Genomic DNA, 56,872 nt, shown 5'->3' with positions numbered 1-56,872 from the left:
CGGCGTGCTGCATGTGTTTCGCCAGCCGCGCGAGCTCGAGGATGCGCAACCGGCCATCGATCTGCTCAAACGTTTCGGCGTGCCGCACCGCGTGCTGACGCCCGAGGAATGCGTCGCCGTGGAGCCCTCGGTGCCGGATGATCCCGAATTCGCGGGCGGCGTGCTGCTGCCCGACGAGCGCACCGCGAACTGCCCGCTCTTCACCAAACAGCTCAAGCAGGTTCTGGAGGACGGCGGCGTGCAGTTCCGCATGCATCGCGAGGCGGTGGGCGTGCGTCTCGAAGGCGCGCGCGCGGCCGTCGAACTCGCCGAGCCGGGCGAAGGCAAAAAGCGCAGCTCCGACATCGAAGTAATCACCGCCGATGCGATCGTCGTCACGGCGGGCACCGGCACGCCCGCGCTCGCCGGCGGCGGCAAGCAGCCGAATGCGCTGTACGCGCTGCGCGTGCATACGCTCACCGCGCCCGTGGCCTACGAGGAGCGCGCGCCGCATCTGACGGTCGTCGATTCGACCAAACGCATCACGATGACGCGCGTGAACCAGCGCTTGCGCGTCGCTGGCGCGGGCGTGTTCCAGAGCGCATCGAAAGCCGACAAACCGCTCGACGCCGGATTGTCGCGCCGTGCGCTCGACCTGCTCGGCCAGGGCACGCACGACTGGGTTCCGGGCGCGGCGCGCGTATCCGCCGCGCGGGCTTGGGAAGGACTCCGGCTCATCTCGGTGGACGGGCTGCCGGTCGTCGGCGCGACCCGGCATCCGCGGCTCTTCGTCAACGCGGCGCACGGCCCGGCGGGCTGGGGACTCGCGTGTGGGTCTGCTAAAGTGATCGCGGATCTCGTCTCCGGCATCACGCCCGACGTTCCGGCCGACACCATCGCCGCGTTGAGCATCGAACGCTTCTAGCGGCAACGGCGCGCACGATTGCTGCGGGCGGTGCCGGGTTTTCTGCAAGACCCGAACCTCGAAGCACGCCTTCACTCGCCGCCATGACCGCTGCCCGCTCTCCCTACTTCACCCCGAAAGACGACCCGCTCGCACTGCTGACACTGGCCGAGCTGCGTACGCTCGAAGCGCGCGCGGCTGCCGCATTGCCGCCGCATACGCTGATGGCGCGCGCCGGCGCGGCAGCCGCCCAATGTCTCATCGACGCCTGCGAGCACGATCCCGAAACGCGCGCGCAGCCGGTGTGGCTCGCGGCGGGCCCCGGCAACAACGGTGGCGACGCACTCGTGATGGCGGAGCGTCTGCATCGCGCGGGGTTCGCCGTGCGAGTGTGCATGCCCGTCGAGGTCAAGCCCGACGACGCGCGCTGGGCGCTGGACACGGCGCGCGCGGCGGGCGTGCCGATCGAGAGCGCGCCGCCCGCCTCGTTCGATGACTTCGGCTGGCTCGTCGACGGCATGTTCGGCATTGGCCTCACGCGGCCGCTGGAAGGCGTGTTCGCGGACATCGCCGCGCGCCTGACGCGCCGGTCGCGCAGCTTCGGCCGAGTGCTCGCGCTCGACGTGCCGAGCGGCCTGAACAGCGACACCGGCGCGCCCGTGAACGGCGGCGAAGCCGTGCGCGCGACCGACACCATCACGTTCATCGGCGCGAAGCCGGGGCATTTCACGTCGCAAGGCCGGGATCTGAGCGGCCGGCTGTTCGTCTCGACGCTTGAGATCGAAGCAGGCGCGGCGCCCTCGATCGTGCTCGACGCACCCGCGCTGTTCGCCGCGTGCATGCCGCCGCGCGACAACGCGACCAACAAGGGCACGTTCGGCTCGCTCGCGGTGATCGGCGGCGACACGGGCATGTGCGGCGCGCCGATCCTCGCCGCGCGCATGGCCCTCTACGGTGGCGCGGGCAAGGTGCATGTCGCGTTTCTGGGCGAAGGCTTTCCGCCTTACGATCCGCCGCATCCGGAGCTGATGCTGCATCACGCCGACGACCTGAAGCTCGACAGGATGGATGCGCTGTCGGTCGGTTGCGGCATGGGCACGAGCGAACACGCGAAACAGATCCTCGGCGATGTTCTGAAGCTCGACGTCCCCAAGCTGCTCGATGCCGACGCGCTCAATCTGATCGCGCAGGACGAGGCGCTCGCGTCCGCGGTCGCCGCGCGTGGTTCGCAAGGCGATCCGTGCATTCTGACTCCGCATCCGCTCGAAGCCGCGCGTCTGCTCAATACCGATGCAAAAGCCGTGCAGGCCGATCGCATCGCGGCGGCGCGGCAACTCGCGGCGCGCTACGGGGCGATCGTGGTGCTGAAAGGCTCGGGCACGGTGATCGCATCGCCCGATGGCCGCGTCGCGGTGAATCCGACCGGCAACGCGGGCCTCGCGACAGGCGGCACCGGCGACGTGCTCGGCGGATTGATCGGAGCATTGCTCGCGCAAAAGCTGCCGGCCTACGAAGCGGCGCTCGCAGGCGTCTGGCTGCATGGCCTCGCCGCGCAGACGCTCACCGACGACGGCGTCGGCCCGGCAGGCCTCACCGCGGGCGAACTCGCGCCTGCCGTGCGTACGCTCATCAACCGGCGCTTTTACGCGGAGCATGCGCGAAACTGACAGCGCCGCAAGCCCACTGCATGATCCGACCCGCGTGACGCGTTGCAAGCATCCGTTCACGCATCGTCGCTATACTCTTTTTGATTCGGGCAACCGCGGCCGCTCAGTGTTTAGTCGCGTTCACCAAACATACGCATTAGGCAAGCACAGGCAAGCCGGGCCGCAATCGCACGAACGTATTCCTCTGTCACCCTCAGACTAACGGACCGCTCATGACCCAAACCTCGATGCTCAATTCGCTTCCTGCCTGGTCGGCGCTCCAGTCGCACTACGATGCCATCTCCGGCGAGCGCCTGCGCGACTGGTTCGCGCCGCAGAACGACACGCAGCCGACGCGCGCCGAGCGCCTGACCTTCGAAGGCGGCGGCCTCTCGATCGACTTCTCCAAGAACCGCGTCAAGGACGAAACCCTCAAGCTGCTCGTCGAGGTCGCGCAGCAGGCGGGCGTCACCGAACGCCGCGACGCGATGTTCCGCGGCGATATCGTCAATATCACCGAGCATCGCGCCGTGCTGCATACCGCCCTGCGCTCGCAGTCGCCCGATGCGCCCTTTCACGAACAAGTGCAGAAGGAAAAGGCCAAGATGGCCGCCTTCTCGGACAAGGTCCGCGACGGCTCGTGGACCGGCTATACGGGCAAGCGCATCCGTCACGTGGTGAATATCGGCATCGGCGGTTCGGATCTCGGGCCGAAGATGGTCGTGCACGCACTGCATCATCTCGCATCGAAGGAACTGGACACGCATTTCGTCTCCAACGTCGATGGCGCGGATCTCTGGAACGTGCTGCAACAGATCGATGCCGAAGAGACGCTCGCGATCGTCGTCTCGAAGACCTTCACCACGCTGGAGACGATGACCAACGCGCACTCCATGCGCGACTGGTTTCTCAAGTCCGGCTGCCCGGAAGATCAGTTGTCGAAGCACTTCGTCGGCGTGTCTGCGAATCCGGCGGAAGTGACGAAGTTCGGTATCGCGAAGGAAAACATCTTCGAGATGTGGGACTGGGTCGGCGGGCGCTATTCGCTGTGGTCGGCGGTGGGTCTGTCGATCATGTTGTCGGTCGGTCCGAAGAACTTCGACGCGCTTTTGCAAGGCGCCGACGCGATGGATCAGCACTTCCGCACCGCGCCGCTCGACAAGAACCTGCCCGTGCTGATGGGCATGATCGGCATCTGGTATCGCAACTTCTTCGGCTCGCAAAGCGATCTGATCGCGCCGTATTCGCAGGCGCTTCATTATCTGCCGTCGTATCTCCAGCAACTGGAAATGGAGAGCAACGGCAAGTCCGCGCGTCTCGACGGCAAGATGGTCGACTATCCGACCGCCGCCGTCATCTGGGGCGAGCCGGGCACGAACGGCCAGCACGCGTTCTTTCAGATGCTGCATCAGGGTCCGACGATCATCCCGATCGACTTCATCGCCTTGCTGACGCCGGAGCATCCGCTCGTCGACCATCACGCGAAGCTGCTGGCGAACTGCTTCGCGCAGAGCGAGGCGCTGATGCTCGGACGCACACTCGAAGAAGCGAAGAAGGTCGCCGGTCCCGGCAAGGAAGAGCTCGCGACGCATCTGAGCTTCCCTGGCAACCGCCCGACCACGACCATCATGCTCGATGCGCTCACGCCGCAGTCGCTCGGCGCGCTGATCGCGCTGTACGAGCACAAGGTGCTCGTGCAAGGCACCGTGTGGGACGTCAACTCGTTCGATCAGTGGGGCGTGGAACTCGGCAAGATTCTCGGCAAGGTCGTCGAGGCCGATATCACGGCTGCATCGGCTGATCCGAAGAAGCACGATTCGTCGACGTCCGCGTTGATCGAACGCGCGCGCAAGGCCTTGAAACGCTGATCCGCGTCGATGTTCTGGCCGGCCCGCATCGTTGCACGATGCGGGCTTTTTGTTTATACGCTCAGACCGTTGACGAGCCGCCCTGCTTCGATCGTCACGGTCGCGTCGCAGCGTTCGGCGAGTTCGGCGTCGTGCGTGACGAGCACGAGCGTGGCTCCATTGCGCCGGTTCATCTCGAACATCAGGTCGATGATCGCGTAGCCCGTCGCGGCGTCGAGGCTGCCGGTGGGTTCGTCGGCGAACAGCACGGCGGGATGCGTGACGAAGGCGCGCGCGAGCGCGACGCGCTGCTGCTCGCCGCCTGACAACAGCTTCGGATAATGTCCGGTGCGCTCGCCGAGCCCGACCTGATCGAGCAGCGAGCGCGCGCGCTTGACGATCTCGCCGTGCGGCAGCTCCGCGCGCAATTCGAGCGGCAGCATGACGTTTTCGAGCGCGGTGAGATGCGGCATCAACTGAAACGACTGGAAGACGAAGCCGACCGCGCCGCTGCGCAAGGCGGCGCGCTCGTCCTCGTTCAGCGCGGAAAGCTCGCGGCCGAGCAGGCGAACCGAGCCCTCGCTCGCGCTGTCCAATCCGGCAAGCAGGCCGAGCAAGGTCGACTTGCCCGAGCCCGATGCCCCGACGATCGCCACGCTGCTGCCCTTCGCGATGGAAAGGTCGATATGGTTGAGAATCGTGAGCTCGCCCGTTGCGTCCTTCACCCGCTTGCTTAATCCCCGAACTTCGATGACCGGCTCGATATTGTTTTGCATGGACACTTTGAAAAAAAACTGGCGCGGCGTCGTTCCCGCGATCGTATTGATGGCCGCATGTTCGACGACCGCGTGCGCCGCCGATGCACAAGCGGCGATTCAGCCGGCAGCCCCGGCGAAGCGCGCGATCGTCGTGCTGGGCGATAGCCTTTCCGCGGAATACGGTCTGCCGCGCGATACCGGCTGGGTGAACCTCCTGCGCGAGCGGCTGGCGAAGGAGCGTTTCGATTATAGCGTCGCCAATTCGAGCATCAGCGGCGACACCACGAGCGGCGGCCGCGCCCGCCTCACCGCGGTCCTTGCGCGCATCAAGCCCGCGATCGTGATCGTCGAGCTCGGCGCGAACGACGCGCTGCGCGGCGTGCCGCTCGCGACCACGGAATCGAATTTGCGCGGCATCGTCGATGCATCGCAGGCCGCGCATGCGAAGGTTTTACTCATCGGCATGTACGTTCCGCCCAATTACGGCCCCGACTACACGCAAAAGTTCCATGCTGTCTACGAGCGCATCGCGAAGGACAAGAACGTGCCGCTCGTGCCCTTCCTGCTTGCCGGCATGGCTGACAAGCCCGCCATGTTCCAGTCGGACCAGATTCACCCGACGGTGCAGGCCCAGCCTTTGCTATTGGATAACGTCTGGCCAACCTTGAAACCCTTGCTGGGCGCAGGCGCCGCGCACTGAAGACGGCGGCCGCGACAGCTTTCCTGAACGCGGAGCACGGCCACGATTCAGTTATCTGAGACTTTCGCGTAGCGCTTTTAACCACGCTCGTTCGATGAGCGACTCTACAAGGAGGTCACGTGAAATACTTCCCTCTTCTCGCCCTGACCGTTGCGATCTCGGCCTGCGCCGCTCAGCCGCCTGCCGGCGTTCAACAAGTCGGCTCGAGCCAGAAGGCGCCCAAGGTCGTTGCACAATGCGTCGCCCAGAAGTGGGCCGACAAGTCGCAACAGCAAGTCGTGTCGCAGGACACGCTCGCGAATGACGGGGCCGTCGATGTCTACGTCCCTGGCCAGCAGCCGCCGACCGGCGCGGCGGCTATCGTCCGCCCGGCGACGTCGGGTCCGGGCACGTGGGTCGGCTTCCGCGCATCGGGCGCGGCCGGCAGCCAGGCGACCGGCGACATTCAGGCTTGCCTGTAAGCGTATTTCACGCGCTTGCACGCGGCCGCCCGCTGCAGATTGCAGGGCGGCTTCGTCAAACAAAAGCCCCGCTTCCTTTCGGTTGCGGGGCTTTTTTCTGACGTGCGGCTCGATCAGTTCGACGATGACGGCGCCGGCGCCTGACTCAGCTTGACCTTCGAGCGCGCCTTCAGCGCGTCGATGTACGCCTCCATGTCGGCTTGCGCATACACCTGCGCGACCTGTTGCTGCGCGCCCGTGAGTCGATCCGCCGCCACGGGCGCGGCCTTCTCGATGCCGTTCACGCGATAGATCGCATAACCCGCGTCGCCGAGGTCCACGCCGACATACGCGGGCAACTTCGAGGCATCCGCCTTGAAGATCGCGCTCAGCGCGGCGGGCGGGAGACCTTGGGCGTCATTGCGCGAAACCGTGACCGGCGACGTGAAGCCATCAGTCGATTTCGACTGCTGCAATTGCGAGAGCTTCGCTTCGCCTTCCTTCTTCGCCATCGCGGCGGCCATGTCCGCGATCACCTTGGTGCGCACCGCATCCTTCACGGCGTCGAACGGCGGGACCGATGAGGCCTTGTAATCGGTGACGCGCGCGGCGATCAGCGTGTTGTTGCCGACATCGATGGCCTGCGTGTTGTTGCGGTCCTTCACCGAATCCGGCGCGAACACGGCCGCGAGGAACTTCGGATTGTTGAGCGGGTTGTCCTGCGGCAATTGCGGATTCGGCTTCCGGCCGATTGTCGCGGTCTGGATCGCGAGCTTGTACTTGTCCGCGGCCGGCTGCAAGGACTTGGCCTTCTCGTAGACGAGATCGGTGAAGCCTTGGGCGTCGTCGGCAAAGCCCTTCGTGCCTTGCTGAGCCGCGTAGTCCTTCGCGATCGCGTCCTTCACTTCGTCGAAGGGCTTGGTGACGGAGGGCTTCACATCGGTTGCCTGGATGATGTGGTAGCCGAAGTCCGACTCGACGATGTTGCTCACCTCGCCCTTCTTCAGGCTGAACGCGGCGTCGTCGAAGGCCTTGCCGCCCGCGATCTGGCCGCGCGCGAAATAACCGAGATCGCCGCCCTTGCTCGCCGAGCCCGGGTCTTCCGAGTTCTTCTGCGCGATCTGCGCGAACTGATCCGGATGCGCCTTGACCTGCGCGAGCAGCTCTTCTGCTTTCTGCTTCGCTTTGGCCTTGTCGGCGGCGCTCGCGTCCTTCGGCGCGTTCACGAGAATATGGCTCGCGCGCACCTCGCCTTCCGTGCGATAGCGCTGGACGTTGTCGTCGTAGTACTTCTTGAGATCGGCGTCGCTCGGCTTCGATGAGGCCGCAAGCGTCGTCGGCGACAGCGTCAGGTACTGGATCGTCGCGGTCTCGGGCGTCGCGAAATCGTTGCGATGCGCGTCGTAGTACGCAGTGAGCTGGGCGTCGGTCGGCTGAATCTTCGCGGTGTAGTCGGCCGTGCGCAAGGACAGGCCTTGCACCGAACGCTTTTGCTCGGCGAGCTCGGTCAGGCTCTGCGCCAGCGACTTCGACGTGAACGAGGTGGACTGAATGCTCGACGGAATCTGCTCCGTGGCGATCGTGTAGCGCATGTGCTCGTCGTATTGCGCGGGCGTCATGCCCTGCATGGCGAGCAGTTGCTTGTAGCGATCGACGTCGATGGTGCCGTCGGGTTTGCGCAGCGACGAGATCACCGGATCGGACAGCAGCGCGCGGCGCACGGCGTCGTCGGACGCGGTCAGATGCAGGCGCTGCGTTTCATCGGCCATCACGCGCTGTTGCACGAGACTGTCGACCATCGCGGCGCGGGCTTCCGGCGTGTCGAACATCTTGGCGTCGAACTGCGCGCCGAGCATGGAGCGGGCGCGGTCCACCTGCTGCCTGAAGGCGCTGTCGAATTCGGCGCGCGTGATCTTGTGACCGTTCACGCTGGCGACATAAGCGCTCTCGTCGAAGTAATTGCTGAAACCCTGAATGCCGACCATGCCCAGACCGGGCACGATGATCAGGATCAGCAGGGCCATCATCAGGCGCTGGTGATTTCGGAAGAAGTCGAGCATGCGTAGCGCTGCGTTGTCAGAACAAAACGCTCGATATTACAACAGTGGGAGGGGAAAAGGCGAAAGGCGATGTGAGAACGGCTTTTTGGCGTCGCTGCAGGCCCGCCATACGCGCTGCCCTAGCAAGGGAATTGGTCTATTTATCAGGGGCTTAACGCGGATTTGAGTCAATTCGCGCAATGGTCGAGCGGCCGGTGCGCGACGCGCGAGCGTGAATGATTAGGAATCTTGATTGAGCCGAAAAGCGCGACGCAAAACAAAAAGTCCCGCAAGCGACGTGGCTGACGGGACTTTTCTGTTCGATTCTGGCGGAGCGGACGGGACTCGAACCCGCGACCCCCGGCGTGACAGGCCGGTATTCTAACCAACTGAACTACCGCTCCTGGGTAGCACGCAATGAAATGTGGACTGGTGGGTGCTGAGAGGCTCGAACTCCCGACCTACGCCTTGTAAGGGCGCCGCTCTACCAACTGAGCTAAGCACCCAATCCGCAAATTCATCTGGTTTGCGCTGCGCCGAATTCAGTGCTTTCGATAAAGCGCCGTATCCAGCGAGTCCGCTAGTTTAGCGCATCCTTCAGAGCTTTGCCAGGGCGAAATTTCGGGACCTTCGCGGCCTTGATTTTGATCGCGTCCCCGGTGCGCGGATTGCGGCCCGTGCGCGCCGTGCGTTTGCCCACGGCGAACGTGCCGAAGCCAACGAGTGTCACCGTGCCGCCCTTTTTCAGCGTCGCGCGCACGCCGCCGATCACCGCTTCCAGCGCGCGGCCGGCGGCGGCCTTGGAGATATCGGCTTGCTGCGCGATATGGTCGATCAGTTCCGTCTTGTTCATTGTGATCCCCGAATCGTTAATGGCACGTTGTAGTCGATTTGTTTCTGCATCGATGCGAATGGCATCTCGATATTGTTGATGCGGCGCTCATTTAACGTAGCCGAAAGCGACGTGTCAACGAGGGTTGAGCCTTATTCGATGCGCCTTGCGGGGCATTTAGAGGAGGTATTCGAAACCATGGCGAGCATAAAAAAACCCGCGGGGATGAACCCGCGGGTTTTTAGCTTCGATCGGACAACGCGGCGATGAACCGCGCGCGCTTCCGATGCGCTTAATGCTTCACGAACTCGCCCGAAGCAGGTGCGTCCTTTTGCTGTTCGGCCGTGACGGGCGTTGCCTTCGCTTCGTCTTCCGGCAGCGCTTCCGGCGTGCGTTCGAGCGCCAGTTCCAGCACGCGATCGATCCAGCGAACCGGCACGATCTCGATGGCGTTCTTCACGTTGTCGGGGATGTCGGCCAGATCCTTGGTGTTTTCTTCCGGGATCAGCACGAGCTTGATGCCGCCGCGATGCGCCGCCAGCAGCTTCTCCTTCAACCCGCCGATCGGCAGCACTTCGCCGCGCAGCGTGATTTCGCCCGTCATCGCGACATCCGCGCGAACCGGAATGCCGGTCAGCACCGACACCAGCGCCGTGGTCATCGCGATACCGGCGGACGGACCGTCCTTCGGTGTCGCGCCTTCCGGCACGTGGATGTGGATGTCCTTCTTCTCGAACGACTCATCCGTGATGCCAAGTCGACGCGAACGCGAACGCACCACCGAGCGTGCCGCTTCGACCGACTCCTTCATCACGTCGCCGAGCGAACCCGTGCGGATCACACCGCCCTTGCCGGGCATCACCGCCGCTTCGATCGTCAGCAGATCGCCGCCGACTTCCGTCCACGCGAGACCCGTGACCTGACCGATCTGGTTCTCCTTCGCGGCCAGACCGAAGTCGTACTTGCGCACGCCGAGGAAGGTGTCGAGGTTGGAGCCGTCGACCTTCACGGCGCCTTCGGCCTTCTTCAGCAAGAGCATCTTCACGACCTTGCGGCAGATCTTCGAGATCTCACGCTCGAGCGAACGCACGCCCGCTTCACGCGTGTAGTAGCGAATGATGTCGCGGATGGCTTGTTCCGTGACGTCGATCTCGCCGTCCTTCAGGCCGTTGTTGCGCTTCTGCTTCGGCAGCAGGTAACGCTGCGCGATGCTGACCTTCTCGTCTTCCGTGTAACCCGACAGGCGGATGACTTCCATCCGGTCGAGCAGCGGCGGCGGAATGTTCAGCGAGTTCGACGTCGCGACGAACATCACGTCCGACAGGTCGAAGTCCACTTCGATGTAGTGGTCCGCAAACGTGTGGTTCTGTTCCGGATCGAGCACTTCGAGCAGCGCCGACGCCGGATCGCCGCGGAAATCCATACCCATCTTGTCGACTTCGTCGAGCAGGAAGAGCGGATTGCGCACGCCGACTTTCGCGAGGCTTTGCAGGATCTTGCCCGGCATCGAACCGATATACGTGCGACGGTGACCGCGAATCTCGGACTCGTCGTGCACGCCGCCCAATGCCATGCGCACGAACTTGCGGTTCGTCGCACGCGCGATCGACTGACCGAGCGAGGTCTTGCCGACACCCGGAGGCCCGACGAGACACAGGATCGGCGCCTTCACCTTCTCGACGCGTTGCTGAACCGCGAGATATTCGAGAATGCGTTCCTTGACCTTTTCGAGCCCGAAGTGGTCTTCATCCAGCACGCGCTCTGCGTTCGAGAGGTCGTTGTTGACCTTGCTCTTCTTGCGCCACGGCAAGCCGATCAGCGTGTCGATGTAGTTGCGCACGACGGTCGCTTCAGCCGACATCGGCGACATCAGCTTGAGCTTCTTGAGTTCGGCGTCGGCCTTCTTCTTGGCTTCCTTCGGCATGCGCGCAGCGGTGATGCGCTTCTCGAGTTCTTCGAGATCCGCACCCTCTTCGCCTTCGCCCAGTTCCTTCTGGATCGCCTTGACCTGTTCGTTCAGGTAGTACTCGCGCTGGCTCTTCTCCATCTGGCGCTTCACGCGGCCACGAATGCGCTTCTCGACCTGAAGAATGTCGATTTCCGCTTCGAGCTGCGCGAGCAGATGCTCAAGACGCTCGATCACAGGGAACATCTCGAGGATGTGCTGCTTCTGGTCGAGCTTGAGCGGCAGGTGCGCGGCGATGGTATCCGCCAGACGACCCGCTTCATCGATACCCGACAGCGACGTCAGGATCTCCGGCGGAATCTTCTTGTTGAGCTTCACGTACTGATCGAACTGCGAGACGATCGCGCGGCGCAGCGCTTCGGTTTCGGCGCTGTCGGCGTGATCGGGTTCGAGCGGCATCACATCGCAGGAAAATTGCGTTTCCTGCTCTTCGATCGAGAGCGTTTTCGCGCGCTGCAAGCCTTCGACGAGCACTTTCACCGTGCCGTCAGGCAGCTTCAGCATTTGCAGGATGTTGGCGACACATCCTACTTCGTACATGTCCTTTTCGGTCGGCTCGTCCTTCGCCGCCGTTTTCTGGGCGACGAGCATGATGTGCTTGCCGCCTTCCATCGCGGCTTCGAGGGCCTTGATCGACTTGGGCCGCCCGACGAAGAGCGGAATCACCATATGCGGGAAAACAACTACGTCGCGCAGCGGGAGCAGCGGCAGCGTAATACGTTCCTGCGGGAGGAGTTGGGTTCCTGACATTTCATTTCCCCAGTAGTGGAATCAGTTCAGTCGTAAGTAAGGCCGTTATGAGCTATTGCAAGCCTTTATCGGAAGGGAAAAGTCGTTAGTCGAAGATCGCGTCAGTCACGTCCACAAGATAAACCGAAAAAAATAAACAAAAGGCCGTTCACGTCGCCATGAACGGCCTTTCGCCGACACACAGCCTGCTTCAGTTGGAACCCGCTACCTTCGGCGCATCTTCGTAGATGAGCAGAGGCTTGCCGTCGCCGTCGATGGTGTTGTCGTCGACGATCACCTTCGAGACGCCCTTCATGGTCGGCAGTTCGTACATCACGTCGAGCAACGCCTGTTCCAGAATCGAACGCAACCCGCGCGCGCCCGTCTTGCGGCGAATCGCCTTCTGCGCGATGGCCTGCAGCGCCGCCGGACGGATTTCCAGCTCCACGCGTTCCATCGCGAAGAGCTTGTGATACTGCTTCACGAGCGCGTTCTTCGGTTCGATCAGGATCTTCACGAGCGCGGCTTCGTCGAGCTTGCCGAGCGTCGCGACGACCGGCAGACGGCCGATCAGCTCGGGAATCAGACCGAACTTGATCAGATCTTCCGGCTCCACTTCGCGCAGTACCTCGCCCGCGTCGCGGTCCTGCTTGCTCTTCACGCTCGCAGCGAAACCGATACCGGTTTTCTCCGTGCGATCGGTGATGACTTTTTCCAGCCCGTCGAACGCGCCGCCGCAAACGAACAGGATGTTGGTCGTGTCGACCTGGATGAAATCCTGATTCGGGTGCTTGCGTCCGCCTTGCGGCGGCACCGACGCCATCGTGCCTTCAATCAGCTTGAGCAACGCTTGCTGAACGCCTTCGCCCGACACGTCGCGCGTGATGGACGGGTTGTCCGACTTGCGGCTGATCTTGTCGATTTCATCGATATAGACGATGCCGCGCTGCGCCTTGTCGACTTCGTAGTTGCAGTTCTGCAGCAGCTTCTGAATGATGTTCTCGACGTCCTCGCCGACGTAACCGGCTTCGGTCAGCGTCGTCGCGTCCGCGATCACGAACGGCACATTCAGCATGCGGGCGAGCGTCTGCGCGAGCAGCGTCTTGCCCGAGCCGGTCGGACCGATCAGGAGAATGTTGCTCTTCGACAGCTCGATCTCGTCCTTCTTGTCGAGATGCTTGAGCCGCTTGTAGTGGTTGTACACGGCCACCGCGAGAATCTTTTTCGCGCGTTCCTGGCCGATCACGTACTGATTGAGGATGTCGCTGATTTCCTGCGGGCTCGGCAGGTCGGACTTGGACAGTCCGGCCTCCTCTGCTGCGCCGGCCGCTTCGTCGCGAATGATCTCGTTGCACAAGTCGATACATTCATCACAGATGAACACCGACGGGCCCGCAATGAGCTTCTTCACCTCATGCTGGCTCTTGCCGCAAAACGAGCAATACAGCAGCTTTTCGCTACTGGAACCTTTCTTGTCCGCCATAAATGTGTAAGCCTCCGGACACTCTTGTTACATGATACGCCCTTCGATTCGCCGACGCAGATTCGCACCTGCAAGGACGAACGAAGCGCTTTTTGGCGTAGCGCCGCACGTGCGACTTCGCTACTTGCCGGCCCTGCCTCCGCGGACCGGCGCGGCGCCGCTCCGGACGCCGTTAAGGACGCTTGTGAAGCACCTGGTCGACGAGGCCGTAAGCCTGCGCGTCGTCGCCCGACATGAAGTTGTCGCGGTCGGTGTCGCGCGCGATACGCTCGACCGGTTGACCCGTGTGATGCGACAGCAACTGATTCAGACGTTCCTTCAGGTACAGGATTTCCCGCGCCTGAATTTCGATGTCCGACGCCTGTCCGCGCGCGCCGCCGAGCGGCTGGTGAATCATCACGCGCGCGTTGGGCAGTGCGACGCGCTTGCCCTTCGCGCCCGCCGCCAGCAGGAACGCGCCCATGCTCGCCGCGAGACCCATGCACAGCGTCGAAACGTCAGGCTTCACGAACTGCATGGTGTCGTAAATGGCCATGCCCGCCGACACCGAGCCGCCCGGGCTGTTGATGTACAGGCTGATGTCCTTGTCCGGGTTCTCGCTTTCGAGGAACAGCAACTGCGCAACGACGAGATTCGCCGACTGGTCGTTCACTTCACCAACGAGAAACACCACGCGCTCCTTGAGGAGACGCGAGTAAATGTCATAGGCACGCTCGCCGCGGCCGCTCGTTTCCACGACCATCGGAACGAGGCCGAGCGCCTGGGCTTCGAAATCCCGCGGTGCGTGGGACGCCAACGTGTCGAGCAATTCAGCGCGAAAGGTCATGCAATTTCCTTGTTCGGAATAAGGGTACTGAACGACAAAGGAACATCCACTAGAACGGCATGCAAACGCCCAAACTTTAATGCAAAAAAGGCGTGCGAGCCGTCAGTCCGACGACTCCGCACGCCCCTTGCCATTCGCGTCAGGCTTGCGCCGTTGCGCTGGCCAGTTCCTCGAAGCTGACTTCCTTGTCGGTCACCTTGGCCTTGCCCAGGACGAAATCGACGACGTTGCTTTCCACGACGTACGCTTCCATCTCGGCGAGGCGCTGCTGGTTCGAATAATACCAGCGGACGACTTCCTTCGGGTCTTCGTAGCTCTTGGCGAATTCGTCCACTTCAGCGCGGATCTGCTCGGGCTTCGCTTGCAGTTCGTTGGCCTTCACCAGTTCGGCGAGCACGAGGCCCAGCTTCACGCGGCGCTCAGCTTGTTCCGCGAACATTTCAGCAGGAATCGGCGCGTCGGCGGCGTTCGGTACACCACGTTGCTGAAGATCCTGACGCGCCATTTCGACCAGACGCTGCTGATCCTGCTCGATCAGCGCCTTCGGCACGTCGAGTTCGGAGATCTTGAGCAGCGCGTCCATGACCTGGTTCTTCACGATCTGCTGCGTGCGGCGCTTGGCTTCACGCTCCAGGTTGTCCTTGATCTCGGTGCGCATCTTGGTCAGATCGCCGTCTTCGATGCCGAGCGACTTCGCGAATTCCGCGTCGATTTCCGGCAGATGCGGCCACTCGATCTTCTTCATCGTGATGGTGAATTGCGCCGTCTTGCCCGCCACGTCCTTGCCGTGGTAGTCGTCCGGGAACTTGAGGTCGAACGTGCGTTCTTCGCCGACCTTCAGGCCCGTTGCGGCCTGCTCGAACTCGGGCAGCATGCGGCCTTCGCCCAGCACGAAAGCGAAATCCTGCGCGCTGCCGCCTTCGAACGCGACGTCGTCGATCTTGCCGACGAAGTCCAGCGTCACGCGGTCGCCTTCCTTGGCTGCGGTGTCCGCGCCGCCGTCACCGTGCTCGCCGGCTTCGCCGCGCGCGTGGAAGTGCACGCGCTGCTTGCGCAGGATGTCCAGCGTGCGGTCGACTTCCGCTTCCGAAATGGTCGTGACCGTGCGTTCGATTTCAGCGTTGGCGACGTCGCCCAGTTGCACTTCCGGATAGACCTCGAAGGTCGCGTCGAATGCGTACTGGTCTTCCGTGCCTTCCGCCTTCGGTGCGAAGCTCGGCTGGCCGGCAACGCGCAGGTTCTCGGCGCGCGTGACGTCGAAGAATTCCTTGCCGACCTTGTCGCTCAGCACTTCGGCTTCGACCTGGCCAGCGTACTGCTGCGTCACCATCTTGAGCGGCACCTTGCCCGGGCGGAAACCCGGCATGCGCACGTTCTTGGCCAACTGGCGGATGCGCGAATCGACTTCCTTCTGCACGGTATCTTTCGGCAGGGAAATGGTCACGCGGCGTTCGAGCTTGCCGAGGTTCTCAACTACGTTAGCCATGGCTGAAATCGTCCTAGAGTAAATCGTGAATTCGGTGTTCGGTTCTTCCGCGGTTCTAAAGGCGCGGGTCCGGGTTCGGGCTCTGCCGGAGCCAATGATGCGGGCTCCGCTTCAGCCGGCCGAAATCGACGCCTGGCGCCCGAAAACGCGCGAAGTACGCGTCTGCCGGAGGTGCCGGAACGTCGCCCGACACGGTGTCAGTCAACAGAACCGACTATTTTAGCAAACAAATCCGCGCGCCCCCGATGACGAAAACGTCCACACGCCATTTCAACGAAATTTGCCCGGAAAAGCGCCCGTTTCCCGGGCAAATTTCGGCGTAAGTCCGCGTTTTCCAGATGCGGGGGCGCGCGCACAATTCCCGCTATCGGCGCGCCGCTATTTTGCGCCGCGCGTCACGCTGATAAGCTTGCCGGCGCATGATTCGCGCAGCGAGGTCGCCCGACGCGCAACGCATTGCCGCAAGGCATGAAGCGCATGCAACAAGTGCATAGATGGAGCGGCCTTGCAGCTTTTCAATCGTTGCCTTCACACAGAACATTCGAGACACCATGCCTAACGCCACGTCCGCCGCTCCCGTAGTTGTCATCGCTCCCGATTCTTTCAAGGGGTCGCTTTCGGCCGAAGGCGTCGCGAACGCCATCGCGGAGGGCATCAGGCGCGCTCGGCCGGACGCCGACATCCGCATCCGCCCGATGGCGGACGGCGGCGAAGGCACGCTCGACGCGATGCTCTCCGCGGGCGGCGAGCGCCGCATGCTCAACGTGCGCGGCGCCGCAGCCGCGCGCCGCGACGCCGCCACGGGCCTGCTCGCCGACGGCAGCGCGATCCTCGAGACGGCGGAAGTGGTCGGCATCACGGACCCGGACGGCATGGCCGTGCCCGTCACCGAGCGGAGCACGCTCGGCATGGGCGAGGCGATCCGCGCGCTGCTCGACTCCGGCGCACGCCGCTTCTTCGTCGCGCTCGGCGGCAGCAGCACGAACGACGGCGGCGCGGGCCTGCTCGTCGGGCTCGGGCTCAAGCTCTTCGACGCGGACGGCAAGGAGCTCGACCCGGCGCCCTCGGCGCTTGCGCGGATCGCGCGCATCGATGCGTCGGGGCTCGATCCGCGTGTGAAGGACGCGGAGTTCGTCGGCATGTCCGACGTGGACAATCCCCTCACCGGCGATCACGGCGCGACCGCGATCTTCGGTCCGCAAAAAGGCGTGATGCCGGAGCAAGTGGAGCCGATCGACGCCGCCCTCGCCCATTTCGCCGATCTGCTCGAACCCGCGATGGGCGTCGCCAAGCGCAACGAACCGGGTGCGGGCGCGGCCGGCGGACTAGGCTTCGCGCTGCACATGCTCGGCGCGCGCTTCGAGACCGGCGCGGAAGTCGTCGCGCGCGAGATCAGGCTCGACGAAGCGCTCGAAGGCGCGACCTGGCTCATCACGGGCGAAGGCCGCTCGGACGTGCAGACGCTGCACGGCAAGGCGCCGTTCATCGCCTGCAAGCACGCGCGCGATCTGGGTGTGCCGGCGTCGCTGTTGTCGGGCGCGGTGGATTCGGCCGCGCTGCCGCGACTGTCCGAGTTTTTCAGCGGCTGTTTCTCGCCGGCGCCGGGCCCGATCACGCTCGACGTGGCGATCCGCGACGCCGCGCGCCTGCTCGCGAACGAAGCCGAGCAGCTCACGCGACTCAAGTTCGGCTCCGTCTGAGTCCGGCCGCGCGCGGATGCCTCACGCAGCCGCGCGCCTCGTTCCGAACGCCAGGCGATCGAGGCACCAGACCGCCAGCATCGTCGCGCCCATCAGCGGGAAAATCATGCCGAGCAGCGTCAATGCGCTGCGCCATGCGCGCATCGGAGGACGTTTGACGGGCCGCGCCGGCGCGCCGAGCGTGCGCGCGGGCCGGCGCTTCATCCACATGACGAAGCCGGTGATCGCCAGCGTCGTGAGCCCGAGCGAGATCGCCGCGCACACGATCTGATTCGCGAGCCCGAAATAACGTCCCATGTGCAGCGAGGTGCCGTACGAAATCCATTGCGCGACGCGTCCGTAGCTCGCGTAACCGATGTCGGACAGCACGCGACCGCTGTACTGATCGATATGCAGCGTGCGTTCGGCACGCGGATCGGCGGGAAAGTACGAGACCGTGTAGACACCCGTCGGCGTGGCTGGCAGCGCGATGCCGTAGTCATCGGGGACGCCGTTTTTCGCCGCGATCGCGATCACGTCGTCTATCGGGATACGCGGATTCGAGGCCGATGCGCCCGCGCTGTCCGGCACGGTCGTCGCGCCGACGGCCCACGGCGTCTGATGCAGCGGCAGGTCGTCCATCTTCATCTGCATGCCGTGCATCGCGTGTTCATCGCCTGCCTTCGCCGATGCGCCGGGCGCGGTCGAATGCACATGCGCCTCGCCCCACGCACCCTTCGGATAGCCGAGCGACGCCGATGTTGCGAGCGCCTTGAACTCCTTGCCCCACGAACCCGACCATGGCAGTCCGGAGAGCACGAAAAACAGCGCGCCGATGGCGAGCCAGATACCGCCGACGGCGTGCAGGTCGCGCCACCACGCGCGCCCTTTGAGCGCCAGGCGCGGCAGCCACACGCCACCGTTTCGCCTGATTGTGCGATCCGGCCACCACAGCGCGATGCCCGTGCCGATCATGACGAGCGTCCAGCAGCCCGCCAGTTCCATGACGAGTGCGCCGGTCTTGTCCAGCAGCAACGCGCGATGCAACTCGCGCACCTGCTTCATCAGCCGATGCTCGACCGAGAGCGTGCCGAGCACCGCGCCGTCATACGGATTCACATATACGCTTTCGCTCTCGCCCGAAGGCAGGCGAAACACGAATTCGGCGCTGCGCGTGCGGTCCGTTTCGATTTGCGCAAGCGTCGGCACGGCGCCGCGCGGTTCGCTGGCGGCGGCCTTCGCGAGCAGGACATCGGTTGAAAGGCGCTCGCCGTGGGTATCGGCGACGACCATCCGGTCGCGATACAAGAGCGGCTCGATCTGCGGCTGAAAACAATAGATCGTGCCCGTGACCGCGAGCACGATGAGCAGCGGCATGACGAACAGCCCGGCATAGAAATGCCAGCGCCAGAGCGTGCGCCGATGAGCGATGACATCGTCTTCCGACGTCGCGGCGGCCGCGTTGATATTGGGTGCAAGCATGGCGAATCTCGTTGGGTGTATGCGGAACGACAGCGACGTATCGAATGCCGGCGCGCGCTTCCACGCGATGATCAAACCACGCGCGTGATGGCGATATTCCCGACCGCGCCCGAATCGGGCGTTCTTTTTCTTTACGTCGTCCTGATGGAGCGTGCAACGGACGGCCGCGAGCGACGCGCGTGGAGACACGCTCGGACGCGCGGCGATCGGCCGAAGGACGGTGTCAGGAAAGAACCGGAGGCGCGCGCTGAGACGCGGCGTTGAATGATTTCGACGAGGCGACGCCGATGCGCGCGAGCGTCGGCATGCGCGTGACGTGGTCGGTGCGCGCGACCTGATGCGCGATGCCCGCCGCGATGAGCGGACTATGCGCGAGCAGTCCGCAATACGAGCACGCGTCGAGATGGCCGGCGACGTCGTGATGACTGGCCGGCGCGGCGTCATGCTGATCGTGCTCGTTGTGGGATGCATCGACCGCGCACAAGACGGCTTGCGGATCATCCGCGACACGCGCCGCGAGCGTCTGGCTGATGACCGGCGCGACAATGGCGAGCCACATGGCGGCGATGCCGAGCCATGCGACGAAGCGATTGCGCGCGTTGCGAGTCATGAGGGAAATCTGCGGGCCGAAACGGAGGGATTGACCGGAATTGTAGGCAGGCGCCATCGATGCTGCAATCTCGCGGTGCGTATGACCGGGATGCAGCGACATGCGCGCGTTCATTGGCTGATTCGCGTCGCGCCGAGGCGTGACGCAAATTCTCAGACATCGCCAAACGAATCGGTTAGAATCTCGGGCTTGGCACAGTGGGCCGGTGCCGGACACGGCGGCATCGCCGGGTTTCGAGAAAGAGCCGTACAGGTGGCGTCACGAGGCCCGAAGCGCGCGTCGTGCTGCGAGGATGGCGAAATTGGTAGACGCACCAGGTTTAGGTCCTGACGCCCGCAAGGGTGTGGGGGTTCGAGTCCCCCTCCTCGCACCACATAAAACCCCTTTCACCGGCAAAGGGGTTTTTGTTTTTCTGGCCGCGTTTTTTCGTCGCGGGCCGATATCGCCGGGTTCGGACACCGTCGCCTCGTCGCGCGTCCCGGGCGGGTGGCAGCGAAGCCGTGCGGCGACGGATAAAATGAGCGCCCGAGTGACATTGCGCGCTCGTCCGGCGTCAGCCGAAGCTACAAGACAAGAACGTCCCATCCTTCGAACTTCCCACCCGCACCGTTCGTGAATTTCGACGACTATTGCCAGCAAAAGGCCGCGCCCGAAGGCTCCAGCACGTATTACGCGCTGCGCCGCGCGCCGGCGGCGAGCCAGCCGCTCCTCACCGCGCTTTATGCACTCCATCGCGAGCTCGAGGAGACGGTGAAGGAAACCAGCGATCCGACCATCGGCCGCACGAAGCATGCGTGGTGGCAAGGCGAGCTTGCGCGGCTCGATGGCGGCGAACCGACGCATCCGGTGACCAAGGCGCTGAAAGCCCACGCCGGCGACGCCGCGCATCCCGTGCTCGACGATGCGGGCCGCGCGTCGCTTGCCACGCTGGTCGATGGCTTCGGCATGGATCTGGATCAGGCGCGCTATCTCGACTGGCCGGGACTCGATCGCTATCTGCAGCAGACCGGTGGCGCGTTCGCGACGGCGCTCGCACGCGCCAGCGCGCGCGATCCGCAACGCGCCGCGGCGTGGGCCGCTCCGCTCGGCTCGGCTCTGTTGCTCGCGCAGCGGGTGCAGGAAATCGGCGAGGATGCGCGCCATGGCCGCATCTACATTCCGATCGACGAGTTGCAGCGCTTCAGCGTGACGGCCGCGGACATCATCAATCGCCGCTACGGCGATGCCTTTACCGCGCTCATGCGCTTTCAGACCGAACGCGCGCGCCGTGCCCTGACCGATGCGCTCGCGGCGATTCCGTCGTCGGAACGCGCGACGCAGCGCGTGCTGCGCGCGCAGGCCGCGCTGGCGCTCGCGCTGTTCGACGAAATCGAACGGGAAGGCTTTCAGGTGCTGCATCAACGCATTTCGCTCACGCCGATCCGCAAGCTGTGGATCACGTGGCGCACGCGCTAGACCAGCGCGCGCAGAATCGGTAGCGGCTCCAAGCGTTCCCCGCGAATCGATATCGCATCGCGTTGCGAGCATGCATCCAGTACGGTCGCGTAGAGCCGCCTGAAATCGACCTCGACCGGCAAGCCGCCTTGCGCATCCATCTGATCGAGCCGTGGCGGCGCGCCGAACAATCCGCCGCGCACATTCCCACCCATGACGAAGTGCGCCGCGGCCGCGCCGTGCTCCGTGCCGCCCGCGTCGTTTTCACGCGCCGAGCGCCCGAACTCCGAACGCGTCATGACGAGCGTGCGCCCCCACGCGCCGGACGCGATCGACCTCGCGCGCAGCGACGCCAGTCCTTGCGCGAGTTGCGCGAGCAGCGCGGCATGCCGCGCCGCCTGATACTCGTGCGTATCGAAGCCATGCAGCGTGAGACGGATCACGTCCATGCGCTGCGCCAGGTCACGCGCTGCGATGAAACGCGCAGCGGCATCGCACGATGCGACGAAGCTTCCCGCATTCACGTCGCGCACGTGGGCGAGCCAGTCATCGACGCGATATTCGTCTGCATGCGACGCCGTGTCCCAGATCTGCCGCGACCGGTAATGCGAGCGGTTCGGTGCTTCATACCCGACGCCCTGCACGATCGCCAGTTCTCCCGCGCGCCACGTGCTCATCAACGGCGATAAGGAAGGATGCAGCGCCGTGCGCGCATCGAGCGGCAACACGCGATCGCGCGACAGCGCCAGACGCGGCCGCAACGTGCGATAACGCGCATCGGCGATAGGAACGACGGTGTTGAGCGCGTCGTTGCCGCCGTCGAGATCGACGAGCACGAGCGTGTACATCGAAGGAAGGCTGGGAGGAACCGAGGCGAAAGCCTCGCCGATGTCGCTCGTGCATCCCGCGAACGCCCCGGCGATGGAAAGAAACTCGCGGCGGTTCATCGCGGCTCGCAGCGCTCAGCGCTCAGCGCTTGTAGAGATCGCGCACCGCTTCTTCGATGTGCTGTCGCAGAAGGCGACGTTCGTCGGCGGTCATCACGGTGTGGCGCGGCGGCCGCGCGGGCGGCGTCTGATCGACTTGCTGGATGGGCTGCATCGCGGGCGCCTTGCTGTCGTGATCGCGGCTCGAAGGGGGCGCGCTCTTGTTCACGCGCTGCTGCGCGCGAATCATGCGACCGTCGAAATGACTCGGCCGATTGCCGATGCTGCGATCGAAAGAAGGATTGTCTTCGCGCGTGAAACCGGTGGTCTGCGCATAGGCATGAGGTGTGCTCAGTACTGCATAGAGCGCACTGGCAAGAAGTGTTTTTCTGAAGATGCGCTCGGAGCGCACGGGTCCGCGCTGCCGCGCTCCCTTCATGTTGTTCCCTTCGTTGCTCGACAACCGGACAGCCTCAGTCTTTTCGCGCACGCCTCACAAGGCCTGGTCTCGCCGCGTGACGCGCTGGTCTAATGGAGTATCTACCGAATGGCGGGCTTAGGTAAAGCAGTGTACGCACCAAACCTCAGACCCGTGCCACCGGCTCCGTAAATTTTGTAACCAACTGTTACACTCGCTTTTGTTACAAACTCGGCGCTCGACCAATCGCGCTAAGATGCCTCCATGGAAACCAAAAACCCATCAAAAATTCTCGTCGTCGACGACGACCCGCGCCTGCGCGATCTGCTGCGCCGTTACCTCGGTGAGCAGGGCTTCAACGTGTATGTGGCGGAGAACGCGCCTTCGATGAACAAGCTCTGGGTGCGCGAGCGTTTCGATCTGCTCGTGCTCGACCTGATGCTGCCCGGCGAAGACGGTCTTTCCATCTGCCGCCGTCTGCGTGGCAGCAACGACCGCACGCCGATCATCATGCTCACCGCGAAGGGCGAGGATGTGGACCGCATCGTCGGCCTGGAAATGGGCGCGGACGACTATCTGCCGAAGCCGTTCAATCCGCGCGAACTGGTCGCGCGCATTCACGCGGTGCTGCGCCGTCAGACGCCATCCGAATTGCCGGGCGCGCCGTCCGAAACCACCGAAGTGTTCGAGTTCGGCGAATTCGCGCTGAATCTCGCCACCCGCACGCTGACGAAGAACGGCCAGGAAATCCCGCTGACCACCGGCGAATTTTCGGTGCTGAAGGTGTTCGCGCGTCATCCGCGTCAGCCGCTCTCGCGCGAAAAGCTGATGGAGCTTGCGCGCGGCCGTGAATACGAAGTCTTCGACCGCAGCCTCGACGTGCAGATCTCGCGTTTGCGCAAGCTGATCGAGCCCGATCCCAGCAGCCCGCGCTTCATTCAGACGGTGTGGGGTCTCGGCTACGTCTTCATTCCCGACGGCGCGGCCTGATCGAACGTTTTAGCGAGTTTCGTCACGCTTTCTCCTCTCCACCGAGCTGAACCCGACCGACCCATGCGCATCGACAGGCGGCTACTGGCGCTCGCGTTCGGCGGCCTGTTCTGGCGAACCTTCGCGCTCATCGCGCTGCTCATCGCGGTCAGCCTGACTGCGTGGTTTCAGAGCTTCCGCGTGATCGAGCGCGAACCGCGCGCGCAACGCGTGGCGCTGCAACTCGTCGCCGTGGTCAAACTCACGCGCACCGCCCTGCTCTATTCCGATCCCGACCTGCGCCGCGCGCTGCTTCAGGATCTGGAGAGCAACGAGGGCGTGCGCGTGTACCCGCGCGAGACCTCCGATAAATACAAGCTGCAGCCGGACGAATCGCTGAACCGGCTGATCGAGCGCGACGTGCGCGGACGTCTGGGCAACGACACGATCATCGCGCAGTCGGTGAACGACATTCCGGGCGTGTGGATCAGCTTCAAGATCGACGACGACGATTACTGGGTCGCACTCGACCGAGATCAGCTCGACACCGTCACCGGCCTTCAATGGGCCGGCTGGGGCGTGTTCGCGCTCGCGCTGTCGCTGTTCGGCGCGGCGTTCATCACGAGTCTCGTGAACCGTCCGTTCGCACGTCTGGCGCTCGCGGCGCGCAAGCTCGGCTCGGGCCAGTCGCCCGAACCTTTGCCCGAGCGCGGCATGGGCGTCGCGGCGGAAACCAACCGAAGCTTCAACCAGATGGTGCAGGACCTCGAGCAGCTCGAAGCGGATCGCGCGCTGATGCTCGCGGGCATCTCGCACGACCTGCGCACGCCGCTTGCGCGCCTGCGTCTGGAAACCGAAATGAGCCCATCGGACGAAGCGACCAAGCTCGCGATGATCGACGACATCGAGCAGATGGACATGATCATCGGCCGCTTTCTGGACTATGCGCGGCCGATGCAGCGCATGCCCGAGGCGGTCGATCTCTCGATGATCGCGAGCGAACTCGCTGCCCGCTTCCAGGCCGACGACGGCGTCGTCATGCGGACCGATCTCGCGCAGGGCGCGGTGATCGAAGGCGATCCGACCGATGCGCGCCGGGTCGTCGGCAACTTGCTGGAGAACGCGCGCAAGTATGGCCGCAGCGAACACGACGACATTGCGCGCATCACGCTGCTGACCCGCGTCGCGCACGGCAAGGTCGAACTCTCCGTGATGGACGAAGGCCGCGGCATTCCGGACGACCAGGTGGCGCTCATCACGCGCCCGTTCTATCGCGTCGATGCTGCGCGCACGCAGGCGAACGGCACCGGTCTCGGCATGGCGATCGTGCAGCGCCTCGTCACGCGGCAACGCGGCACACTGCGGTTGCGCAACCGCACGCCGCTGCCGGGCTTCGAAGTGACTATCGACTTTCCGCCGATGAAAGGTGGCGCGCGTTTCGAAGGCTGAACCTCCGTGAAAATCCATGCGCGTCGTTAGTCAAAGCCTATTGAAGCGATTTTTAAATAGAGTTAAGGTGAATCGGGTTAACGCTCGGTGCGACTGGCGCCAAAGCGTCACGCGAGCGTTACAGCGATCCGGTAGTTTGGTTTGAAGCTTGATTTGAGTTTGTCCTTTCAACGTATCTCACAGGAGTCTCTGCATGAAGACCGTTGGCGATAAAGTCGAAGCATTCACCGTTACCGCAGCGAAGCCGGGTTTCAACCATCACGAGGAAAACGGCCAGTCCGCTTTCGAGGAAGTCACCGAGCAGTCCTTCCCCGGCAAGTGGAAGATCATCTATTTCTATCCGAAGGATTTCACCTTCGTCTGTCCGACCGAGATCGTCGAATTCGGCAAGCTGGCGAAGGATTTCGAGGACCGCGACGCGGTTCTGCTCGGCGGCAGCGTCGATAACGAATTCGTCAAGCTGGCCTGGCGTCGCGAGCACAAGGACCTGAACAAGCTGAACCACTACTCGTTCGGCGACGTGAAGGGCGAACTGATCGACCAGCTCGGCGTGCGCGACAAGGAAGCCGGCGTGGCGCTGCGCGCGACCTTCATCGTCGATCCGGACAACGTGATTCAGCACGTTTCCGTCAACAACCTCAACGTGGGCCGCAGTCCCGAGGAAGTCCTGCGTATTCTCGACGGCTTGCAAACGGATGAGCTGTGTCCGTGCAACCGCGGGGTCGGCGGCGCGACGCTCTGAGCGTTTCCTGGTCGCCGCAAAGCCCGCCAATCGGCCGATGTGTGAATTCGGCGCGCTGGCGGGCTTTTTAACGGCATCGAATAGGAGAAAACAATGGAATTCCTCTCTGCGATCAAGGAACTCGTGCCCGACTACGCGAAGGACATTCGCCTGAATGTCGACGGCACCATCGCGCGCTCATCACTCGAAGGCAACGACGCGGTCGGCGTCGCGCTGGCCGCCGCTTATGCCGCGAAGGCGACGAAGCTGGTGCGCGTCATTCGTGACGCGGGCGTGCTTTCGCCGGAAGAGACCAACGCCGTGCTCACCGCCGCCGCGCTGATGGGCATGAACAACGTCTGGTATCCGTATCTGGAGATGGCCGGCAACGCCGATCTCAAGACCCAGCCCGCCGGCCTGCGCATGAACGCGTATGCGTCGCACGGCGGCGTGGACAAGCGGCGCTTCGAGATGTATGCGCTGGCGGCGTCGATCGTCGGCAAGTGCCACTTCTGCGTGAAGTCTCACTACGAGAATCTCGTGACCGAGGGCATGTCGACGACGCAATTGCGCGATGTCGGCCGCATCGCCGCGGTGATCAACGCCGTCGCGCTGACGATCGCAGCCGAAGGGAAATGACCGCCGGACGCCGCGCCTGCGTGAGAAGCGTGGCGTTTCGCGTTATCCGTCGATGGACGTGCGGCGCAACAGCACCGCGGCCTGCGCCTCGATGCCCTCTTTGCGGCCGAGATAGCCGAGCTTCTCGTTGGTCTTGGCCTTCACGTTCACGCGATCCAGCGACAGATCGAGATCCTCCGCGATGTTCGCGCGCATCGCGTCGATATGGGGCGCGAGCTTGGGCGCCTGCGCGATGATCGTGCTGTCCACGTTCGCGATCGCGAAACCCGCCTCCGACACGCGCCGGAACGCCTCGCGCAGCAGCACGCGGCTGTCGGCGCCGGCGAATTCGGTCGCCGTGTCCGGAAAATGCCGGCCGATGTCGCCGAGGGAAGCGGCGCCGAACAGCGCGTCGGTGATCGCGTGCAGCAGCGCGTCGGCGTCGGAGTGGCCGAGCAGGCCGCGTTCGTAGGGGATGGTCACGCCGCCGAGAATGAGCGGCCGGCCTTCGACGAGCTGGTGGACGTCGTACCCTTGTCCGATTCTGAAATCCATCGATCCAAACCTTGTGTGAGTGCTGATGTGTGTGATCTACGCGTTCGCGGAGAGTATCGCGCCCGCGAGCGCGAAATCTTCCGGATACGTCACCTTGAAGTTGCGCAGACTGCCCTGAACCAGTTTCGGCGAGTGCCCGAGCCATTCGATGGCGCTCGCTTCGTCCGTCAGGTCGTGACCGTCGTGGCGCGCGCGTTCGATCGCCTCGCGCAGCATGCCGAGCCGGAACATTTGCGGCGTCTGCGCCTGCCAGAGGCCGTCGCGGGATTCGGTGTGCGCGATGCGGACATCGTCGGTGGGCACGTCGGGCATGTTCGGTGCGACGCGTTTCAGCGTGTCCGCGACCGGAAGCGCGAGAATGCCGCCCACTGCATCATCGCGCAGTTCTGCGACAAGCTTGCGAATCAGCTCCGGCGTGATGCCGGGGCGCGCGGCGTCGTGCACGAGCACCCAGTCGTCGTCGCGCGCGCCGAATTTCGCGAGCGCGACGAGGCCGTTGTACACCGACGCCTGCCGCGAAGCGCCGCCGCACCGTTCCACCGCGAAACGCAGCGCGCCGAAGCGGCGCGCGTCGAAATGATGGTCGTCCGGTGCGAGCACGACGAGGGTCTGCGAGAATTCGGAGCACGCGTCGAACGCCGCGAGCGTGTACGCGAGCATCGGACGGCCCGCGACGGTCTGGTATTGCTTGGGCATCGGCGCGCCGGAACGGCTGCCGGTGCCGGCGCAGGGAATCAGTGAAAACAGGCGCGTAGTCACGGGCAAATAACGGGCAAATGAGTTTGCCAAGTCAAAGTTGAAGCCCGGATTTTATAATAGGTCTTTCGTGACCACGTCCGCCGTACGCCAGTTCGCCCTTTCGAGCGGCGCGCCGGACGGCTCCATGCACACCTTATGCCTTCCAAAGCCGTCAACGCGCAGTCCATTTCTCCCATCGCGCTGGTCAAGCCGGGGCAGCGTTTCGCCTTCGACGGCGCGACCGGTTCGTCCGATGCCCTCGCCCTCGCCCGCTATCACGCGGCCTTTCGGGAGAGCGTGCCGCTGCTGACGGTCGTCACCGCGAGCGCGGTCGACGCGCAGCGCCTCGCCGCCGAAATCCCCTACTTCGCGCCGGACGCACGCGTGCGCCTGCTGCCCGACTGGGAGACGCTGCCGTACGACACGTTCTCGCCGCATCAGGACCTGGTCTCGGAACGGCTCGCGACGCTGCACGATCTGGGCGAAGGCCGTTGCGACATTCTCATCGTGCCGGCGACGACCGCGCTGTACCGCATGCCGCCGGCGTCGTTTCTGGCCGCTTACACGTTCTCGTTCACCCAGGGCGAGCGCCTGGACGAGGCAAAACTGAAAGCGCAATTGACGCTCGCGGGCTACGAGCACGTGAGCCAGGTGGTGCGTCCGGGCGAATATTGCGTGCGCGGCTCGCTCATCGATCTCTATCCGATGGGCTCGGCGCTGCCGTATCGCATCGACCTGTTCGACGATCAGGTGGACTCCATCCGCGCGTTCGATCCGGACACGCAGCGCAGCCTCTATCCGGTGAAGGACGTGCGTCTGCTGCCGGGCCGCGAGTTTCCGTTCGACGAAGCCGCGCGCACCGCGTTTCGCAGCCGCTGGCGCGAGGTGTTCGAAGGCGATCCGAGCCGCTCGCAGATCTACAAGGACATCGGCAACGGCGTGCCTTCGGCGGGCATCGAATACTATCTGCCGCTCTTCTTCGACGACACCGCGACGCTGTTCCACTACCTGCCGCAAGGCTCGCAGCTCGCGTTCGTCGGCGACATGGACGCGGCGATCAAGCGCTTCACGCACGACACGAAGCAGCGCTTCGACTTTCTTTCGCACGACCGCGAGCGGCCTTTGCTCGAACCGCGCCGCCTGTTCCTCACCGACGACGACTTCTTCACGTTCGCGAAGCCCTTCGCGCAGCTCAAGTTTCCGGCGACGCCCGAAGGCGGCTGGGCCGCGCCGCTGCCGGGACTCGCGATCGACCGCCACGCCGACGAGCCTCTGCTCGCGCTGCGCCACTATCTGGAGCAGACGGAGAATCGCGTGATGCTCGTCGCGGAATCGGCGGGACGACGCGAGACGATCCAGCAATTGCTCGCGGACAACGGCCTGCGCGGCGAATCGCACGACACGTTCCACGAATGGCTCACGAGCGACGGCAAGTTCACGCTCGGCATCGCGCCGCTGGCGAACGGTTTCTCGTTGCCTGCGGAGAAGCTTGCGATCGTCACCGAGACGGAACTCTACGGCCCGCTCGCGCGCCGCGCCGGACGGCGTCGCCAGGAGCAGGCGAGCAATGTCGATTCGATGGTGCGCGATCTCGCCGAACTGAAGATCGGCGATCCGGTCGTGCATGCGCAACACGGCATCGGCCGGTACATGGGTCTGGTGTCGATGGATCTGGGCGAAGGCGAAACCGAGTTCCTGCATCTCGAGTACCAGAACGAGTCGAAGCTGTACGTGCCCGTTTCGCAGTTGCACGTGATCTCGCGTTATAGCGGCGCGGACCCGGACAGCGCGCCGCTGCATCAGCTCGGCTCGGGCCAGTGGGAAAAGGCCAAACGCAAGGCGGCGCAGCAGATTCGCGATACGGCCGCCGAACTGCTCAACCTTTACGCGCGCCGCGCCGCGCGCGAAGGCTACGCGTTCAAGCTCGAACCGCGCGACTACACCAAGTTCGCGGAGAGCTTCGGCTTCGAGGAAACGCCCGATCAGGCGGCGGCGATCGCGTCGGTCATCGGCGACATGACGAGCGGCAAGCCGATGGACCGCCTCGTGTGCGGCGACGTAGGCTTCGGCAAGACGGAAGTGGCTCTGCGCGCCGCGTTCATCGCGGTGATGGCCGGCAAGCAGGTGGCGATTCTCTCGCCCACCACGCTGCTCGCCGAGCAGCACACGCAGACCTTCACGGACCGTTTCGCGGACTGGCCGGTGCGCATCGCGGAGCTGTCGCGCTTCAAGACCGGCAAGGAAGTATCGACGGCCGTGCAGCAGATCAACGAAGGCTCGGTCGATATCGTCATCGGCACGCACAAGCTCTTGTCGAGCGATGTGAAGTTCAAGCGCCTCGGGCTCGTCATCATCGACGAGGAACACCGTTTCGGCGTGCGGCAGAAGGAAGGTCTCAAGGCATTGCGCGCCGAAGTCGACGTGCTCACGCTCACTGCGACGCCGATCCCGCGCACGCTGGGCATGGCGCTCGAAGGCCTGCGCGATTTCTCTGTCATCGCGACCGCGCCGCAGAAACGTCTTGCCATCAAGACCTTCGTGCGCCGCGAGGAAGACGGCGTGATCCGCGAGGCGATGCTGCGCGAGCTGAAGCGCGGCGGACAGGTGTACTTCCTGCACAACGAAGTCGAGACGATCGAGAATCGCCGCACGATGCTGGAGGCGCTCGTGCCGGAAGCGCGCATCGCAGTCGCGCATGGTCAGATGCACGAGCGCGAACTCGAACGCGTGATGCGCGATTTCGTCGGCCAGCGCGCGAACGTGCTGCTGTGCACGACGATCATCGAGACCGGCATCGACGTGCCGAGCGCGAACACGATCCTCATGCATCGCTCGGACAAGTTCGGTCTCGCGCAGCTGCATCAGTTGCGCGGGCGCGTCGGGCGCTCGCACCACCAGGCGTATGCGTATCTGCTCGTGCACGATCCGCAGTCGCTGACGAAGCAGGCGCAGCGTCGTCTGGAGGCGATTCAGCAGATGGAGGAACTCGGCTCGGGCTTCTATCTCGCGATGCATGACCTCGAGATTCGCGGCACCGGCGAGGTGCTGGGCGACAAGCAATCGGGCGAGATTCAGGAGATCGGCTTCCAGCTCTATACCGATATGCTGAACGACGCCGTGCGTGCGCTGAAGGAAGGACGCGAGCCGGATCTGAACGCGCCGCTGGCGGCCACGACCGAGATCAATCTGCATGCGCCCGCGATTCTGCCCGCGGAATATTGCGGCGATGTGCAGGAGCGTCTGTCGCTGTACAAGCGGCTCGCGAACTGCGAATCGAGCGATGCGATCGACGGGATTCTGGAAGAACTCGTCGACCGTTTCGGCAAGTTGCCGCCGCAGGCGCATGCGCTGGTGGAGACGCATCGGTTGCGGCTGGCGGCGAAGCCCTTGGGCATTTCCAAGATCGACGCCGCCGAGCAGTCCATCTCGCTGCAGTTCATCCCGAATCCGCCTATCGATGGAATGAAGATCATCGAGATGGTGCAGAAGCACAAGCACATCAAGCTGGCGGGACAGGACAAGCTGCGGATCGAATCGCGCAGCCCGGATCTGGCCGTGCGGATTTCCACCGTCAAGGAAACGTTGCGGGCGCTCGGAGGTCCGGTGCGGCAGTCGGTGGCCGCGGCCCGCTGACCGGGCTTACGCCTGAGCGCGTGCGACCGGCATCGGCAGCAGGCGTCCGTCGAAGATCGCCCGGACTGTCCCGGCGATCAGGAGCCCGATCACCACATTGGCGACGATGAACGCGGCCGGTGCAATCCACACGATCGGACCGGTGGCGCCGCGTTCCAGCATGCGAATCGCCATCGTCGGCAGTGCGGCCGCGCCGAAGCTCACGGCCCAATACGAAGGCGTGAAGGCGCTCTGACGGATCCACGGTGCGAGGCGCACGAGCATCAGCGCCTGATAGAGCCCGTAGCCGAGCAGCATGTAGGCGAAGGTGTCCGGTGCGCCGTGCGTGATCGCGAGATACGTCACCCCACCGACGACCGGCGGCGCGAGCTGGATGCCGAGCGTGGGACGCAGTGCGTCGGGGATCGGCTCATGCACGGCCGCGCGGTGCAGCAGTATCGATTCGATCGCGAGCCATGAAAACACGCCCGCGCCGAAGAACAGCGTCCCGACCTGCGTGAATCCCAGCCCTGCCGCCGCCGTGCCGGCGACGAAACTCGACGCGACCGATGGCAGATACATGGCCGGCGTGGTCAGCTCGGGCTTGCGTCCGCCTTGCCAGAAGCGCCCGTGCAAGAACGCGCCGAACGCGAGCGCGCCCGCCACGCCGATCCCGAAGAGCCCGAGCGCCAGATCGCGCGAATAGGCCTGCACGGCCTGCGCGGCGAGCATGGTCGAAACCGGCACGAGCGCGGCGAAAGCAGACTGCACCGGATGACGCATCTCCGCGATGGCCGCATCGCGTTCCATCAGCCACTTGCGCCCGTAAGCGATCGAAAGCGCAAGCCACACGACGAGCGCGCCCGCCGTCAGAAACGCCGGAACGGTTTCGGGAATCGCCCATACACGGGCCGCCGCGCGCCATGCGCCCGCGAGCGCGAGCGATCCGACAGCGATGCCGAAAAACGCCACCGGCATCGGTGCGCGATTGTTCGTACCATTGTTGCTGTTCATTGTCCTTCTCCTTGGATTCGTCTGGAGGCGCGGGTCGCGCCTCGTTGCGTCGTTGGAGAAAGGTTAGTGGCGGCGGCCTTTCGCGCGAATGCCGCAGCGTCTCGTTCGTCTGCTCGCGCGTCTCAATTCACTCGCCGCCGCGCAGCTTCACCGCGATGTCGTGCCAGTCCTGCACCGCGCGCCTCAGATCGCGGCCGAGCCTCGGGTCGAGCGCATCGAGCCGCGACCACAGGCCGGCGAGCGTCTTTTCGCGCGCCTCGAACACGGCGGTCGCCGCCAGCTTGCTCGCGCCGGACAGACGCGCTTCGGCGTCGACGCACTCCATGTACAGATGCGCGAGATGCGGATCGGCGAGTTCGACCGGACGCAGATGAACGGCGGTAAATCGTGACTTCATGGCGATGTCCCCGGTTGCTCTCGTTGTATTTTTCGACGCCAGTATGAAGCCGCCTTTTCGGCCGGCCAAGGCGATTCACGCGCCGTTGGTGCGCTATGAATCAGCAAACGTTTCAACTCGCCGTAGCAGTAACATGAGTTCCGACAGATTCGAGGCGGTTCGCGGAGGAGTCATGCGCGCTTCCCTCTCTCATGCGTGGCCCGATGCCGCCGACGTCGTCGCGATTCCGGCGTCGTTGTTCGCGCTCGCACTCGTCGAAATGTTTCATCCGCATCGGCACGATCTGATGAAACTCGACGTCAACGTGTGGCTCGCCGTGCATTACGCGCAGATTCCACTGTTCGCGCTCGCGGCGCTGGCGATCTCGGCCCTCGTGCGCGGCTTGTCCGGCGTCGCGCCGGCGGTCCGCCGCGCCGCCATGTTCGTGTTCGCGACAAGCTATATAGCGTTCGATACCGCGGCGGGCGTGGTCATCGGCATTTTCGTGGCGGCAGCGCGCGCATCGGGCGATGTCAACGCGTGGCGCTTGGCGATCGAGACGATCTGGACGCATCCCGTCGTCGGCAGTGCGCCGACGCTCGCCGTGCCGCTCCTGGCGGTGCTCGGTTCGAGCGCGCTGAGCGTGGGCGCGGCGGCCGCCGCCGTCGCACTGCGCGATCGCGGATCTTCGTGGCCGCCGCTGCTGCTGCTCGTGATCGCGAGCTTCGGCATCGCGATCTTCAGGACGCACGCGTGGCCGGGCGGACCGCTCACGTTCGGCGGCATGGGCGTCGCGGCGGCGTGGCTGCTGCGGGAAGCCCGGCGCGCCTGAAGCACTGCGCGTCTCACTGCGCGACGAAGGCCTCGATATGGCGCGCGAGTTCGAGCGGATACTGGAACATGAGCGCATGTCCCGCGTCGGCGACCACGTCGAGCCGCGCGCGCGGAATCATCTGTTCGAGGCGGCGGCCGTTCGTGTCCGCGAGCACGTCGTCATTCGCGCCCGCGATGACGAGCGTGCGCACCGGCGAGCGGCGTAAGGCATCGGCGGCGGCGGTGTCGGCGAACCATCGCGTCATCGCTTCGTTCTGTTGCGCGGCGACCGGCTCCGGCACCGGGCGGCCCTTGTAACCGCGCGGCGCGAACATGTCGCCGACGAAGCATTTCGATGCATCCGCCACCACGTTCGCCGGAAACAGCGCGGCCATGATCTGGCCGAACGCATCGGGGCCCGCGCCCGACAAGACCTGCAACACCCGCGGCGGCACCGGCGCGGCCTGCGGCCCCGGCGGCGCGGTCGCGATCAGCGTGAGCGATGCGACCTTCTCGCGCGCGTCGAGCGCGAGCTGCTGCGCGATCATGCCGCCCATCGACCAGCCGACCACGTCCACGCGCGAAAGCTTCAGACCCGCCATGACATCCGCGGCATCTGCGGCCATGTCGCGGATGCCGTAGTCGGCGCCGAACCGCGCGGGCGTCGCCGTCGAGCGCCCGACGCCGCGGTTGTCGAACACGATCACATCGTGGTGCTTCGCAAGCTCGCCGAGAAAATACGCGTTCCATTCGCCGAGCGTCGCGCGGAAGCCTGTGATCAGCAGAAGCGGCGCGCCGCGCCCGAAGCGCACATAGCCGATCGGTCCGTTCCTGCCTTGCACGATTTTTTCCTGCACGGCGGGATTGCGGTCCGGACGGGCGGTTTCGAGGCCGCAAAGCTGGTTCTGGCCGAAGGAGACATCGTCGGCGCGCGCGGGCGTCGCGGACAGCGTCAGGGCTGCGGCAACGAGGCACGACGAGACTGCGCGGGCGAGCGGCATGGGCGTCATCCAGTGCTCCGGGCGGGTTCGGGGAGATCGTGCGACGACGGCGGCGTGCGCGGATCGAACGAACGCGGCACGCGCCATGACAGCGAGGAATACAGCGGGGAATAATATGCGGCGAATCTCGCGCCTTCAACAAGAGCTTAACTAAAGGAGTTCAGCAGATGAACCGACTTCTTCTCCGCCTGTGCCTGCTCCCCGCCGCCGCGTTCGTGCTTGCCGCGTGCAGCACGCCCGTTGAATTCTCGGCGAGCGCGAATCCGCCGTCCCTGAACGACGAGAGCACCGATGCCGACTTCAGCGGCATGGACAACAGCATGTCCGCGTGCAAGGCTGCCGCGAAGAAAGCCGGCCCGGGCCGCTGCACGCAGGTTCGCGCATACGAGGCGTGCATGAAGGAACGCGGCTACATCACGGTGCTCGGGCCGGAGAATCCGCCGAACTGCGGCCAGCCCGAATGGGAGCAGGACGTGCGCAAGTGGTTGCGCTGAGCGCGCCGCGCTAGGTCCGGTTCGCCATGCGCATGAAGACGACGTAAAGCAGCGCGCCCGCCGCCGCGCCGATCAGCCAGCCGAGATTGTTCGGCGGCAGGAGCTTGAGTATTTGCGTCGACAGCTCCCAGCCCACCGAAATCACGCCCGACACGATGAGCGCCGCGAGCCCGACCTTGTTCCACCCGCCGTCGTAATAGAAGCGTCCGCCGGGCTGCATCGTGTAGAGCTCGGCGGTTCGCACCTGCTGGCGCTTCACGAGGTAGTAGTCGGCCATCATGACGCCGTACATCGGCGCGAGCACGGCGCCGAACACCGACACGAAGATGGTGATCGCCTTCGGGCTGTCGACGAAGATCCATGGACACACGAGCACCGCGAGTATGGACGCGATCAGACCGCCCTTCTTGAAGTCCACGTGCTTCGGAAACAGATTGGCGATGTCATAGGCCGGCGAAACGAAGTTCGCGACGATATTGATGCCCATCGTCGCGATGACGAAGGTGATGCTGCCGATCGCCACCCACACCTTGTTCTCGATGCGCGACACGATCTCCACCGGGTCCATGATCATTGTGCCGAACACCTTCTCGCTGCCCGCCGTGACGATCACGGTGATGATCGCGAACGCGACGAAGTTGAACGGCAGACCCAGAAAATTGCCGATCTTCATCTGCCGCTCGCTCTTCGCGAAGCGCGAGAAGTCGCCGAAGTTGAGCAGCAGCGCCGCGAAATAGCTCACGACGAGCAGGACCGCGTTGATCATCGCGTGCAGTTGCTCGTCGCCTGACAGCGCCTTGCCGGAGAGCGTGAGATTGAGGCTGCCGAGCCCCGCGCGATAGAGAATCCAGCCCATCAGCACGAACATCACGACATACACCGCCGGCCCGCAAAAATCGATGAACTTGCGGATGATCTCCATGCCGCGCTGGAAGATGATGAGCTGCAGCAGCCACATGAAGAGGAAGCTGACCCAGCCGAGCATGTCGAGCCTGAGAAAGCTGACATCGCGCCACGCGGCGACCGAAGGCACGAACAGCAGCAGCAAGGTCGCCACGGCTTTGGAGGCGAAATAGGTCTGCACGCCGTACCAGACGATGCCGACCACGCCGCGAATCAGCGCCGCGAGGTTCGCGCCCATCACGCCCATCGAGACGCGCGCCATCACCGGAAACGGAATGCCGTGCCTGAGGCTCGGTTTGCCGACCCAGTTCATCAGCACATACACGATCAGAATGCCGATGGTCATCGCGAGCAGCACCTGCCAGCCCGATATGCCCAGCAGAAAAAGACTCGCGGCGAAGGTATAGCCGCCGACGCTGTGCACGTCCGACATCCACATCGCGAAGATGCTGTAGCCGGTCCAGGTGCGTTTGGCGCGCGGCACGGGCGCCAGGTCGTGGTTGTAGAGACGCTCGTCGGCGTTGACGATTTCGGCGTCGGCGCCGAGCGCGGCGGCGTCGGCGGAGGTTGCGTGGGAAGCAGACATGATTGTTGTCCTCCTGGGCGATCGACGGGCGCGGGTCATGCAAACAGAGTAATGCATTAAAAACGGAAGGTGAAACGAGCTTGCACGGCGTGCGTCTGGCGCTTATTAAAGTCCGGTCGTGCTGCCGCCGTTATCAGGACCATGAGAAAAAAACGCCTTCACTCCCGCGACATGAATAACGCCTTCGCCGCCGCAGCCGAGGCGCTCGCGCTCTTCTGCCGGCTGCGCAACATCGACGCGGCCGAGATGCCCGCGCGCGAGGTGGACATCCTCCTCGATCTCGCCTTCGAGGAAGCCGCGCAACAGGCCGCCGCGCGCAGCGAGGCTCGCCGGCCGGGCTGAGGCACGCCCGGCCGACTCCGTGCGCGCATCCTCATACGGGTGCAAAATTTGCTCGTCCGGAAAGGACGCACAGCGAAAGATGCGCAGCGCCCGCGCCGCGGAGGTTTCATGTCCAAGATTTTCGGCCCCGTGCTGGGCCCGCACGTCCAGAGCGTCGCGCGTCATCCTTTGCGCTTCGCGCTGCGCACGCTCAAGGCCTTCCGCGCGAATCAGGGCGTGTTGCTCGCCGGTGCGGTCGCTTACTACGCTCTTCTTTCCATCATCCCGCTGCTGATCCTGATCGTGATCGTGCTGTCCCGCATCATCGGCCAGCAGGAATTGCTCGATGCGCTCGGGCATCTGCTCGAATGGCTCGTGCCGGGACAGGCGCAGGCGATCGTGCGCGAACTCGCCAATTTTCTCGCCCATCGCGCGGTGCTCGGCTGGCTGCTGCTCGTCACGATGATCTTCTTCAGCTCGCTCGCCTTCACGGTGCTGGAGAACGCGATGTCGGTCATCTTCGTGCATCGCGTCGCGATCAGGCGGCGGCACTTCCTGCTCTCCGCGCTCCTCCCCTACTGCTACATCCTGTTTCTCGGCATCGGCATGCTGATCGTCACGCTCGTTTCGAACGGCCTGCAGGCGATGGGCAGCAACAGCCTCGATGTGCTGGGCGTCGAGGTGTCGCTCAAAGGCATATCGCGCCTGCTGCTCTATTTGCTGGGCTTCGCCGGCGAGGTCTTCGTGCTGACGTCGATCTATCTCGTGATGCCGGTCGGACGTCCGTCGCTCAGGCTCGCGCTGCTCGGCAGCATCACCGCCGCCGTGCTGTGGGAAATCACGCGGCACTTCCTCGTCTGGTACTTCGCGACGCTCTCGCAGGTGAGCGTTGTGTACGGGTCACTGACGACCTCGATCGTCGTGCTGTTCAGCCTCGAAGCGCTCGCGACGCTGCTGCTCTTCGGCGCGCAGGTAATCTCGGAATTCGAACGCTTCGGCATGGATGGCGATGTGGCGCCGCAGCCGTTCACCACGGAATGAATGGAGTGCCGGCTGCGCATGTGCGCGGAGACACACACCAGATCCGCACGCCTTTGTCGGAAAAAAGAAGAAAGCTGGCCGAACTTTCCAGGTCGTTTGGGCACGAAAAGCGAGGCCTCTGACCCGGTGTGCGGCGCGCGCAACACCGTTTGCGCCGCGCGCGTCCCTGTGTGCGGAACCTCACATACGCGCGGAAACTTCCTCTGAAGAATGATGCATTCGCGACACTTCAAATGGGGGCGGGAACGAAGCATGCTACGGTTAAAGCCGGACATGCCTGGCTGTCACCTCGCGCGACTTGGCGAGTCGCAGCGCTCCGGCTCGTCGGGCGGCGCTTGACGCCCGATGCGTTGTACATCGCGCGCATCATCCGTGTTTGCGTCTCACGCCGGATTTCGCCTGATTGTGGCGGCATCTGGCGCGAGTTGCATTGTTTCGGCAAAAGGGCCGGCTGGCGATACGCCGCGGCGCCGTTGTTACGTCTGACGAAGCCGCACCGCGCTCATCGATTCATATGATGGGACGCGCGATTGGAAGCAGCAAAAACGGCACGTGCATGTCCGCTGCAGAGATTGCCGCACGCTTGGGTCTTGCGCGATCCGGCTGTCCCGGGAAGCGCACATCCGCGATGCGCGTCCTGCCCGCCGTCCGACGAATTCGTTCTGGAGAGCGCTGTCATGCCTCACCACGCTGAACTGCCACCCGAGGAGAGCATCGCGGAGCATCCGAGCCCCGCGAATGATCCCAACGTCATCAATCTGCACGAACCCACGCTCGAATTCCAGGATGAGCCCGCGCCCGCCCGCACGCCGCTGCGCTTCGGGCGCCTCGCGCTGTGGATGGCGTCGGCGAGCGCGCTGGGCATCGGCGTGCTCGGTACCGTCGCCTATAGCATGTGGTTCAATCACGACCAGCGCGTGTATGCCGAAGCCATGTCGAGCGCGCGCAAGACGCTCGGCATCGACCAGCCCGCGATCGCCGCGCAGACGCAATCGGCAGGCGCCGTGGAAACGCCTCTGACCGTGCCGCCGGGCTACGTCAACCCGACGGCATCGAATGACGGGTCTTCGCCCGTCGATACGGCCGCGCTCGCGGACAACCCGCCTCCGCCCGAGACCGGCGACGAACCCGCGCTCGCCGCTGCCTCTCCATCCGTCGAAGGCGATGGCGATGGCGGCGCAACGACCGCGACAAGCGCCGCCGCGCTCGCGATGGCCGCGACGCAAGACGCGGACGGCGCGCAGACCGCCCCGTCCGCTCAGAGCGTGGCCGCACAACGCCGTGGCAATCCATCGGCTACGCAGCAGGTCGCCGGCAATCACGGGAACTCAGCCGCGCAGGCACGCCGGCGCGCCGCGCACGCCTCCCCCGCCGCGAAACCCGAAGGCGGGCTTTTTGCCCGCGTGGGCGCGTTCTTTCATCGAGTGAGCTATCGACACAATGTCCCGAACCGTCAGCGAGAGGAGTATTCACGCCCATGAGGCGACGCTGACGAGCCGCGTGCGACGCGCGCTCGAAGGCGTCCGCGTGCCCGGTCCCGCGCCGCTCGCGGGCGCGGCGCTGTTGTGTCTGTTGATCGGCCTGCTGTTTCTGGCACTTCAGGTCCGCGCGATCTTCTCCGCGCAATTGCAGCAGGAATATGTCGGGCTGGTGCTGGAAGCGGTCGAACGCGCCGATACGGCCCGGGCGGCTGCGTCATCGCTGCAGGATACGCCTGCCGCGGACTCGCAGCATCGGGCCGCTTATCGCGAGGCGCGCATCGAATTGTCCGCGCGGCTCGCGGCCTTGCATGCCCTGATCGCGTCGAGCCCGATGGCCGCGCCCGTGTTGCCCGCCGCCGTGCTCTCGCCCGCCACCGCGCTCGGCGAGGCGAGCTCCGCGCTCGATTCCGCCTACGCTTACTGGCGCACCGAGCGCGACCGCACCAGCGCCGACGTGCGCGCGCGCATCCTGAGTGTGTCGCATACGCTGATCGCACTGTCGGCGATCGTGTTCGGCGTGCTGATCACGGCGCTCGGCATGTATGCGAAGCGCAACCGGCAACTGCTCGGCATCTCCAACGAGTTCGAGCAAGCCTCGCTGCACGACCCGATGACGGGGTTGCCCAACCGTCGCAAGCTCTTCAGCGCGCTTGAAGAAGCGGCCAACGCGCTCGAGGGCGGCTCGGCGCGCATTGCGGTGCTGTATATCGATCTCGACGGCTTCAAACGCGTCAACGATACGCACGGGCATCGCATCGGCGATGAGTTTCTGATCGCGGTGTCGCGGCGCTTTCACCAGGTCATGCGTGGCAGCGATCTGGTCGCGCGCATCGGCGGCGACGAATTCGCGCTCCTGGTGCGCGAATTTTCGAGCGACGGCGAACTGGCCGCGATCGCGCAGCGGATCATCGCGTGCGTGCATGAAACCGACGCGCAGATGGGCCTTTCGATCGTGCGCGCGAGCGTGGGCATCGCGAGCTTTCCGGATCGCGTCAGCGATTACTGGCGGCTCGTCGCCGCCGCCGACGACACCATGTACACCGTCAAGCGCAACGGCAAGAACGGCTACGCGTTCGCGTCGGCTTCCGCCTGAGTCTGCGCTTGCACGGGCGCACGCGGTCGCATGCAGTCTCACGCGGCCGCGCGCAAGTCCTCTTCGCCGCCCAGCGCTTCAGTCACGTGCGCGAGCATGCGCGCGAGTTCCGCCGTCATCAGGACGAAGTCGGATTCGAAGCGCTCGTCGTCGTTCGCGGCGGTCGGATCGGCGGCTTCCTTGATGACATCGAGCGCGCTCACGCGCTTGAGCGTGAGCGACGGCGTCAGCACGAACGACACGCGGTCTTCCCACGTCATCGCGAGACGCATGCACTGCTTGCCCGCTTCGATATGACGGCGCATGTCCTCGGTTTCGAGCGCGTGGCCGACGTAGCGCACCGTGGCGTTGCCTTCGCCGGTCGAGCGCAGTTCGGTGTCGCGGTCGAGCGTGAAGCCGGCGGGCGCGTCGCCCGAGAGCAGCCACTCGGTCATCGCGGACACCGGCGAGCGAGCCGTACGCACGCTTGCGAGCGGCAAATCGGTGACCGACTTCACGAGCAGGCCGATGATGTCGTCGCACAGCGTAGCCGATGACGAGTCGATCGCGAGCCAGCCGTTGACCGGATCGATCCACACGCGCGTGTCGCGGCGAATGCTGAAGGCGCGCGGGAGCAGTTCATCGGTGATCTGTTCCTTCAGTTCCTTCATCTGCTTGCGGCCGGGTTTGAAGCCCTGCTGCTCTTCGAGCTCGGCGGCGCGCTCCTTCACGAACTGCGTGACGACGGATGCGGGCAGAAGCTTCTTCTCCGCGCGATAGACGATGAGCATCTGACGGTTCGCAGTGTAGACGAGCGCGTCGTCGCCGCGCGGCGAGACCCAGCCGCGCCGCTCATTCTCGATGCTCGAGGCCGCGCTGAACGCGAGCGGTTCGAGCCATTGCTGCATCTGCTGCGGCGTGACGGACCAGTGAGCGGGAAGACGATGAAGCTGGAGATTCTTGAACCACATGGCGCGGATTTCGTTGGTGGCGGATGGGGGCGACATTTTATACGAGGTGGCGTCAGTCGTTCGCGACGAGTCTTGCCGGCACGATCCGCCACTTCAGATTCACGCCCGCCGCCGCGAGCAGAATCAGCGCGGCGCCCGCCACCTGCAGCCACGCGAGCCTTTGCCCGAACGCGAGCCAGTCGACCACGATCGCCACCACCGGATAGATGAACGACAGCGCGCCCGTGGTCGCGGTCGGCAGCTTCTGAATCGCGCCGTAGAGCAGCACGTACATGAGCCCGGTGTTGACGATGCCGAGCACGACGAGATCGGACCATCCGGACCACGACGCCGGCGTCTGATCGAAGCGCGCGAACGGCGTGAGCATCACGATGCCGAACAGCACGTGCAGCATCGCGATCAGATGCGGCGGCGTGCCCTTCAGCCGCTTCGTGACGATCGACGAGATTGCGTACAGAAACGCCGCGCCCAGCGCATACGCGATGCCTTCGAGATACTGCCCCGGCATCGCCAGCACGGCGGGCTCCACGCGCACCACCATCACGAGGCCGACGAAGGCGATGCCGAGCCACGCGAGCGTCGATGCCGACACGCGCTCGCGCAACACGAGCGCGCCCAGCGCGACGAGCATGAAGGGCTGCGTGTTGTAGACGGTGGTCGCCATCGAGATCGAAGCGCGCGAATACGACGCGAACAGCAACAGCCAGTTGCCGACGATCGCGATACTGCCGAGCGCGACGAGCCCGATCATGCGCCACGAAAAATAGCGCTTCCTGAGAAAGCCGAGTGCGGCGCATACCGCGATCAAGGTCGCGCCGCCGAACACGCAGCGAAAGAACACCACGTTCCAGGGCGTCTGCCCCGACGACACGACGAGCCAGCCGATCGTCCCCGACATCAGCATCGCGAGGGTCATCTCGATCGCGCCGCGACGCAGTTCATGCGCGTTCGATGCGCTTGCACAGCGAGCGTCAACTCTTTCCGTATTCATTTCGTTCCTGCACGACGAAGTTTCGATGCGTTCAAGTCTAGCCGCGCGCCGTGCCCGAAACCATGGCTAAAATAAGGCGTCAACGTGTTTCGACCTTTGATTCGAAGGCCATCATGTCAAAGAACCTGCATACAGATATCGACGCCATCGACCGCGAGCTGATCGACGTGCTCGCGAGCGACGGGCGCATCGCCATCAGCGAACTCGCGAAGCGCATCGGCCTGTCCGCGCCCAGCACCGCCGAGCGCGTGCGCCGGCTCGAAACGCAAGGCGTGATTCGCGGCTTCACGGTCGATATCGATCCGCGCGCCCTCGGCTATACCTTGCAGGCCATCGTGCGCGTGCAGCCGCTGCCGGGGCAGCTGCATCTCGTCGAGGAAGCGATCCGGCGCATTCCCGAATTCGTCGAATGCGACAAGGTGACGGGCGACGACTGCTTCGTATGCCGGCTCTGGCTGCGCTCGATCGAGCATCTCGACGACATCCTGAGCCAGGTGACCGAGCGCGCCGCGACCAGCACCGCGCTGGTGAAAGCGACGCCCATTGAACGGCGTCTGCCGCCGCTCGGCTAGGCGGGCATTTTTTCCCGCACACGAACGGCGTTACACTAAACGAAGCCATCCGCGAAAGGAGCGATCATGAGTGATTTCGACGCTAGCAGCACCTTCCGCGGGCTTCCACTGACGCCCGAGCAGGATGCCGAAGTCAGGCATTACATCAAGAAGAAGAATCAGCGCGGCGAGCCGTGGGACACGCCCGAACTGGAAGCGATGCTGCAGGACATGCTGGAACCGCCCGGCGACGAGGACGGCGCAGTCGATGACGATACCGACGAGGAAACGCGCGCCGCGGCCGAGCGCGCCTCGGCCTTCATCGACGAAGGCATTGACCCGATCGAGAACAGCGAGGAATGGCACGCCGCGATGGAAGCGGAGGCGATGAAAGGTCCAAGGCGCTGAAGCGAACGCGCTAGGTCGCGGCGCCGGTTGCTGCCGGCGCCCCTACATTCAAACCGCGTTTAAATAGCGTTCAAGCCGCGCCTGATTTACTTTCCACTGCAGGTTCAATGCCTGTGCCGCCAGTCGCGCGGCGGATGCGTGTCCAGCCAGCGCGCTTTCGGCACATGAATATGCGGGTGCCGGTGATGCATCACGAGAACCATCGCGACGCAGAGCAATAAAACGACGCCTGCCATCAGGCTGATCATTGGCTCGGCCATCGCTCCCTCCTTTCCGGTTGAAGAGACGATGCCTCTATTTTAGGCGCTGCATCATGCGTTGCGCGCGGATGCTTCGCACGAATGCAGCTAAGCCGCGCCGAGCGCGTCCCGTCCCCGTGTCCTATAGTGGGTTGGCTAGTAAGCGAACCGACGTTCGAATCAACGAACGAACGCACCCACTCTGGAGACGCAGCATGGCGACATGGAAACCGGACCCGAGCTTCTACCCTTCCCCGCGTCTCGCTGCGAAGGCGCCGCGCGAAACGCTGGCTTACGTGGCCACCTTCGATCCGGAGCGCAAGACGCCGGACAAGATCGCCGTAGTCGATGTCGATCCCGCTTCGCCCGACTACACGAAGATCGTCGGCGAACTCGCGATGCCCGATACCGGCGACGAGCTGCATCACTTCGGCTGGAACGCGTGCTCGTCGTGCCTGTGCCCGAATGCACCGCATCCGCACATGGAGCGGCGCTATCTCGTCGTGCCGGGGCTGCGCTCGTCGCGCATTCATATCGTCGATACGAAGCCCGATCCTAAGAAGCCTGTCATCGTGAAGACGATCGAGCCGGCGGAACTCGCGGAGAAAACCGGCTATACGCGCCCGCATACCGTGCACTGCGGCCCGGGCGGCATCTATATCACCGCGCTCGGCAATGCCGAAGGTCAGGCGCCCGGCGGCGTGCTGATGCTCGACCAGCAGAGCTTCGATCCGCTCGGCCGCTGGGAAGTGGATCGCGGGCCGCAACAGCTCGCTTATGACGGCTGGTGGCATCTCGGCTACGACACGATGGTCACGAGCGAATGGGGCACGCCCGAGACCTTCGAGAACGGCCTCGTGCCTGAACTGCTGCTCGGCGCGAAATACGGTCGCAAGCTGCATTTCTGGGACTTCACGAAACGCCGGCACATTCAGGAGATCGATTTCGGCGACGAGTATCAGCTCGTGTTCGAGTTGCGTCCCGCGCACGATCCGACCAAGGCATACGGCTTCGTCAACTGCGTGATCAGCCTGAAGGATCTGTCGTCGTCGATCTGGACCTGGTATCGCGACGGAGACAAATGGGCCGTGAAGAAAGTCATCGATATTCCCGCCGAGCCAGCCGACGCCGATGCGCTTCCGCCCCTGCTCAAGGGCTTCAACGCGATTCCACCGCTCGTGTCCGACATCGACCTGTCGATGGACGACCGCTTTCTCTACGTATCGTGCTGGGGCACCGGCGACATGCTGCAATACGACGTCTCCGATCCGTTCGCGCCGAAGCTGACGGGCAAGGTACGCATCGGCGGCGTGGTCGCGCGCGCGACGCATCCGGGCGCGTCGAATGGCGCGCTCAACGGCGGCCCGCAGATGGTCGAAGTGAGCCGCGACGGCCGGCGCGTCTACTTCACGAATTCGCTCTACGGCGCGGTGGATGCGCAGTTCTATCCCGAAGGCATCGATGGCTGGATGGTGAAGCTCGACGCCGATCCCAACGGCGGCCTCGCGATCGACGAGAAGTTCTTCATCGACTGGCCGAAGGGGCACCGGCCGCATCAGATCCGGCTGCAAGGCGGCGATTGCTCGTCGGATTCGTACTGCTATCCCTGAGAAGCCACGAGCCGCTCCGCATGGATGCCGCATCGCCCGCACTACTTCTCACCGCCGCTGGCCTCGGCGCGTTCCACGGCCTCAATCCGGCGATGGGATGGCTCTTCGCTGTCGCGCTCGGCCTCTATGCGCGAAGCCGGCGCGTTGCGCTGGTCTCGCTCGTGCCGATCGCGCTGGGCCATGCGGCATCGGTCGCGCTCGTGCTGGCGGGCGCGCTCACGCTCGGCACGGTGGTCGGCCACGACAGCCTCGCACGCGCGTGCGGCGTGCTCTTGATTGGCTGGGGCGCGTGGCGCGCATGGCGCGGGCATCGCGGGCGGCCGACCGTCGGCATGCGCACCGGTCTCGCCGGTCTCGCGCTATGGTCCTTCGTGATGTCGAGCGCGCATGGCGCGGGTCTCATGCTCGTGCCGGCGCTGTTGCCGCTTTGCACCGGCAAGGTGGCCGGCATGGCCTTCGAAGCCAGCGCGCTTGCCCTGATCGCGCACACCGGCGCGATGCTCGCCGTGATCGCCGCGATCTCGATGTTCGCGATGTCCGTGCAGGAACGCGGCGGTCTCGGCTTTTTGCGCAGCGGCTGGATCAATGTCGATTGGGTCTGGAGTGTGGCCCTCATCGCATGCGGTGCGTTTCTGTTCCTGTAGTCTCGATGCCGTTCTCGGCGGCACGCACGCGAGATGCGCGCGCGGACTACCAGGCGAAATTGCAGCGGGGATTCGGGGCCCCGGCAATATCGCCCGGATCGAACGAGACCGGATCGTGGCACGCTGCACGCATCGCGCGCCGGAAACCATGAGAAAAACCAGCACTCAATGCGCGAAATTTCATTCGAAGAACAAACCGTCAACTCCGCCAATCCGCTGGCGCGCTTCGCTCACCGCTCCCGCATGTCAACGGCGACAGGGCTCGTCAGCAACCTTTGCCGCGAGCGCGGCACGGTCGTCGATTTCGGCGTGGAACCGGGCCTCTTTCTGCAGTCGCTCGGCGAAGCACGTCCGGACGTATCGCTGATCGGCTACGACTTGTCCATGCCGTCGACGTCGTCGCAAGTGAAGTACGTCGAATCGCTCGCGACCGTGGCTGCGCGCAGTGTCGATGTGCTCACCGCGTTCGAAGTCTGCGAGCATCTCTACGACGACGAACTCGACGCCCTTCTCGCCGATGCCGCCCGCATTCTCAAACCGAACGGCGCCTTCGTCATTTCGGTGCCGATCATGTACGGCCTCGCGATCGCACCCAAGGTGTCCAACCGGATGATCCGCAGCCGCTCGCTGAAGTCCGAATATTCGCCGGCGGAATTCCTGAAGGCAATGGTCGGCATTCGCGTTGAGCGCCCGGCGGACCCGCGCGACACGCACAAGGGTTTCGATTTCCGCGAACTACGCGATACCGTGAGCCAGCACTTCGTGATCGACGAGACGCATACGAGCCCGGTGCCGCAGGCGCCCTGGTGGATGAGTTCGCAGTTTTTCATGACTTGCCGGCCCAAGGCGAAGACGTAAAGACCTGCTTGCGCATGAACCGGCGCGGCGCCGGCGTTTTGAATACTGCATGCGTAATGCCCGATGGCATTTTGCATGCATCGTGCAAGATTCAATCGCGCCGTGACACTTCTTCCGCGCTGGGCAGCTCGGCCGTGCTCCAGCCTCCGCCGAGCGCCTTCACGAGGGCAACGCTCGCCGCCATGCGCCGGCGCTCGATGCCCACCGCCGTGCGCTGATCCGACAGCACGATCGCCTGCGTGACGACCACACTCAAGTAAGTGATGGCGCCGTTCTCGTAGCGGTTGCTCACCTTGCCGAGCGCGCGCTGGGCGGCATCGACGGCCTCGCGCTGCGCCTCGCCTTCGCGGCGCAGCACATCGAGCGCGTTCAGGTTGTCCTCGACTTGTCCGAACGCGTTCAGCACCGTTTGCCGGTAGTCCGCGACGCTTTCGTCGTAGGCGGCTCGCGCCTGATCACGGGCCGCGGCGCGGCCGCCGAAATCGAGCACGGTGAAGGCGAGCTGCGGACCGAGCGACCAGAAGCGGCTCGGCGCTTCGAGCCAGGAAGTGAAGCGTGTCGCTTCGAGGCCGCCGGTTGCGGCGAGCAGCAGGTTCGGGAAAAACGCGGCCGTCGTTACGCCAACGCGCGCATTTGCCTCCGCAACACGGCGCTCCGCCGCCGCGATATCCGGCCGTCGCTCCAGCAACGTCGACGGCACACTGAGCGGCACCGCCGCGAGCGCGGCCGAGGGATGCGGCGTGTGCGCTTCGTTGAGCGGCGCGACCTCCAGCGTGAAACTCGACGGCGCCTCGCCGACCAGAATCGCGATCGCGTTGACGAGGCTCGTGCGCGTGGTCTCGAGATCGATCAGTTGCGCCTGTGTCGCGCGCAATTGCTCCTCCGCCTGCGCGACGTCCGATTCAGCCGCGACGCCGCCCGCGAAGCGGTCGCGCGTGAGTGCGAGCGCCTTCTCATATGCTTGCAGCGTGGCCTGCAGCAGACGCTCTTCTTCCACGGTGCCGCGCAAGTCGAAATAGTGCGTGGCGAGTGCGGCCTGCATCGAGAGAATCGCGCTTTGCAGGTCCGCTGCGCTCGCCTGTGCCTCCGCGCGTCCGCCTTCGACCGCGCGCGAGATACGGCCCCACAGATCCGGCTCCCATGAGATTTGCGCATCGACGAGATAGTCGGGTACGGTGATGCCCGCGCTCGACTTGTACAGCACGTTCGACGACACACGCGACTGGTTGAACGCCGCATTCGCGGTGACCGTCGGAAAGTACGCCGAACGGGCCTGGGCCACCGCCGCACGAGCGCCGCGAAAGCGCGCTGCGGCCGCGGCCACCGTCTGATTCGCCGTCGCGACGCGCTCTTCTAGTGCGTTCAGTTGCGGATCGCCATACACCTCCCACCAGGGCGCGCGAGGTGTCGTATCAGCGGGCCGGGCGGGCTTCCAGTCTTGCGATGAAGCAGCCGATGCAGGAAGGTCGGCCGGCACCGGCGACTTGTACGCGACAGGCACGGACATCTCGGGACGCACATAGTCCGGCCCGACAGCGCAACCGGCAAGCGCGGAGATAGTTAGCAGTGGGACCAGTCTGGCAGGCGCGCGCATCATCACGACTCGTTTCCTTCCACCTTCGGCGCGCCGCCGTGGGCGCCCTGACTCGCGCCCGCACCTGCATCGGCTCGGCCGATGCGCACTAACGCGCCGTCGATGATCGAATCGGGCGGATTTATGATTACGCGTTCGTCGCCCGTCAGACCCGACACGATGGACACGCGCGTGCCGTAGTCCGTGCCGAGCGTGATCGGCAGTAGCTTCACGCGATTGTTGGCGTCGACGCTCGCGGCATGCACGCCATCGGGACGAAACAGCAATGCGTTGCCCGGCAACGTATAGGAAGGACTCGCGCTCGTGAGACGAAAGCGCACCTGCGCATAGGCGCCAGCCAGCAGATCGCCCGCCGGATTCTTCACGTCGACTTCGACGCGCATCGTGCGCGCGACCGGATCGACCGCGCCCGCCGTGCGTACCGTCACGCCCTCGAAGACGCGATTGCGCTCCTCGTTGAGCAGCAGCTCGGCGGGCATACCCACGGTGACCATGCGCGCGTACGTCTGCGGCACATCGACGAACACACGCAAGGTCGACGCGTCCTGGATGTGGAAAAGCTCGCGGCCCGCGGCGCCGCTACCCGCATCGATCAACTGGCCGACGTCCGTATTGCGGGCGGTGACGGTGCCATCGAACGGTGCGTAGATCTTCTGGAACGACACCAACTGCTCGAGCCGCGATACGTTCGCCTGCGCCGCGTTCAACGCCGCTTCCTTCGCGAGCATGTCGCCGTTCTTTTCATCGGTCTCCTGTCGAGATACCGAATTGTTCTTCAGCATCTGCGCCCAGCGTTCGGCCGTGGTCTTCGCGAGCAGATAGTTCGCGCGCGCGGTCTGCGCATCGGCGCGCGCCTGACGAAGCTGATCGTTGATTTCGGGTGCGTCGATCTCCGCGAGCAACTGGCCCTTCTTCACCTTCGTGCCGATATCGACGGTCCAGCGCTTCAGATAACCATTGGTGCGCGCGAAGATCGGCGCATCGGAAAACGCGCGGATATCGCCCGCGAGCACGAGCTCCTGCGAGGCCTTCATGCGCGCCGGCTTGATGACCTCGACCGTCTGCACACCGTGTTCGTTCGCATCGCGCTCTAGTTCCGCGTGCGCCGCGCGCCGCGACAGGATGCCTTGCGCGACGAGCACGACGACCACCACGAGCGCGATCACGAGCCATACGCGCCCTCGCCTTCTGTTGCCCGACCGTTGCGACACCTGCTCTTCCATGCTCACTCCGCCTGCTGTTCGATAGTGTTATTGCGCCGCTTGCGTGGTCTGCGCTTTCGGACCCTTGCCGCGTGCTTCCATGCGTCGATAGATGATCGAGAACACGACCGGCACGAAGAACAGCGTCGCCACGGTGCCGACCATCAGTCCGCCGATCACCGCGCGGCCGAGCGGCGCGTTTTGCTCGCCGCCTTCGCCTAAGCCGATCGCCATCGGCACCATCCCGATCATCATCGCGGCGGCGGTCATTAGCACCGGCCTGAAGCGCGTATAGCCTGCTTCGAGTGCGGAGCGCACCGCATCGCCATGTTCCGCGAGTGCCGTGCGCGCGAAGCTCACCACGAGAATGCTGTTCGCCGTGGCGATGCCGATACACATGATCGCGCCCGTCAACGCGGGAATCGACAAGGTCGTGTGCGTGAGGAACAGCATCCACACGATGCCCGCGAGCGCGCCCGGCAATGCAGTGATGATGATGAACGGATCGAGCCACGACTGGAAGTTCACGACGATCAGCAAGTACACGAGCACGACCGCGAGAATCAGCCCGAAGGCGAGGCCCGAGAACGAGCCGTTCATGGTTTCGACCTGGCCGCGCATTTCGATCGACGAGCCTTTGGGCAACTCGCCGCGCACCTCGTCGATGATGCGCTGGACGTCGTCCGAAACCGCGCCGAGATCGCGCCGCTCCGTGGTCGCGTACAGGTTGATGGTGGTCTGGGCGTTGTAGTGATAGACGACCGCATCGCGCGCGCCGCGCGACAGCGACGCGAGCGCGCCGAGAATATTGGTCTTGCCACTCGCCGACGTGACCGGAATGTTCGCGACGGATTGCAGCGAGTTCATGTCGTACTGCGGCGCGGTCGTGATGACCTGATAGCTCACGCCGTTCGCGGGATTGAGCCAGAACGTGGGCGTCGTCTGCTGGCTGCCGGACAGCGTGATGAGCAGATTGTTCGCGACGTCGCGCTGCGTGAAACCCGCTTGCAATGCCTTCGTGCGATCGACTTCGACATTGATCGCGGGCAGATCGGAAGGCTGCTGGATGCGCGCATCCACGAGTCCCGGCACGCGGCGGATCTTCTCCAGCAGGCGGTTCGCAAGCGCGCGATTGCCGCGCACGTCGCGCCCGGTGATCGATATGTCGATCGGCGCGGGCACGCCGAAGTTGAGGATCTGGCTCACGATATCCGCGGGGAGGAACGAGAAGGTCACGCCGGGAAATTCCTGTGGCAGGCGCTTTCGCAACTCGCGGATATAACCTTCGGTCGGTGCGTGATTTTCGTTCAGGCTGATGAGCACGTCGGCATCGGCGGAACTGATCGTGCCCGTGTTGTTGTATGACAGGTTGATGCCCGACACCGGCAAGCCCATGTTGTCGATGATCGAGCGAATCTCGCCGTGCGGTATGAGTTGCCGGATGCGTGCATCGACACGATCGGTCAGCGCGGCGGTTTCCTCGATGCGTGTGCCGGTTTTGGTGCGCATGTGCAGCGCGATCACGCCGGAGTCGACCGACGGAAAGAAGTCGCGTCCGAGGAACGGCGCGAGTCCGAGCGACAAGAGGCAGCAAAGCAGGAACAGCGCTGCGAAGCGACCGGGATGCGCGAGCCGTGCTTCGAGAAAGCCTCGATAGCGCGTGCGCACCGCTTCGAAGCGGCGTTCGAAGGCGAGATGGATACGCACGAACGGGTTGCGCGAGCCCTTCATCGATTCAACATCGCCGCCCATGTGTTCGTGATGACGCAGCAGATACTTCGCGAGCGTCGGAATCAGCGTGCGCGAGAAGAAGTACGATGCGAGCATGGCGAAGACCACCGCTTCGGCCATCGGCACGAAGAGATAGTGCGCGACGCCCGTGAGCAGGAACATCGGAATGAACACGATGCAGATGGAAAGCGTCGAGACGAGCGTGGGCACCGCGATCTGCTGCGCGCCTTCGAGAATCGCCTGCTCCAGTTCCTTGCCTTGCTCGAGGTTCTGGCTGATGTTTTCGATCGCAACCGTCGCATCGTCGACAAGAATCCCGACCGCGAGCGCGAGCCCGCCCAGCGTCATGATGTTGATGGTCTGCCCGATCGCGGAGAGCGCGACGATCGAGGTGAGCATCGAGAGCGGTATCGAGATTGCGATGATGAGCGTCGCGCGCCAGCTTCCCAGAAACAGCAAGACCATCAATGCGGTCAGGCCCGCCGCGATCACCGCTTCACGCAACACGCCCGACACCGACGCACGCACGAACAGCGACTGATCCGCGACCGGTTCGATCTTCAGCGACTCGGGCACCATGCCGCGCAAGGTCGGCAACAGGTTCTTCACGCGCGCGACGATATCGAGCGTCGACGCGTTGCCGCTCTTGTTGATCGTGAGTAACGATGCGCGCGTACCATCCACGCGCACGATATTGGTCTGCGGCTGAAAGCCGTCGCGCACGTGCGCCACGTCCTTGATATAGATCGTGCCGCCGGGCCCCGTGCGAATGGGAATGTCGTTGAGTCCTTCGATCGAGCCCGGACTCGCGTTCAGGCCGACCGAATATTCCGTCGAGCCAATCTTGGTAGTGCCTGTCGGCAAGATCAGGTTCTGCGCGCTGATCGCGTTGACGACATCGGTGGGCGCGAGGTTCTTTGCCTGCAGCTTGCGCGAATCGATATCGACCATGATCTGCCGCTGCTTGCCACCATAAGGCAACGGCACCGATGCGCCTTGCACGGTCGCGAGTTGCGTCTTCAGGAAGCTGTTGCCGAAGTCGTAGAGCTGCTGTTCGGTGAGTTCCGCCGATGACAACGCGAGCCGCAATATCGGCACGGTCGATGCGTTGAAGCGCAATATGTTCGGCGGCGTGATGCCCGGCGGCAGCGAGCGTAATTGTGTCTGCGAGAGCGCGGTGATCTCCGCGATCGCTTCGTCGACATTTGCGTTGGGCTGAAAGTAGATGCGAATTACCGCGATGCCCGGCAGCGACTCCGACTCGATATGCTCGATGTCGTTCACGGCCACCGATAATCCGCGCTCGTAGTTGAGCGTGATGCGTCGCTCCATCTGATCGGGCGGCAAGCCGTTATATGACCAGATGACGCTCACGACCGGAATGTCGATGTTGGGAAAGATATCGGTCGGCGTTCGCAGGATGACGAGCGGACCGATGATCAGCAGAAGCAGCGACAGGACGATGAATGTGTACGGGCGCCTGAGCGCGAGTCTGACGATCCACATCGAAATTGCGCCTGCCCCGTTTGGTTTTCGTTATTCGAATACAGTTCGATCGCTCAGAAATGATCTGAGCGAAATGCAATCGCTACGATGACACAACTGAAGCTTACAAAACAATTTGCGCAAACGGTTGCGAGGGTTTATGCGGAAGGATTTCTGCAGAAGAATGCGAGACCGCACCATGAATGCCGCGCATGCGCGTCAGATGGCGGGAAATGAGTCGCGCCCCGCAGGACGCGGGGCGCTAGATGAAGCGGTAATTTATACGGTCGCGGGACGCAGATCGAGCACGCGCTTTGCCTTGCCTGTCGCGGTCGTCGGCAACTCGCCCGAGTCGAGCACGCGCACTTGCGTGGACACGCCGACCATCGTCTTGACGCGCTGCTGAAGTTCGCGCGAAAGACCTGCTCGTTCGCCATCGCTCAGGCCCGCGCAGATTTCCGCGCGCGCTTCGACGGACACGGACAACGAGTCCATGTGACCTTCGCGCGAGACGCACAGTTGATACTGACCGCTCAAACGCGGAATCGCGAGAATCAGTTCCTCGATCTGGCTCGGGAATACGTTCACGCCGCGAATGATGAGCATGTCGTCGGAGCGGCCGGTGATCTTCGCCAGGCGCCGCATCGAGCGCGCGGTCGGCGGCAGCAGCGACGTCAGATCGCGCGTGCGATAGCGGATCATCGGCATCGCTTCTTTCGTGAGCGAGGTGAACACCAGTTCGCCCGTGCTGCCTTCGGGAAGCACTTCGCCCGTCACGGGATCGATGATCTCGGGATAGAAGTGGTCTTCCCAGATCGTCGGACCGTCCTTCGTTTCGATACACTCGCACGCGACGCCCGGCCCCATGATCTCTGACAGGCCATAGATGTCCATCGCCTGGATGCCCGCGCGCGTCTCGATCTCGCTACGCAGACCCTGGCTCCAGGGCTCCGCGCCGAAGATGCCGATCTTGAGCGAGGTGTTCGCGGGGTCCATGCCCTGACGAGCCATTTCGTCGAGCAGATTCAGCATGTACGAAGGCGTGACGAGAATGATCTTCGGCTCGAAGTCACGGATCAGTTGGACCTGCTTTTCCGTCTGACCGCCCGACACCGGGACGACCATGCAGCCCAGACGCTCCGCGCCGTAGTGAATGCCGAGGCCGCCCGTGAAAAGGCCATAGCCGAATGCGTTGTGCAGCGTATCGCCCTTGCGGCCACCCGCCGCGCGAATCGAGCGCGCGGTGACGTTCGCCCACGTGTCGATGTCCTTCGCCGTGTAGCCGACCACCGTCGGCTTGCCGGTCGTGCCGCTCGATGCATGCACGCGCACAACCTGATCGCGCGGCACGGCGAAGAGCCCGAATGGATAGTTGTCGCGCAGGTCAGTCTTGGTCGTGGTCGGGAAGCGCGCGAGGTCAGATAGTTCGCGCAGATCGTCGGGATGCACGCCCGCTGCATCGAATGCGCGGCGATAGTGCGGCACGTTTTCATACGCGTGACGCAGCGTCCATTTGAGGCGCTCGAGTTGCAATGCCTGCAGCTCGTCGCGGCTCGCGCGTTCGATCGGCTCCAGTTCGTTTTGCTGTGCAATGGATTGAACCACGATTGTCTCCTGCATGAATGCTCGAAAATGAAAATGACGCGGATTCGCTTCAGTGAAAACGCTGGCCCGAATAGCGCACGGACGCAATGAGCGGCGACGCGCGATAACGGTCTTCGCCGTAATGCGACGCGAGATTAAGCAGCACATCGTGAATGCGTTCGATGCCGATACGCTCGCCCCACGCGAGCGGACCGACCGGATAGTTCACGCCCTTCTCCATCGCGAGGTCGAGATCGGCGCTCGTGCAAACGCCCTGATTCACCGCGTCCGCCGCCTCGTTGACGAGCATGGCGACCGTGCGCATGACGGCCATGCCGGCCACATCGCTCAATGGCACGACGGCGTACCCGCTCGCGCTCAATGCGCCGACGGCTGCGGCGTATGCACCGTCCGAGCATTGACGTGCGCGCGTGAGCGCGATGCTTCGCGCATTCGCATAGTCGAGCGCGAGATCGATCAGCACGAGGTCGTCGATGCCGAGCGCATGCGCGCGTTCGGTCGCCGTGCGGCCGTCGGTGAGGAACAGATGGGCATTGTCGATTTGCGCGATCAGGCCGGGCATTGCATGGCGTGCTTCGCTGGTTGCTGCGATGCGTGTCTGAAGGCCCGCGTACAAAGGCGCGTCGTTGCCGAGCACGATCTCCAATGGCGCGCGAGTGTGCGTCTCGACTCGCGGCGCAGGCTTCGCTGCATCGGCTGCATAGTTGTAGAAGCCTCGACCCGTCTTGCGGCCGAGAAAGCCCGCATTCACGAGCTCCTGCTGAATCAGCGAAGGCGTGAAGCGCGGATCGTTGAAATACGCATTGAACACCGATTGCGTGACGGCAAAATTCACGTCGTGGCCGATCAGGTCCATCAACTCGAACGGCCCCATTCTGAAGCCACCCGAATCGCGCATGACCGCATCGATGGATGCCGCATCCGCGCCCTGCTCGTTGAGCACGCGCAGCGCTTCCGCGTAGAACGGGCGCGCGACACGATTGACGATGAAGCCCGGCGTCGACTTCGCGAACACCGGCTTCTTGCCCCATGCCGCTGAAGTCGCATGGACGGTCTGAGCTACAGCGTCCGATGTAGCGAGACCACGCACCACTTCGACAAGCGCCATCAGCGGCGCGGGATTGAAGAAGTGCATGCCGACCACGCGCGACGGATGCTGCAGAGGTGCGGCGATCGCCGTGATCGAAATGGACGACGTGTTCGTCGCGAGAATGCACTGCGGCGTCACGATGCCTTCGAGCTCGGCGAACAATGCGCGCTTGACCTCGAGCCTTTCGGCGACCGCTTCGATCACGAGCGTTGCGGTGCGCATGTCCGCGAGACTCGTGATGATGCTCACGCGCTCCACTGCCGCGTGTCCTGTCGTGGCGTCGAGTTTGTTCTTGTCGATCAGGCGCTGCACGTTCGCCGCGATCCCTGCGCGCGCCTTGTCGAGCGCTTTGGCATCGAGGTCGTGCAACAACACCGTATGTCCCGCGAGCGCCGCGACTTGGGCGATGCCCGCGCCCATCGCGCCTGCACCGATCACGCCGACGAGCGCGGAGGTCTGAATGGCCTGCGTCATGTTTCGCGGCCTCTCAGATGCGTTCGATCGCGATGGCGATACCCTGTCCCACGCCGATGCACATCGTGCACAGCGCAAAACGGCCATTGCGTCGTTCGAGTTCGTACATCGCCGTCGTGACGAGACGCGCGCCCGAGGCTCCGAGCGGATGGCCCAGTGCAATCGCGCCCCCATTCGGGTTCACGCGCGGGTCGTCTTCCGCGAGCCCGAGCTGACGCAGCACGGCGATCCCTTGCGAAGCGAATGCTTCGTTGAGTTCGATTACGTCGAACTGCTCGAGCGTCAGGCCTGTATTTGCGAGAAGCTTCTTCGTCGCGGGCGCGGGACCGATGCCCATGATGCGTGGCGCGACACCCGCCGTCGCCATGCCGACGATGCGTGCGCGCGGCGTGAGTCCATTGCGCTTCGCCGCCTCTTCATTCGCGATGACGAGGGCGCACGCGCCGTCGTTCACGCCGGATGCGTTGCCGGCGGTCACACTGCCATCGGGACGCACCACACCCTTCAGCTTCGCGAGCGTTTCCAGCGAGGTCTCGCGCGGATGCTCGTCCCGATCGATTGCGATCGTTTCGCCCTTCTTTTGCGGCACATTCACCGCGGTGATTTCCTGCGCGAGCGTGCCATCGGCTTGTGCTCGCGCCGCGCGCTGCTGGCTGCGCAGTGCAAAGCGGTCCTGGGCGTCACGCGAGATACCGAAATCGACGGCGACGTTCTCGGCCGTCTCGGGCATCGAATCGACGCCATAACGCTCGCGCATCGCGCGATTGATGAAGCGCCAGCCGATAGTGGTATCGAAGATATCGGCGGAACGCGAGAAGGCGCTCGATGCCTTGCTCATCACGAAGGGCGCGCGGGTCATGCTTTCGACGCCGCCCGCGATATAGAGCGAACCATCACCCGATTTGATCGCGCGCGCAGCGCTGCCCACCGCATCCATGCCCGAGCCGCACAGACGGTTGATGGTCGAGCCCGGCACGTCGATCGGCAGGCCCGCCAGCAAAGCCGACATGCGCGCGACATTGCGATTGTCCTCTCCCGCCTGATTCGCGCAGCCATAGAGCACGTCATCGACCTGCGCCCAGTCCACCGATGCATTGCGCTTCATCAGCGCGGCGATCGGCACGGCGCCGAGATCGTCCGCGCGGACGTCCTTGAAAACACCACCATAGCGGCCGATGGGCGTACGAATCGCATCGCAGATGAAGGCTTCAGTCATGACAGGTCCCAATTGATAGATGATTGATCGCGACGAAGCCGGGCAATGCTTGCATTGCTGTCGGCTTCGCGCCTGAAATGAGTCAGGGAATGCTTCGGCTTCTCGCACATCCTTGCGATGTGCGTGCTTCAGGGGATGAACGGTGCATCAACGCTCGTCGAAACTCACCACCACGCGCTCGCTCACCGGATGACACTGGCAAGTCAGCACGAAGCCGTCATCGATTTCGTGTTGTTCGAGCGTGTAGTTCTTGTC

Annotated in this window: 49 protein-coding genes and 3 tRNA genes (1 of these 52 cut by a window edge); 24 read left to right on the top strand and 28 right to left on the bottom strand. The window is 64.2% G+C overall.

Annotation, left to right across the window (positions count from 1 at the left end):
* The 3 genes from AWB79_RS23790 to pgi all read left to right on the top strand — a co-directional run.
* A protein-coding gene (locus tag AWB79_RS23790) for an FAD-dependent oxidoreductase (RefSeq protein ID WP_061169888.1) crosses the window boundary here: on the top strand, positions 1–904 show its 3' portion. 389 nt of this gene lie to the left of the window's left edge; only the last 904 of its 1,293 coding nucleotides appear in the window; its start codon lies beyond the left edge, outside the window; its stop codon occupies positions 902–904.
* 83 nt (positions 905–987) lie between these two features.
* Entirely contained in the window at positions 988–2,550 is a 1,563-nt protein-coding gene (locus AWB79_RS23785) for an NAD(P)H-hydrate dehydratase (protein WP_061169887.1), read from the top strand.
* Between the two features lie 212 nt (positions 2,551–2,762).
* Entirely contained in the window at positions 2,763–4,397 is a 1,635-nt protein-coding gene (pgi, locus tag AWB79_RS23780) for a glucose-6-phosphate isomerase (RefSeq protein ID WP_061169886.1), read from the top strand.
* A gap of 53 nt (positions 4,398–4,450) precedes the next feature.
* Here pgi and AWB79_RS23775 read toward each other — a convergent pair whose 3' ends face one another.
* The gene (locus AWB79_RS23775) at positions 4,451–5,152 is read right to left on the bottom strand and encodes an ABC transporter ATP-binding protein (protein WP_061169885.1); all 702 of its coding nucleotides are present in this window, start codon (positions 5,150–5,152) and stop codon (positions 4,451–4,453) included.
* On the opposite strand from AWB79_RS23775, the gene AWB79_RS23770 reads away from it, so the two are divergent.
* Positions 5,151–5,834: an arylesterase gene (locus AWB79_RS23770; RefSeq protein WP_061169884.1), complete on the top strand. Its 684-nt coding sequence runs from the start codon at positions 5,151–5,153 to the stop codon at positions 5,832–5,834. The genes AWB79_RS23775 and AWB79_RS23770 overlap by 2 nt on opposite strands.
* 119 nt (positions 5,835–5,953) lie before the next feature.
* Positions 5,954–6,295, top strand: coding sequence for a hypothetical protein (locus AWB79_RS23765; protein WP_061169883.1), 342 nt, complete (start codon positions 5,954–5,956; stop codon positions 6,293–6,295).
* 113 nt (positions 6,296–6,408) lie between these two features.
* Here AWB79_RS23765 and AWB79_RS23760 read toward each other — a convergent pair whose 3' ends face one another.
* The 8 genes from AWB79_RS23760 to tig all read right to left on the bottom strand — a co-directional run bounded on the left by AWB79_RS23760 (position 6,409) and on the right by tig (position 15,635).
* Positions 6,409–8,334 (bottom strand): SurA N-terminal domain-containing protein, encoded by a 1,926-nt coding sequence (locus AWB79_RS23760; RefSeq protein ID WP_061169882.1) that lies wholly within the window; start codon positions 8,332–8,334, stop codon positions 6,409–6,411.
* Between the two features lie 306 nt (positions 8,335–8,640).
* Positions 8,641–8,717: transfer RNA gene (locus AWB79_RS23755), tRNA-Asp, on the bottom strand.
* 26 nt (positions 8,718–8,743) lie between these two features.
* A tRNA-Val gene (locus AWB79_RS23750) sits at positions 8,744–8,819 on the bottom strand.
* Positions 8,820–8,893: 74 nt separating this feature from the next.
* Positions 8,894–9,166, bottom strand: coding sequence for an HU family DNA-binding protein (locus AWB79_RS23745; protein ID WP_061169881.1), 273 nt, complete (start codon positions 9,164–9,166; stop codon positions 8,894–8,896).
* Positions 9,167–9,437: 271 nt separating this feature from the next.
* Positions 9,438–11,861 carry an endopeptidase La gene (gene lon / locus AWB79_RS23740; protein WP_061169880.1) on the bottom strand — a complete coding sequence of 808 codons (2,424 nt, stop codon included), beginning with the start codon at positions 11,859–11,861 and terminating at the stop codon, positions 9,438–9,440.
* A gap of 190 nt (positions 11,862–12,051) precedes the next feature.
* Positions 12,052–13,323, bottom strand: a complete 1,272-nt coding sequence (clpX, locus tag AWB79_RS23735; RefSeq protein WP_061169879.1) for an ATP-dependent Clp protease ATP-binding subunit ClpX — start codon at positions 13,321–13,323, stop codon at positions 12,052–12,054.
* A 172-nt stretch (positions 13,324–13,495) separates the two neighbouring features.
* Entirely contained in the window at positions 13,496–14,149 is a 654-nt protein-coding gene (clpP, locus tag AWB79_RS23730) for an ATP-dependent Clp endopeptidase proteolytic subunit ClpP (protein ID WP_008349755.1), read from the bottom strand.
* A 139-nt stretch (positions 14,150–14,288) separates the two neighbouring features.
* The gene (gene tig / locus AWB79_RS23725) at positions 14,289–15,635 is read right to left on the bottom strand and encodes a trigger factor (protein WP_061169878.1); all 1,347 of its coding nucleotides are present in this window, start codon (positions 15,633–15,635) and stop codon (positions 14,289–14,291) included.
* Between the two features lie 551 nt (positions 15,636–16,186).
* Here tig and AWB79_RS23720 point away from each other — a divergent pair.
* The gene (locus tag AWB79_RS23720; protein WP_061169877.1) at positions 16,187–17,335 is read left to right on the top strand and encodes a glycerate kinase family protein; all 1,149 of its coding nucleotides are present in this window, start codon (positions 16,187–16,189) and stop codon (positions 17,333–17,335) included.
* A gap of 21 nt (positions 17,336–17,356) precedes the next feature.
* On the opposite strand, the gene AWB79_RS23715 is transcribed toward AWB79_RS23720, so the two are convergent.
* Positions 17,357–18,796, bottom strand: coding sequence for a PepSY-associated TM helix domain-containing protein (locus AWB79_RS23715; RefSeq protein ID WP_061169964.1), 1,440 nt, complete (start codon positions 18,794–18,796; stop codon positions 17,357–17,359).
* A gap of 223 nt (positions 18,797–19,019) precedes the next feature.
* Complete coding sequence (locus AWB79_RS23710) at positions 19,020–19,406, bottom strand: DUF2946 domain-containing protein (protein ID WP_061169963.1); 387 nt, start codon at positions 19,404–19,406, stop codon at positions 19,020–19,022.
* 286 nt (positions 19,407–19,692) lie between these two features.
* Between AWB79_RS23710 and AWB79_RS23705 the strand changes: the two genes are divergently transcribed.
* Positions 19,693–19,779, top strand: a tRNA-Leu gene (locus tag AWB79_RS23705).
* Positions 19,780–20,018: 239 nt separating this feature from the next.
* Complete coding sequence (locus AWB79_RS23700) at positions 20,019–20,861, top strand: squalene/phytoene synthase family protein (protein WP_061169876.1); 843 nt, start codon at positions 20,019–20,021, stop codon at positions 20,859–20,861.
* On the opposite strand, the gene AWB79_RS23695 is transcribed toward AWB79_RS23700, so the two are convergent.
* Together AWB79_RS23695 and AWB79_RS23690 are read right to left on the bottom strand one after the other, a co-directional pair.
* Positions 20,858–21,787 carry a DUF1501 domain-containing protein gene (locus AWB79_RS23695; protein ID WP_061169875.1) on the bottom strand — a complete coding sequence of 310 codons (930 nt, stop codon included), beginning with the start codon at positions 21,785–21,787 and terminating at the stop codon, positions 20,858–20,860. The genes AWB79_RS23700 and AWB79_RS23695 overlap by 4 nt on opposite strands.
* A 22-nt stretch (positions 21,788–21,809) precedes the next feature.
* A complete protein-coding gene (locus AWB79_RS23690) occupies positions 21,810–22,205 on the bottom strand; it encodes a hypothetical protein (RefSeq protein WP_082862453.1) in 396 nt (131 codons plus the stop codon).
* A 243-nt stretch (positions 22,206–22,448) separates the two neighbouring features.
* Here AWB79_RS23690 and ompR point away from each other — a divergent pair, with 243 nt between their 5' ends.
* From ompR to AWB79_RS23670, 4 genes are all read left to right on the top strand, one after another.
* The gene (ompR, locus tag AWB79_RS23685; protein ID WP_008349770.1) at positions 22,449–23,174 is read left to right on the top strand and encodes a two-component system response regulator GluR; all 726 of its coding nucleotides are present in this window, start codon (positions 22,449–22,451) and stop codon (positions 23,172–23,174) included.
* Between the two features lie 63 nt (positions 23,175–23,237).
* The gene (locus AWB79_RS23680; protein WP_061169874.1) at positions 23,238–24,602 is read left to right on the top strand and encodes a two-component system sensor histidine kinase GluS; all 1,365 of its coding nucleotides are present in this window, start codon (positions 23,238–23,240) and stop codon (positions 24,600–24,602) included.
* A gap of 193 nt (positions 24,603–24,795) precedes the next feature.
* Positions 24,796–25,344 carry a peroxiredoxin gene (locus AWB79_RS23675; protein WP_061169873.1) on the top strand — a complete coding sequence of 183 codons (549 nt, stop codon included), beginning with the start codon at positions 24,796–24,798 and terminating at the stop codon, positions 25,342–25,344.
* Between the two features lie 93 nt (positions 25,345–25,437).
* The gene (locus tag AWB79_RS23670; RefSeq protein ID WP_061169872.1) at positions 25,438–25,962 is read left to right on the top strand and encodes a carboxymuconolactone decarboxylase family protein; all 525 of its coding nucleotides are present in this window, start codon (positions 25,438–25,440) and stop codon (positions 25,960–25,962) included.
* Between the two features lie 42 nt (positions 25,963–26,004).
* Here the strand turns inward: AWB79_RS23670 and ispF are convergent, their stop codons facing one another.
* Together ispF and ispD are read right to left on the bottom strand one after the other, a co-directional pair.
* Complete coding sequence (ispF, locus tag AWB79_RS23665) at positions 26,005–26,496, bottom strand: 2-C-methyl-D-erythritol 2,4-cyclodiphosphate synthase (RefSeq protein WP_061169871.1); 492 nt, start codon at positions 26,494–26,496, stop codon at positions 26,005–26,007.
* Between the two features lie 36 nt (positions 26,497–26,532).
* A complete protein-coding gene (gene ispD / locus AWB79_RS23660; RefSeq protein ID WP_061169961.1) occupies positions 26,533–27,255 on the bottom strand; it encodes a 2-C-methyl-D-erythritol 4-phosphate cytidylyltransferase in 723 nt (240 codons plus the stop codon).
* Between the two features lie 135 nt (positions 27,256–27,390).
* Here ispD and mfd point away from each other — a divergent pair, with 135 nt between their 5' ends.
* Positions 27,391–30,867, top strand: coding sequence for a transcription-repair coupling factor (gene mfd / locus AWB79_RS23655; RefSeq protein ID WP_061169870.1), 3,477 nt, complete (start codon positions 27,391–27,393; stop codon positions 30,865–30,867).
* A 6-nt stretch (positions 30,868–30,873) separates the two neighbouring features.
* Here mfd and tehA read toward each other — a convergent pair whose 3' ends face one another.
* Positions 30,874–31,860 carry a dicarboxylate transporter/tellurite-resistance protein TehA gene (gene tehA, locus AWB79_RS23650; RefSeq protein WP_061169869.1) on the bottom strand — a complete coding sequence of 329 codons (987 nt, stop codon included), beginning with the start codon at positions 31,858–31,860 and terminating at the stop codon, positions 30,874–30,876.
* Between the two features lie 127 nt (positions 31,861–31,987).
* The gene (locus tag AWB79_RS23645) at positions 31,988–32,257 is read right to left on the bottom strand and encodes a hypothetical protein (RefSeq protein WP_061169868.1); all 270 of its coding nucleotides are present in this window, start codon (positions 32,255–32,257) and stop codon (positions 31,988–31,990) included.
* A gap of 172 nt (positions 32,258–32,429) precedes the next feature.
* Here AWB79_RS23645 and AWB79_RS23640 point away from each other — a divergent pair, with 172 nt between their 5' ends.
* Positions 32,430–33,068, top strand: a complete 639-nt coding sequence (locus AWB79_RS23640; protein WP_061169867.1) for a hypothetical protein — start codon at positions 32,430–32,432, stop codon at positions 33,066–33,068.
* 13 nt (positions 33,069–33,081) lie between these two features.
* Here the strand turns inward: AWB79_RS23640 and AWB79_RS23635 are convergent, their stop codons facing one another.
* Positions 33,082–34,059: an alpha/beta fold hydrolase gene (locus tag AWB79_RS23635; RefSeq protein ID WP_061169866.1), complete on the bottom strand. Its 978-nt coding sequence runs from the start codon at positions 34,057–34,059 to the stop codon at positions 33,082–33,084.
* 158 nt (positions 34,060–34,217) lie between these two features.
* Between AWB79_RS23635 and AWB79_RS23630 the strand changes: the two genes are divergently transcribed.
* A complete protein-coding gene (locus AWB79_RS23630) occupies positions 34,218–34,544 on the top strand; it encodes a hypothetical protein (RefSeq protein ID WP_061169865.1) in 327 nt (108 codons plus the stop codon).
* 10 nt (positions 34,545–34,554) lie between these two features.
* On the opposite strand, the gene AWB79_RS23625 is transcribed toward AWB79_RS23630, so the two are convergent.
* Positions 34,555–36,033, bottom strand: coding sequence for an NCS1 family nucleobase:cation symporter-1 (locus AWB79_RS23625; RefSeq protein WP_061169864.1), 1,479 nt, complete (start codon positions 36,031–36,033; stop codon positions 34,555–34,557).
* A gap of 141 nt (positions 36,034–36,174) precedes the next feature.
* Between AWB79_RS23625 and AWB79_RS39635 the strand changes: the two genes are divergently transcribed.
* The 4 genes from AWB79_RS39635 (at position 36,175) to AWB79_RS23610 (ending at position 39,969) form a co-directional block, all read left to right on the top strand.
* Positions 36,175–36,375, top strand: a complete 201-nt coding sequence (locus AWB79_RS39635; protein WP_157695832.1) for a hypothetical protein — start codon at positions 36,175–36,177, stop codon at positions 36,373–36,375.
* 108 nt (positions 36,376–36,483) lie between these two features.
* Complete coding sequence (locus tag AWB79_RS23620; protein ID WP_061169863.1) at positions 36,484–37,395, top strand: YihY/virulence factor BrkB family protein; 912 nt, start codon at positions 36,484–36,486, stop codon at positions 37,393–37,395.
* Positions 37,396–38,072: 677 nt separating this feature from the next.
* Complete coding sequence (locus AWB79_RS23615) at positions 38,073–38,876, top strand: hypothetical protein (protein ID WP_061169862.1); 804 nt, start codon at positions 38,073–38,075, stop codon at positions 38,874–38,876.
* Complete coding sequence (locus AWB79_RS23610) at positions 38,836–39,969, top strand: GGDEF domain-containing protein (protein WP_232470984.1); 1,134 nt, start codon at positions 38,836–38,838, stop codon at positions 39,967–39,969. The genes AWB79_RS23615 and AWB79_RS23610 overlap by 41 nt, the downstream gene beginning before the upstream one ends.
* 38 nt (positions 39,970–40,007) lie before the next feature.
* On the opposite strand, the gene AWB79_RS23605 is transcribed toward AWB79_RS23610, so the two are convergent.
* Both AWB79_RS23605 and AWB79_RS23600 read right to left on the bottom strand, forming a co-directional pair.
* Positions 40,008–40,919, bottom strand: coding sequence for a recombination-associated protein RdgC (locus AWB79_RS23605; protein WP_061169860.1), 912 nt, complete (start codon positions 40,917–40,919; stop codon positions 40,008–40,010).
* 52 nt (positions 40,920–40,971) lie between these two features.
* Positions 40,972–41,910, bottom strand: coding sequence for a DMT family transporter (locus AWB79_RS23600; RefSeq protein ID WP_061169859.1), 939 nt, complete (start codon positions 41,908–41,910; stop codon positions 40,972–40,974).
* A 113-nt stretch (positions 41,911–42,023) separates the two neighbouring features.
* On the opposite strand from AWB79_RS23600, the gene AWB79_RS23595 reads away from it, so the two are divergent.
* Positions 42,024–42,482, top strand: a complete 459-nt coding sequence (locus tag AWB79_RS23595; RefSeq protein WP_061169858.1) for an Lrp/AsnC family transcriptional regulator — start codon at positions 42,024–42,026, stop codon at positions 42,480–42,482.
* Between the two features lie 66 nt (positions 42,483–42,548).
* Positions 42,549–42,869 carry a hypothetical protein gene (locus AWB79_RS23590; protein ID WP_061169857.1) on the top strand — a complete coding sequence of 107 codons (321 nt, stop codon included), beginning with the start codon at positions 42,549–42,551 and terminating at the stop codon, positions 42,867–42,869.
* Between the two features lie 104 nt (positions 42,870–42,973).
* Here the strand turns inward: AWB79_RS23590 and AWB79_RS40140 are convergent, their stop codons facing one another.
* Entirely contained in the window at positions 42,974–43,129 is a 156-nt protein-coding gene (locus AWB79_RS40140; protein WP_198399081.1) for a hypothetical protein, read from the bottom strand.
* 194 nt (positions 43,130–43,323) lie between these two features.
* Between AWB79_RS40140 and AWB79_RS23585 the strand changes: the two genes are divergently transcribed.
* The 3 genes from AWB79_RS23585 to AWB79_RS23575 all read left to right on the top strand — a co-directional run bounded on the left by AWB79_RS23585 (position 43,324) and on the right by AWB79_RS23575 (position 46,220).
* Positions 43,324–44,718 carry a selenium-binding family protein gene (locus AWB79_RS23585; RefSeq protein WP_061169856.1) on the top strand — a complete coding sequence of 465 codons (1,395 nt, stop codon included), beginning with the start codon at positions 43,324–43,326 and terminating at the stop codon, positions 44,716–44,718.
* 20 nt (positions 44,719–44,738) lie between these two features.
* Positions 44,739–45,362, top strand: a complete 624-nt coding sequence (locus tag AWB79_RS23580) for a hypothetical protein (RefSeq protein ID WP_061169855.1) — start codon at positions 44,739–44,741, stop codon at positions 45,360–45,362.
* Between the two features lie 168 nt (positions 45,363–45,530).
* Complete coding sequence (locus tag AWB79_RS23575; protein WP_096031599.1) at positions 45,531–46,220, top strand: methyltransferase domain-containing protein; 690 nt, start codon at positions 45,531–45,533, stop codon at positions 46,218–46,220.
* Between the two features lie 91 nt (positions 46,221–46,311).
* On the opposite strand, the gene AWB79_RS23570 is transcribed toward AWB79_RS23575, so the two are convergent.
* The 6 genes from AWB79_RS23570 to pcaF all read right to left on the bottom strand — a co-directional run bounded on the left by AWB79_RS23570 (position 46,312) and on the right by pcaF (position 56,617).
* Positions 46,312–47,817 carry an efflux transporter outer membrane subunit gene (locus AWB79_RS23570; RefSeq protein WP_061169854.1) on the bottom strand — a complete coding sequence of 502 codons (1,506 nt, stop codon included), beginning with the start codon at positions 47,815–47,817 and terminating at the stop codon, positions 46,312–46,314.
* Positions 47,817–49,037: an efflux RND transporter periplasmic adaptor subunit gene (locus AWB79_RS23565; protein WP_061169853.1), complete on the bottom strand. Its 1,221-nt coding sequence runs from the start codon at positions 49,035–49,037 to the stop codon at positions 47,817–47,819. The genes AWB79_RS23570 and AWB79_RS23565 overlap by 1 nt, the downstream gene beginning before the upstream one ends.
* A 27-nt stretch (positions 49,038–49,064) precedes the next feature.
* A complete protein-coding gene (locus tag AWB79_RS23560; protein ID WP_061169852.1) occupies positions 49,065–52,253 on the bottom strand; it encodes an efflux RND transporter permease subunit in 3,189 nt (1,062 codons plus the stop codon).
* A gap of 258 nt (positions 52,254–52,511) precedes the next feature.
* On the bottom strand, positions 52,512–53,852 hold the full coding sequence (gene paaK / locus AWB79_RS23555; RefSeq protein ID WP_061169851.1) for a phenylacetate--CoA ligase PaaK: 1,341 nt from the start codon (positions 53,850–53,852) through the stop codon (positions 52,512–52,514).
* A 34-nt stretch (positions 53,853–53,886) separates the two neighbouring features.
* Positions 53,887–55,401 (bottom strand): 3-hydroxyacyl-CoA dehydrogenase, encoded by a 1,515-nt coding sequence (locus AWB79_RS23550; protein ID WP_061169850.1) that lies wholly within the window; start codon positions 55,399–55,401, stop codon positions 53,887–53,889.
* A gap of 13 nt (positions 55,402–55,414) precedes the next feature.
* Positions 55,415–56,617, bottom strand: coding sequence for a 3-oxoadipyl-CoA thiolase (gene pcaF, locus AWB79_RS23545; protein ID WP_061169849.1), 1,203 nt, complete (start codon positions 56,615–56,617; stop codon positions 55,415–55,417).
* Positions 56,618–56,872 lie beyond the last annotated feature (255 nt).

The sequence above is a fragment of the Caballeronia hypogeia genome (assembly GCF_001544875.2).
GTDB lineage: Bacteria > Pseudomonadota > Gammaproteobacteria > Burkholderiales > Burkholderiaceae > Caballeronia > Caballeronia hypogeia.
Note: the sequence above shows the minus strand (reverse complement) of the source record. Positions and strands in the feature narration are given on the sequence as shown.

What these genes read in the sequence shown, in the direction of transcription:
- tig (WP_061169878.1), bottom strand. Translation starts at nt 15,635, where the DNA reads ATGGCTAACGTAGTTGAGAACCTCGGCAAGCTCGAACGCCGCGTGACC.
- AWB79_RS23775 (WP_061169885.1), bottom strand. Translation starts at nt 5,152, where the DNA reads ATGCAAAACAATATCGAGCCGGTCATCGAAGTTCGGGGATTAAGCAAG.
- AWB79_RS23710 (WP_061169963.1), bottom strand. Translation starts at nt 19,406, where the DNA reads ATGACTCGCAACGCGCGCAATCGCTTCGTCGCATGGCTCGGCATCGCC.
- AWB79_RS23625 (WP_061169864.1), bottom strand. Translation starts at nt 36,033, where the DNA reads ATGTCTGCTTCCCACGCAACCTCCGCCGACGCCGCCGCGCTCGGCGCC.
- ispF (WP_061169871.1), bottom strand. Translation starts at nt 26,496, where the DNA reads ATGGATTTCAGAATCGGACAAGGGTACGACGTCCACCAGCTCGTCGAA.
- clpP (WP_008349755.1), bottom strand. Translation starts at nt 14,149, where the DNA reads ATGACCTTTCGCGCTGAATTGCTCGACACGTTGGCGTCCCACGCACCG.
- AWB79_RS23570 (WP_061169854.1), bottom strand. Translation starts at nt 47,817, where the DNA reads ATGATGCGCGCGCCTGCCAGACTGGTCCCACTGCTAACTATCTCCGCG.
- AWB79_RS23670 (WP_061169872.1), top strand. Translation starts at nt 25,438, where the DNA reads ATGGAATTCCTCTCTGCGATCAAGGAACTCGTGCCCGACTACGCGAAG.
- AWB79_RS23695 (WP_061169875.1), bottom strand. Translation starts at nt 21,787, where the DNA reads ATGAACCGCCGCGAGTTTCTTTCCATCGCCGGGGCGTTCGCGGGATGC.
- AWB79_RS23560 (WP_061169852.1), bottom strand. Translation starts at nt 52,253, where the DNA reads ATGTGGATCGTCAGACTCGCGCTCAGGCGCCCGTACACATTCATCGTC.
- AWB79_RS23620 (WP_061169863.1), top strand. Translation starts at nt 36,484, where the DNA reads ATGTCCAAGATTTTCGGCCCCGTGCTGGGCCCGCACGTCCAGAGCGTC.
- AWB79_RS23615 (WP_061169862.1), top strand. Translation starts at nt 38,073, where the DNA reads ATGCCTCACCACGCTGAACTGCCACCCGAGGAGAGCATCGCGGAGCAT.
- AWB79_RS23745 (WP_061169881.1), bottom strand. Translation starts at nt 9,166, where the DNA reads ATGAACAAGACGGAACTGATCGACCATATCGCGCAGCAAGCCGATATC.
- lon (WP_061169880.1), bottom strand. Translation starts at nt 11,861, where the DNA reads ATGTCAGGAACCCAACTCCTCCCGCAGGAACGTATTACGCTGCCGCTG.
- AWB79_RS23630 (WP_061169865.1), top strand. Translation starts at nt 34,218, where the DNA reads ATGAACCGACTTCTTCTCCGCCTGTGCCTGCTCCCCGCCGCCGCGTTC.
- AWB79_RS23690 (WP_082862453.1), bottom strand. Translation starts at nt 22,205, where the DNA reads ATGAAGGGAGCGCGGCAGCGCGGACCCGTGCGCTCCGAGCGCATCTTC.
- tehA (WP_061169869.1), bottom strand. Translation starts at nt 31,860, where the DNA reads ATGAACAGCAACAATGGTACGAACAATCGCGCACCGATGCCGGTGGCG.
- AWB79_RS23760 (WP_061169882.1), bottom strand. Translation starts at nt 8,334, where the DNA reads ATGCTCGACTTCTTCCGAAATCACCAGCGCCTGATGATGGCCCTGCTG.
- AWB79_RS23590 (WP_061169857.1), top strand. Translation starts at nt 42,549, where the DNA reads ATGAGTGATTTCGACGCTAGCAGCACCTTCCGCGGGCTTCCACTGACG.
- AWB79_RS23575 (WP_096031599.1), top strand. Translation starts at nt 45,531, where the DNA reads ATGCGCGAAATTTCATTCGAAGAACAAACCGTCAACTCCGCCAATCCG.
- AWB79_RS23640 (WP_061169867.1), top strand. Translation starts at nt 32,430, where the DNA reads ATGCGCGCTTCCCTCTCTCATGCGTGGCCCGATGCCGCCGACGTCGTC.
- AWB79_RS23605 (WP_061169860.1), bottom strand. Translation starts at nt 40,919, where the DNA reads ATGTGGTTCAAGAATCTCCAGCTTCATCGTCTTCCCGCTCACTGGTCC.
- AWB79_RS23595 (WP_061169858.1), top strand. Translation starts at nt 42,024, where the DNA reads ATGTCAAAGAACCTGCATACAGATATCGACGCCATCGACCGCGAGCTG.
- AWB79_RS23635 (WP_061169866.1), bottom strand. Translation starts at nt 34,059, where the DNA reads ATGACGCCCATGCCGCTCGCCCGCGCAGTCTCGTCGTGCCTCGTTGCC.
- AWB79_RS23600 (WP_061169859.1), bottom strand. Translation starts at nt 41,910, where the DNA reads ATGAATACGGAAAGAGTTGACGCTCGCTGTGCAAGCGCATCGAACGCG.
- AWB79_RS23580 (WP_061169855.1), top strand. Translation starts at nt 44,739, where the DNA reads ATGGATGCCGCATCGCCCGCACTACTTCTCACCGCCGCTGGCCTCGGC.
- clpX (WP_061169879.1), bottom strand. Translation starts at nt 13,323, where the DNA reads ATGGCGGACAAGAAAGGTTCCAGTAGCGAAAAGCTGCTGTATTGCTCG.
- AWB79_RS23585 (WP_061169856.1), top strand. Translation starts at nt 43,324, where the DNA reads ATGGCGACATGGAAACCGGACCCGAGCTTCTACCCTTCCCCGCGTCTC.
- AWB79_RS23550 (WP_061169850.1), bottom strand. Translation starts at nt 55,401, where the DNA reads ATGACGCAGGCCATTCAGACCTCCGCGCTCGTCGGCGTGATCGGTGCA.
- ompR (WP_008349770.1), top strand. Translation starts at nt 22,449, where the DNA reads ATGGAAACCAAAAACCCATCAAAAATTCTCGTCGTCGACGACGACCCG.
- pcaF (WP_061169849.1), bottom strand. Translation starts at nt 56,617, where the DNA reads ATGACTGAAGCCTTCATCTGCGATGCGATTCGTACGCCCATCGGCCGC.
- AWB79_RS23565 (WP_061169853.1), bottom strand. Translation starts at nt 49,037, where the DNA reads ATGGAAGAGCAGGTGTCGCAACGGTCGGGCAACAGAAGGCGAGGGCGC.
- AWB79_RS23675 (WP_061169873.1), top strand. Translation starts at nt 24,796, where the DNA reads ATGAAGACCGTTGGCGATAAAGTCGAAGCATTCACCGTTACCGCAGCG.
- AWB79_RS23770 (WP_061169884.1), top strand. Translation starts at nt 5,151, where the DNA reads ATGGACACTTTGAAAAAAAACTGGCGCGGCGTCGTTCCCGCGATCGTA.
- AWB79_RS23645 (WP_061169868.1), bottom strand. Translation starts at nt 32,257, where the DNA reads ATGAAGTCACGATTTACCGCCGTTCATCTGCGTCCGGTCGAACTCGCC.
- paaK (WP_061169851.1), bottom strand. Translation starts at nt 53,852, where the DNA reads ATGCAGGAGACAATCGTGGTTCAATCCATTGCACAGCAAAACGAACTG.
- AWB79_RS23720 (WP_061169877.1), top strand. Translation starts at nt 16,187, where the DNA reads ATGCCTAACGCCACGTCCGCCGCTCCCGTAGTTGTCATCGCTCCCGAT.
- AWB79_RS23715 (WP_061169964.1), bottom strand. Translation starts at nt 18,796, where the DNA reads ATGCTTGCACCCAATATCAACGCGGCCGCCGCGACGTCGGAAGACGAT.
- AWB79_RS23610 (WP_232470984.1), top strand. Translation starts at nt 38,836, where the DNA reads ATGTCCCGAACCGTCAGCGAGAGGAGTATTCACGCCCATGAGGCGACG.
- AWB79_RS23785 (WP_061169887.1), top strand. Translation starts at nt 988, where the DNA reads ATGACCGCTGCCCGCTCTCCCTACTTCACCCCGAAAGACGACCCGCTC.
- mfd (WP_061169870.1), top strand. Translation starts at nt 27,391, where the DNA reads ATGCCTTCCAAAGCCGTCAACGCGCAGTCCATTTCTCCCATCGCGCTG.
- pgi (WP_061169886.1), top strand. Translation starts at nt 2,763, where the DNA reads ATGACCCAAACCTCGATGCTCAATTCGCTTCCTGCCTGGTCGGCGCTC.
- AWB79_RS39635 (WP_157695832.1), top strand. Translation starts at nt 36,175, where the DNA reads ATGAGAAAAAAACGCCTTCACTCCCGCGACATGAATAACGCCTTCGCC.
- AWB79_RS40140 (WP_198399081.1), bottom strand. Translation starts at nt 43,129, where the DNA reads ATGGCCGAGCCAATGATCAGCCTGATGGCAGGCGTCGTTTTATTGCTC.
- AWB79_RS23680 (WP_061169874.1), top strand. Translation starts at nt 23,238, where the DNA reads ATGCGCATCGACAGGCGGCTACTGGCGCTCGCGTTCGGCGGCCTGTTC.